Genomic DNA, 56,269 nt, shown 5'->3' on the forward strand with positions numbered 1-56,269 from the left:
CACGGCGTCATGCACGTTATGGCCCCAGGTGCCGATCTCGCAGTGCACGGGCCACACCATCAGCCGGTAGCGGCCGGCCGCTTCCAGCGCGTCGAGGTAGGCCAGCGCGCGTTCCTTGCTGGCCCGCTCGCGCGGCAGGAAGCGCGCGGCACGCACGTCGGCCGCGGTGATCTCGGTAAATGGCATGACCGGGCCGCCATCGCCGGCCAGCCAGAACGTCGGATGCGCCACGTGGTAGCGGTGATGGGAATCGAGCGTGACGGTGATCGCCGCGATGCCGGCGCGGCCCCGCTCGATCAGTTGCGCCAGCCGCAGCATGTCGGCATGGGCGCCGGGCACCGGCAGTGCCGGCATGCGCGCCCGCCCGGTGGCCGCGTCGATCGGCAGGGATTCGGGCGGCAGGTCGCAGAAATCGTTTTGTGGATCGATGACGAGCAGGTGCAGTCGGTCTTTCATTGATGGGCTCCGTGGGACGGCAACCCCCATCATACCGGCTGGCATGAAAACCTACCAACGCGTGCGAATCGTATAGCCGAGCTTGGTGACGGCGGGGTTTCGCGGAGCATGCTCCGCGCCTCCGGAACGGTGCAGCCCTGCAGGGCTGTACTCCCCTTGCCAGGCACGGAGACATAGCCGAGCCCGTGTCCCGGTGCCAGGCACGGTGACATAGCCGAGCCCGTGTCCCGGTGCCAGGCACGGTGACACGGGCTCGGCCGCAATTGCCTTATGCGGCGGCCAGTGCGTCGATCGACTGCCGGCTTTTCGCCAGCGTATCGGCCAGTGCCTGCTCGCCCAGCGCCACGCCTTCGGCCTGGATGAAGCTGATGTCGGTGATGCCGAGGAAGCCCAGCACCGCGCGCAGGTAGGTGGCCAGGAAATCGTAGCCGGCGGCCGGGCCTTCGCTATAGACGCCGCCGCTGGCGGTGAATACGTACACCTTCTTGCCGCCGGCCAGGCCGACGGGGCCCGTTTCCGTGTACTTGAAGGTGCGGCCGGCACGGGCGATGTGGTCGATATAAGCCTTCAGGCCGGACGGCACCGAGAAGTTGTACATCGGCGCGCCGATCACGATCACATCGGCGGCCAGCACTTCGTCGACCAGCTTGTCCGACAGCTTCACGGTGAAAGCCTGCTCGGCATTGCGCGCTTCCGGCGGCGTGAAGAAGGCGCCCAGCATTTCCTCGGTCAGGTGCGGCACCGGATTAGCCGCCAGGTCGCGTTCGACCACCGTGTCCGACGGGTGGTTTGCCTGCCATTTGGCGATGAACTCGGCCGACAGCTGGCGCGACAGTGAACCGGACGACCGCACGCTGCTATTGATGTACAGAACGTTTGCCATGATGAACTCCTCGATAAGTGGTGAATTGCAGCCATCATAGAACGGGATTAATATCGACGAAATCCACTTAATTTCAATCGATTCAATCGATTTTCTAGATATGAGAGATCCCGGCCTTCCTTCCCTCGACCAGTTGCGCGTGTTCATCGCGGTGATCGACCATGGCGGCTTCGCCCACGCGGCCCGGGCGCTGCACCGCACGCAGTCGGTCATCAGCTACACGATCGCCAACCTGGAAGACCAGCTGAACATCGCCTTGCTCGACCGCGGCAAGCGCAAGGTGACGCTGACCGAAGCGGGCAAGGCGCTGCTGGCCGATGCGCGCGCCGTATCGGCCAAGGTCGATGGCATGCGCGCCCGCGCCAGGGCCCTGGGTGCGGGACTGGAGGCGGAACTGTGCCTGGTGGTCGACGTGATGTTCCCCATGTGCGTGCTGGTGATACTGCTGGAATCGTTCCAGCGCGAGTACCCGACGGTGGCACTGCGGCTGCACACGGAGGCGCTGGGCGGCGTGGCGCAGATGGTGCTGGACGGCCGCTGCCAGCTGGGCATCAGCGGCATGCCGGTGCACCTGCCGGACCATATCGACCGGCAGCTGGCCGGCCACGTGACGATGATGCCGGTCTGCGCCCCCGGCCACCCGCTGGCCCAGGTGGACGGCGTGGTGCCGACGGCCGCACTGCGCGAACACCTGCAGCTGGTGGTCACCGACCGCAGCCCATTGACGTCGGGGCAGGACTTCGGCGTGGTGGGGCTGCGCGACTGGCGCCTGGCCGACCTGCACTCGAAGCACGCGCTGCTGCGCGGCGGGCTTGGCTGGGGCAGCATGCCCGAGGCGATGATCGCCGAAGACCTGGCCCGAGGCCGCCTGGTACGCCTGCGCCTGCAGGACGGCAATGCGCTGCAGTACCCGCTGTACGTGATCCATCGCGCGGACAACCAGCTGGGCCCCGCGGGGCGCTGGCTGAAAGAGCAGATCCAGACCATCGATTACACGCTCCCGCACGGCGCGTATTGACGCCTTGCCGGGGCACGCAAGCGTTCGCTAAAACCCTCCTACACCGGCGCGGCGTGTGCGCTGACACCCCCTGCCGCCCCCCCGTCCTACGATGATCGCCTGCCGGGGCCGCGCCATTGGCCGCCCCGCTCTGACCGCAAATACAGGAGATCGACATGAGCAGAGAAAAGGACCAGCTCACGAATACGGAAGATGCGGGTTATTTCACCGCCAGCGGCAACCACGCCGCGGGCGAACCCGCCAACGACACCACGCAAGTCAACAGGGCACCTAACATCAATCCGGAGGCAAGCAAGCAAAGCAGTGTCGCCGGCAGCTCGGGAGGAATGGATATGACGCAACAATCAATCGGCGGCCAGGGCGCACAGGACGGCATCAGCGGCACCCCATCGGGCACGCAGGGCGGCCAGAGCGGCCAAGGCATCAACCAGGGCGGCCAGAACCAGCAAAGCTCGCAGGGCCAGTCGGACTACCTGGGCGGCTCGCCGGCGGGCCAGGACGGCATCCGCAACGACCCGCGCACCCAGCCCGACCCGCAGGCACCAAACCGCGACAGCTATGGCGGCCAGCAAACGGGGGCCACCTCGGGCGAGGTCGGCGATGGCCGCAGCCCGCACCAGGTCGCGACCAGCGGCGTGCAGTCGACCCAGCACAGTGCCGGCGGCAGCCTGCAGGCGGATGCCGAGCGCGCCGGACGGCAGGACTACGGCAGCGTGCAGGAGACCACCAGCCCCGGCGGCACCGGCACCCTCGCGGAACACCTGCAGAGCGGTCCCGGCAACAAGCGAGCCGACGCCAACCAGCACGGCGGGTCCGGCAATTCGGGCATGTCGCAAATGAAGGGGCAGCAGCAACAGCAACAGCAGCCGCCGCAGGGCGGCGAATCGGTCGGCGAAGTCGGCGAAAGCGGCTTGAAGGGTAACCAGCAATCGGACAATCAAGGCGTCGGCAGCGGCCGTACCGCCGGCGCGGGCGCCCGTCAAAGCGATGGGGACGACGGTTCGGCGCCTGGCGCGGGCACGGCCCAGCGCGGCTTCGGCGGCAGCGAATCGCTGGGCGGCCAGCAGTCGAGCAGCCCGGGCGGTTCGGGCACGATGGCGAACAAGCAAGGCGGACCGGGCAATCAGCAAGCCGAGCAGTCCGGCAACAATCAGGGCGGCCCCGGCCAGAACGGCTTGTCGCAAATGAAGGAGCAGCAGCGCCAGGGCGGCCCGGGCAGCGGGCAGTCGCAGCAGATGGAACAATCCGCCGGCAAGCCGCACGCCGGTACGGGTGGCGGCCACGGCGGCCAGCATTCCGGCGGCATGGGCGGTGAACGGGGCGGCGACCTGCACAACGTGGGCGCGCAAAGCGGCGAAACGGGCCGGGGCGGACTCGGCGGCAATAACGTCGAGATGCAAGGCTCCAGCAAGGGCAACCAGCAGTCCGGCGAGAACCTGATCGGCCAGACCACGCTGGGCAGCGGCGGCAGCCAGTCCGCCGACCGCGACAGCCTGGATGCGTTGCCGGCCGATGCGATGGGCGGCGAACGCGTGGGCATGGGCAGCCGCGGCCACAGCCAGCAGTCGGACAAGTCCGGCAATGCCCAGGCGGACACGTGGAAAAACCAGGCACGCCCGAACAACCGCAGCGACAACGAGCAGGCCGACCACCAGCTCGGCATGCAGGGCTCGCCAGGCGAACCGGGCCACGATATCGATGACCTGGGCAGCAAGCAGTCCGGCAGTAGCGGCTCGCGGGGCGGCTCGGAAGACCAGCGTTGATCGGGACGTGCGCCGGTAGAAACCTGCGCCGATGAGGCACTGGTGCCGGACACCCGGGTTCAGGTGTCCGGCACCGGTTTTCCCGAACGTCTCAACTCAACCCCGCGGCGTGCAGGCGCCGCCGCAGCCGCCGTACCTCTTCCGTCAGATCCACCACCAGTGCCGCCACCTCTTCGTTCGCGTCGAAATCGCGTTCGATGCGCAGCAGGCTGCGGGCGCGCACCAGGTCGATGCTGGTAAAGCGCCAGGCTTCCGGCGCGGTGTCGCTGCCGCCCAGCAGGATGCCGGTACGCACCCGCTGCACCACCCAGCCCGGTTCCACGGCGCAGGCGCGCGCCAGTTCGTCGAGCGTCAGCGCCGCCTCGTCGAGCGGCACGGCGCGGATCGGTTGTTCGCTTGCCATTGCGGTCTCCCCCTTACAAGCCGCGGCGCGGGTCGAAACTGAATTCGCGCGCCATTTTTTCGTACAGCGCCTTCGCCTGCGGCGTGTCCGCCGGCGGCAGCGCGATCTCCAGCAACAGGTACAGGTCGCCGGCCGGCGCGGCGGCCGTGCTGGGAATGCCCCGGCCCTTCAGTCGCAGCTTGCGCCCGCCCTGCGATCCCGGCGGCACCGTGACCGACACGCGGCCGGACGGTGTCGCCACCTCGATGCCCGCGCCCAGCGCCGCCTCCCACGGCGCCACCGGCACCGACTGGTACACGTCGCGCCCTTCGACGCGGTAGCGGCGTTCCCCGGCAAAGCGGATTTCCAGGTACAGGTCGCCCGCGGCCGCCCCGCCGCTGCCCGGCTGGCCCTGCCCTGCCAGCCGCAACTGCTGGCCCTCGGTCACGCCTTTCGGGATCGTCACGTCCAGCGTGCGTTCGCGCGTGACCACGCGCCCGCCGCCGTCGGCCTGCGGCACGCGCAGGCTGATCGTGCGGCTGGCGCCGTGGTAGGCATCGCGCAGCGCGATCTCGATGACGGCATGGCTGTCTTCGCCGCGCGCCTGGAAGCCGCGCCGGCGCGCCCCGCCCACGTGGGCGAACAGGTCCTGGAAGAAATCGCTGTCCGCGTCGCCGAACGACTCGAAGCCCGAGCCCCAGTCCGGCGGCGGCCGGAACTGCCCGCCATCGGCCTGGCGGTATTGCGGCTTGCCCAGTTCGTCGTAGGCGGCCCGTTTTTCCGCGTCGCCCAGCACGCCGTAGGCTTCGTTCAGTTCCTTCGTCCTGGCATCCGCGTCCGCTTCCTTGCTGACGTCCGGATGGTACTTGCGCACCAGCTTGCGGTAAGCCGCCTTGATCTCGTCGGCGCCCGCCGTCTTCGGCACGCCCAGCACGGCGTAGTAATCCTTGTACTCCACGATAGGCTCTCCTGTCGCGCGTTGAAGGTGTGGTCTGCTGCCGGGCATCAGGTTACAACAAAACCACTGCGTCACGTTCACGCACCAGGGCAGTGCATGGCTCTCCCATCTGTGGGTAGAATGGCAAGTTCCACCTTACAGAACCGTACCGATGCCCTATTCGTTCACGCTGCCCAATATCCGCAAAGAAGCCGCCGCGCTGTGGCACCTGGCCTGGCCGGTCCTGATCGGCCAGCTGGCCACCGTGGGCATGGGCGTGGCGGACGTGGCGATGACAGGACACACCAGCGCCGCCGAACTGGCCGCCGTGTCGCTGGGCGCGTCGGTATGGTCGATCATCCTCGTTACCGTCAACGGCACGATGATGGCCGTGAACACGGTGGTGGCGCACCAGGTGGGCGCCGGCGCGTTCGACAGGATCCCGCACTCGGTGCGGCAGGCGTTGTGGAAAGCGGTCGGCGTCGGCATCGTGGCCGCGCTGGCGGCCAACCTGGCCACGCTGCTGTTCGACCACCTGCAACTCGAGCCCGAGGTGAACGCGCGCGCATCGATGTTCGTGCACATCGTCAGCGTCGGCCTGCTGCCGTTCGCCGCCTACCGGGCGCTGTACGGCTACAGCGCCAGCATCAACCAGACCAAGCCCGTGATGGTGATCGCGCTGATCGGCCTGGCCGTCAACATCGCCGTCAACTGGCTGCTGGTGTTCGGCAACCTGGGATTCCCGAAGATGGGGGCGCTGGGTTGCGCCGTGGCCACCGGCGCCGTCGTCTGGCTCGACCTGCTGGCGATCGTCGTGTGGATCAGGATTTCCTCCGCCTACCGGGCCTCGTACCCGTTCGACAAATGGGAATGGCCGCACTGGCCCGAGGTCTGGAACATGCTGAAGCTGGGCGTGCCGATCGGCGTCACGTACTTCGCCGAGGTCAGCGTGTTCGGCGCCGTCAGCCTGCTGGTGGCGCGCTTCGGCGTCGTCACCGTGTCGGCGCACCAGATCGCGCTGAACTTCTCTTCGCTGACGTTCATGGTGCCGCTGTCGTTCGGCATCGGCATGATCGCCCGCGTCGGCCAGGCGCTGGGCGAAGGCAATCCGCAGCGTGCCCGCTTCGCCTCGTTCGTCGGGCTGTGGATGTCGACCGGTTTCGCGGTGCTGTCGGCGCTGTTCATCGCGCTGTTCCGCCATCAGATCGCCGCCGCCTACACATCCGACGTGGCGGTGCAGGAAATGTGCGCCCACCTACTGCTGTTCGCCGCGCTGTTCCAGCTGTCCGACGCCATGCAGGTGGCGGCATCGTGCGCCATTCGCGGCTACAAGGTCACGCGCGGCCCGATGGTGATCCAGCTGATTGCGTTCTGGGGCGTAGCGCTGCCGGTCGGCTGCGTGCTCGGCCTGGCGCCGCAATGGCTGCCGTTCGCGCCGGCCGAGCCGATGTCGGCCACCGGCTTCTGGATCGGCCTGGTGCTGGGCCTGACGGTGGCCGCGGTGCTGCTGACAGCCTACCTGCAGCGGCTGTCGCGCCAGCGGGCCATGCAACCCGCATCGGTTGCCAAATGAAAGTGGGCAATAACGCCTGATTTCCGAACTTTCGCGCCTCGCCAGTGGCGGCTGAGTCTGGTATCGTTTTGCGATTTTCACCCTATAACAAATCGTTCATTTCGGGACCTTCATGCGCACCGCTCTCAGTATCCTGGCCCTGCTGGCCGCCGGCACGGCATCCGCCGACCGCCTGACCCTCGACCGCCTGCACAGCGATCCCGCGCTTGCCGGCAACGGCGTGCGTGCGCTGAAGGTGTCGCCCGACGGCGCCAGGGTGACGTTCCTGCGCGGCCGCCCCGACAACCAGTTCCAGATGGACCTGTGGGAGTTCAACCTGAAGGACAAGTCGACTCGGCGCCTGGTCGACTCGAAGGTGCTGGTGGCCGAGGAAAACCTGTCCGATGCGGAAAAGGCGCGCCGCGAGCGCGAGCGCACCGCGGCATTGAAAGGCATCATCAACTACAGCTGGTCGCCGGACGGCAAGCGCCTGCTGGTGCCGATCGCCGGCAATTTGTACCTGATCGAGGTCGCCAGGCCGGATGCGGCGCGACTGGTCGCCTCGGGCAACGTGACCGATCCGAAGATCTCGCCGAAGGGCAAGTACGTGTCGTTCGTGCGCGACCAGAACCTGTACGTGATCGACCTGGCCACCGGCAAGGAAAAGGCGCTGACCACGGATGGCAAGGGCACGCTGCACAACGGCGAAGCGGAGTTCGTGGCGCAGGAGGAAATGCACCAGTACACCGGCTACTACTGGGCCCCGGACGATTCGGCCGTGGCCTACCGCCGCTACGACGAAGCGCAGGTGCCGGTGGCGCGCCGCTTCGAGATCTATGCCGACCGCACCGACGTGATCGAGCAGCGCTACCCGGCCGCCGGCGACAAGAACGCGATCGTGGAACTGCGCATCGTCGATCCGGCCACCGGCGCGACGAAGGACGTGGACCTGGGCGCGGAGAAGGATATCTACCTGGTGCGCGCCGATTTTTCCGCGGACAGCAAGAAGCTGCTGTTCCAGCGCCAGACGCGCGACCAGAAGAAACTGGAACTGATCGCCGTCGATACCGCCACGCTGGCGCAGAAGGTGCTCGTCACCGAAACGGCGAAGACGTGGACCGACATCAACGACGACCTGCGCTTCCTGTCCGGCGGCAAGGGCTTCGTGTGGTCGTCGCACCGCACCGGCCGCAACCACCTGTACCTGTTCGACATGGACGGCAACGTCAAGCATGCGCTGACGAAGGGTGAATGGGGCATCGACAACCTGCTGGCCGTGGATGAACAGGCGGGCAAGGTGTACTTCTCGTCGAACAAGGACGCGATCATCGACAAGCAGACCTACGCGGTCTCGCTGGACGGCCGCAATGCCGACAAGCCGGTGCGCGTAACGCAGGCCGACGGCTGGCACGACACCACGTTCGCTCGCAACGGCCAGCTGTTCGTCGACACCTGGTCCGATCCGGCCAACCCGCCGCAGGTATCGATCCGCAAACCGGACGGCGCGATCCTGACGTGGCTGGAAAAGAACGAGGTCAATGCATCGCACCCGTACTACCAGTACAAGTCGGACCACCTGCCGGTGGAATACGGCACGCTGCAGGCCAGCGACGGGCAGACGCTGTACTGGTCGATGATCAAGCCCTATCGCTTCGATCCGGCGAAGAAGTATCCGGTGTACCTGTCCACCTACGGCGGTCCGGGTCCGCAGTACGTGTCGCGCAAGTGGGGCGATCCGTTCGACATGTACATGGCGCAGCAGGGCTACGTGGTGTTCCGCCTCGATAACCGCGGCTCGGGCCGCCGCGAGCGGGCGTTCACGGATGCGATCTACCGCAACCTGGGCAAGGTGGAAGTGGAAGACCAGCTGGCCGGCATCGACTTCCTCGGCAAGCAGGCCTTCGTCGATCCGAAGCGCATCGGCGTGTATGGCTGGAGCTATGGCGGCTTCATGGCGCTGCGCCTGCTGTCGCAGGGTTCGGACAAGATCGCCGCCGGCGTTTCCGGCGCCCCCGTCACCGACTGGGCACTGTACGACACGCACTACACGGAGCGCTTCATGGACAAGCCTTCGGAGAACAAGGCTGGCTATGCCGACAGCACCGTGTTCGCGCACGTCGACGGCCTGAAATCGAACCTGCTGCTGATCCACGGCATGGCCGACGACAACGTGCTGTTCACCAACACCACGAAGATGATCGACGCCCTGGTCAACCGCGGCGTGCAGTTCGACCTGATGACCTACCCGGGCGCCAAGCATGGCGTATCGGACCGCAAGCAGCGCAAGCACGTGCAGGTTGGCATCGATGCGTTCTTCCGCAAGCATTTGAAGCCGGACACGGTGCAGTAAAGCGCAGGCTCCTCACGGGAATACCGGTTCCGACACCATTCGCAAGCGAATGATGTCCGACACCAGCCAGTTGCCTGGTGCGTTCCCAAAGCAAAACAGCCGCCCGAGGGCGGCTGTTTTACCATCGGCGCTGGGCCGATACCTGTGATTACAGGCCCTGGCGGTTGCCGCGGTTGATGGTGACGTCGTTGTCCAGCGTATCTTCGACGGCTTCGCGGGCGTCGCCGACTTTCTTCTGGATCTTGCCTTCAGCCTGGTTTTTCAGGCCCTTGGCCTGCTGCTTCGAGCTGCCGACCAGTTCACCGGCTTCTTCCTGGATCTTGCCGCCGACTTCCTTTGCCTTGCCTTTGATTTGATCGCTGTTCATGATCGAGCTCCTCTATGCGTTGCGGCTGGCGCACCACGATGGTCCGCCGCCTTTTGAACACACGCTGTAATGCGTGTGGATGGAGAAATCATACGATCAGTCATTATTTCCCTCCGTACGTCCCCTAACATTGCAAAAATAATCAGCTACCAACGGTCAAGGTTAAGTTTCGCCTAAGCGTTATTACCCGGTCACCACACCCGCACGCGTGCTTCCGGTGCCAGGTACAGTTTCTGGCCGGGCTGCACGTCGAATGCCTGGTACCAGTCGTCCAGGTTGCGCACCGTGTAGGTACGCCACTGTGCTGGCGCGTGCTCGTCCGTGGCGACCTGGTTGCGCAGCGATGCCTCGCGCGACTTGTCGCGCCACGCCTGCGCGTAGCCCAGGAAGAACTGGCGATCCGACTCCGGGCTGCCCTTGCCGCCCAGCGAAGCATGGTAGGCATCCAGCGCGGCCGCCAGGCCGGCCAGGTCGGCCAGGTTCTCGGCAAGCGTCAGTTGCCCGTTGAGCTTCAGGTCGGGGAAGGCCTCGTAGGCCGAATACTGCGCCACCAGCACCTGCGCCGCCTTGGCGAAATGGTCGCGGTCCGCCTTTGTCCACCAGTCGCGCAGCCGGCCCTTCGAGTCGAATTCGGCGCCGATATTGTCGAAGCTGTGACTGATCTCGTGGCCGATCACGGAACCGATGGCACCGTAGTTGACGGCGTCGCTGCCGTTCGGATCGAAGAACGGCGGCTGCAGGATCGCGGCGGGGAAGTTCAGCGCATTCTGCATCGGCATGTTGACGGCATTGACGAGCTGCGGCGGCATCGACCATTCCTTTGGATCGACCTTGGTACCCAGCTTGGCCAGTTCCAGCTTGTAATGGTACTGGGCGGCGCGATACGCGTTGCCGAATGCATCGTCCGGCTTGACTTCCAGGCCGGCGTACGTCGTCCACTTTTCAGGGTAGCCCACGCCCACGTACAGCACGTCCAGCTTGGCGTGCGCTTCGCGCTTCGTGGCCGGTGCCATCCAGTCGAGCCGGTCGATGCGCTGGTGGAAGGCGTTGACGATGTTCGTCACCATCTGCTGCACCCTGGCTTTCGCCTCCGGCGGGAAATACTTGTCGACGTACATCTTGCCCACGGCTTCCGGCATTGCCGCGTTCAGCGCCGCCAGGCTGCGCTTCCAGCGCGGCGACAGCTGCGGCGTGCCGCTCAGCGTACGGCCGTAGAAATCGAAGCGCTGGTCGACGAACGCCTTCGGCAGCGCACCGGCGTGCTGGTTGATCGTGTGGAATGCCAGCCAGTCCTGCCATGTCTGCACCGGCATTTCGGCCACCAGCGCCGCCGCGCCGGTGATGGCCCGCGGGTGATAGACGATGAATTTCCTTTGCTTGCCAAGGCCGGCGGCCTGGAAGAAGGCCTTCCAGTCGAGGCCGGGAGCCCTGGCGGCGAAGTCCTTGTCGGTCCACACATTGTTGGCCTTCTGGACGTCGGACGATTCTTCGCGCAGGCCATGCGCCTGCGCCAGCTTGCGCTCCAGTTCGAAGACGCGGGCCGCGCGCGCTTCCGGTTCCGTGAAACCGGCCAGTTTCAGCATGGCCGCGATATGCGCCTGGTACGCCGTGCGCAGGCGGCTCATCCGTTCGTTCTCTTCCAGGTAGAACGCGCGATCCGGCATGCCGAGGCCGCCCTGCAGCAGGTAAGGCACATAATTGTCGGGATCCTTGAAGCCCTGGGCGATCCACACGCCGAACAGGTTCTCGGTGGCGAAGTCGGTGGCGTTCAGCGGATCGACGTCGGCACGCAGGCTGGCGCCCAGCGCCTGCGTCAGGCCGGCCCTGTCACGGATTGCCGCGATCCGCGACAGGGCCGGCCGCAGGGGCGCCGTGCCGCGCCCTTCGATGCCGGCTTCATCCATCAGCGCCCCGTAATACGCGGCGACCTTTTTCGCATCGCCCGCGCCTGGCTGGCGGCCGGCGGCGTCGATCAGTTGCAGGATGCGCTGGCTGGTGTCCTCGACCAGCGCCTGGCCGGCGCTCCAGCCGCTGCGGTCGGCGGGGATCTCGGTCGCGGCCAGCCACTGGCCGTTGGCGAACGTGTAGAAATCGTCGCCGGGCAGCACCGCGGCGGTTCTATGTTCGCCTTGGACATTCAGCGGCGCAGGCTGCTGCGCATTGGCGCTCATCATGGTCAGTGCGGCGCACAGCGCCACGGCGAGGGTGCTCGTCCGCGGCGGGCGGCGCAGTACTCGGAAGGCTTGCATAAAGTCCCTTGTTTTGTCTGTTGTGAACGATTTTTTTGGCGTGGTACGCCAGCCTGCACTGTAGCCATGCGCCCTTTCCGTGACGAGCTTTGTGCGACAGACTGCGGAAATCGCGGCTAGCCTGCTGAAGCAAGGCCGAAACGCACGGTGCGGAAAGCGCTCGGCTAAATGAAAAATCCGTTATAGTTCACTTACAGCAACACATTTGGAGGCCACCGCGATGACACTGCAAGAATTGTTCGACCAACCCGCCGCGCTGCCGACGGCGCCCAGGGTCGTGCAGGAACTGGTGGCCAGCTTCGACAAGGCATCCGCGTCCACCGAGGACATCGCGCGCAAGGTATCGCTCGACCCGGTGCTGAGCGCCAAGCTGCTGCGCCTGGCGAACTCGGCGTATTACAACCTGTCGCGCAGCATCGGCACCGTCGAGGATGCGGTGCTGATGCTGGGTTTCGTGGCGGTGCGCACGCTCGTCATCAGTTCCGGGCTCGTCAATGGCTTCAAGTCCGTTACCGGACTCGACCTGGGTGACTTCTGGCGCCACAGCATGCGCACGGCCGTGGCCGCCAAATGGATCGCGAAGAAAACACGCGACAACGGCGAGCTGGCGTTCATGATCGGCATGATGCACGCCATCGGGCAGCTGGTGATCCACTCGGCAATGCCCGAGAAGGCCGTGGCGCTGGATGCCGTCGCCCCACCGCTCGACGAGCGCCGCCTGGCCGTCGAACGCGATGCCCTGGGCTTTACGTATGCCGACGTGGGCGCAGAGCTGGCCCGGCGCTGGCAGTTTCCCGCCGTGTTCTCCGATGCGATCGCGGCCTTCCCCGCGCCGCTCGACCGCGGCGCCGTGGACCGGCTGGCCGCCATCGTCCACATTGCCGCCTGGCGCGTCCGTGCCGGCGACAATGCCGAACTGGCCGAGCATTTCCCGCAGGCGGTGGGCGACGTGCTCGGTCTGGATGCGAGCGTCATCGACGACATGCCGCCGCTCGACGAGCTGACGGCCGGACTGGACGAGATGATGAAATAACTAGTCTTGTCTTGCGGGTAATGCCTGAAACTCTTTACATATTATTTTTCAAAAAGGCCTAAAGTTTCGTCCGCCCCTGACGTAAATCATGACAAGCAGTACTCCGATCACGATTACGAATTCATAAGTGGGCGCCATGACCTCGACCGAAGTTCTCTCGATGTATGAAAATATTGCCGGCCTGACCAGCAAGATGGTCGTGGCGGCCCAGGTCAGCGACTGGAACACGCTGGACCGTCTCGAGAACCAGTGCGCCGCGCAATCGGTCGGCACGCTCGGCGGCATGCCGGCACTGGAAGGCAGCGCGCGCCAGCGCAAGATCGACCTGCTGAAGCAGATCATGGCCAACGACCGGGCGATCCGCGACGTGACCGAACCATGGATGGGCCGGCTGAACGGCTGAATCACCTCCAAAAATGAAAAGCGCCCCGCGGGGCGCTTTTTTGTTGCCTGCGTTTTGTTGCCTGAAAAATGGGGACGGACCCTATTTTCCAGGCAACGTTCAACGTGCGCCTGACAGCGGGTCCGTAAATAGGGACGCACCGGACCGTCTGTTTTTCAAGCAATTTTCACTGTGCTTGCAACCTCTGCATCAGGCCGCCCTGCTCTCCGGCTGGCCCGCGGGCGCGATCGCGGGCTCGACCCTTGCCGGGATGTCATCGTCTTCGCGGCTCCAGCTCTGCCGCACGATCGGGCTGCGCTTCAGTTTGGCCTTGCGGATGAAGTGCACGATCACACCAAAGATCACCAGCAGCACGAGACTGCCGGCGAACAGGAACGTCAGCAGTTTGGGCCGGGAGATCTTGATTTCCTTTTTCGGCTCCGGCGGCGGCGGCGCGGCTTCCTTTTTTTCCTGCGGCTTGATTTCCGGTTCCGGGAGCGGGGCGACCGCCGCTTCGCCACCAGTTTGCGCCCGGGGCGCGGCTTCCGTCGTGGTGCCATCGGCAACAGCCGGCGCAACGACGGAAGCCTGGGCCGGCACGGTGGCGGGAGCAGCGGCCGTAGCCGTTGGTGTCGCGGCGGATGCGGCGGCGCGTACCGGCTGCGCAGCCGCTGCCGCTACCGTCATCGCATCCGGAGTCTTTACCGTTGCAGTGGCGTGATGGGCGGATGGCGCAGCCACCGGCGCCGTATTCGCGTTGCCTGGCACCGGTACGGTGACGCGGACAGCGCCGGCCTGTGTCGTCATAGCCAGCTGGGCCTGCAGCGACTTCAGCTTGCCTTCCAGTTCGGCGAGCTTGTTCAGCATCGCCGGATCGTCCGTTCCACCGGCAGGCTTGGCGCCGCTTCCGGCTCGCGGCGCCGTTTCCACTGCCTTCACGACCTTCGGCTGGGCCGCCGGTTGGGTGGCGGCTTCCACGCTGGCCTTGGTCGCCCGCGCCGCTTCGGCCAGTTCGGCCCGCGATGGCAGGAACGAGGGTTGCGGTGTCTTTTTCTCCACCGCGGCCGTTTGCCTTGCTTCCTGGCCGGCCTGCGGACCGGTTTCCTGCTTTGGGGATGGCCTTGCTTCCGCTTCCGTTACCGCCACCGCGGGCTTGCCCGGCCTGGCCTGGCGCCTGAAATCGTCGGCCGTGGACGCATATTTCAAGGCTTCCTTGCGCACATCCCGCGCGCCGGCGGCTGGCCGGGAACTCGCCGGCGCGGCAGGTTCGATCTTTCCGCCACGGGAAGCGATCGCCCGCTCGACGGCACCGAGCAGTTCGCGCTCTTTTGCCGTTGCTTCCGTGCCGGGCGATGCGGTGGCGACCAGCCGGGCGACCGGCCTGGCAGGACGCTCGGCGGCAATGGCAACCGCAGAGGGTGCCGGCGCGGGCGCAGCAGCCAAGGCTGCCGGCGCGGACGAGGACGTCGGTGTGGGTGTGGGTATGGGTGGGGATGCGGGCGCTGGCGACAGCCACAACGTCACGCCCCGCACGCGTTCCCTGCCGCCGGAAACCAGCTGGAAATACAGGTGCAACACCTCCGCCTGCACCGGCGCGCTGGTGGTCACCTGCAGCACCCGGCGGCTGTCACGCCGCGCGACGGTAATCTGGGCGCCGGCCAGTGCCGGGTTCATCTTGACATTGGCGCCCTGGAACACATCGGGCCGGGCCAGGCGCACTTGCAGGTCGGCCAGTTCCTGCGCCGTCAGGTCGGTCAGCTCGATATCGGCCGACAGCGGCTGCCCGCTGTGGGAGCGCACCGACGCATCGCCGAGCTCGGCGGCATGGGCACCGGTGGCGGCAGCCAGCGCCAGCACGGCCAGGCGGGAAGAACGAAGCAGGAACGACATGTTGAGCTCACTAGCGAAAATTTCCGTGACGTAAGTGTTTAACGGCGGAAATTTCCTGTTATTGAGTCCTCAAACCGAAATTCATCGGTGGGTTACACTCGATGCATCACTTTTCCCGAGGATGCCATGGACAGTAGAACCGAACGCGACAGTTTTGGCCCGATCGAGGTGCCGGCAAACCAGCTGTGGGGCGCGCAGACGCAGCGCTCGCTCCATCACTTCCATATCTCCACCGAAAAAATGGCACCCGAGCTGATCGCGGCGCTGGCCAGCGTGAAGCGGGCGGCGGCGCGCGTCAATGTCGACCTCGGCGTGCTCGATGCCACCAAGGCCGATGCGATCGTGCGCGCCGCCGACGAGGTGCTGGAAGGCAAGCACGCCGGCGAGTTCCCGTTGTCGGTTTGGCAAACCGGCTCCGGTACCCAGTCGAACATGAACATGAACGAGGTACTGGCGAACCGCGGCTCCGAACTGCTGGGCGGTGTCCGCGGCGAAGAGCGCAAGCTGCATCCGAACGACGACGTCAACAAGGGCCAGTCGTCGAACGACATCTTCCCCACCGCGATGCACGTGGCGGCCGCCGTCGCACTGGCCCGGGACGTGGTGCCGGCGCTGCACCAGCTGCGCGCCACGCTGGCCGGCAAGGCCCAGGCCTTTGCCGACATCGTCAAGATCGGCCGCACCCACTTGCAGGATGCCACGCCGCTCACGCTGGGCCAGGAATTCTCCGGCTACGTGGCGCAGCTCGACTACGCCGAACGCGCGATCGAGCATGCGCTGCCCGCCGTGCTCCAGCTGGCCGCGGGCGGCACCGCCGTCGGCACCGGCCTGAATGCGCATCCGGAATACGCCACGCGCATTGCCGCCGAGCTGGCCCAGCGCCTGCAGTTGCCGTTCCAGAGCGCCGCCAACAAGTTCGCCGCACTGGCCGGCCACGAAGCGCTGGTAGCGGCGCACGGCGCACTGAAGACGCTGGCAACGAGCCTGTTCAAGATCGCCAACGACGTGCGGTGGATGGCTTCCGGCCCCCGCTCCGGCCTGGGCGAGATCACCATCCCGGAAAACGAACCGGGCAGCTCGATCATGCCGGGCAAGGTCAATCCCACGCAGTGCGAAGCCCTGACGATGCTGTGCGCGCAAGTGTTCGGCAACGATGTGGCGATCAGTATCGGCGGCGCCTCCGGCAACTTCGAGCTGAACGTCTACAAGCCGCTGATCGCCCATAACTTCCTGCAAAGCGCGCGGCTGCTGGCCGACGGCATGCGCAGCTTCGACGAGCATTGCGCTCGCGGCATCGAACCGGACCGCGCACGCATCGGCGAACTGATGGAGCGCTCGCTGATGCTGGTGACGGCACTGGCGCCGCACATCGGGTATGATCGCGCCGCCCAGATTGCCAAGAAGGCGCAGCATGAAGGCACCACGCTGAAGGAAGCCGCGCTCGCGCTCGGCTTCGTGACGGCCGAGCAGTTCGACGCGTGGATCGTGCCGCTGGCGATGACACGGCCGGGGGCCAAGGGCTGACCCGGCCACAAGGACCGGACATTATTCAACGGCGAACTTAATAAGTCGATAATAATTGCCGGTCTTACAAGAATGAGGATAAAATGCAAAAAGTAGATTTTGAATTAACGTCGGAATTCATCGAACTGAACCAGCTGCTGAAGGTTGTCGGCTTGTGCGACAGCGGCGGCGCCGGCAAGCAGATCGTGGCCAGCGGCGATGTACGGGTGGATGGCAAGCAGGAATTGCGCAAGACCGCCAAGATCCGCACCGGCCAGGTGGTCACTGTCGGCGACGTACGCATTGCCGTGCGGGGTCAGGCGGGTTCCGGCGGGGCTTAATCTGCCGCAAACCCTGCACCACCTTGGCGGATATAGTGGACAGGATTTAGGGCAGGAAATCCACCTATCCGGAGCGCGCATGGACCATTTCGATCCCACCCGACACCCTGAACCGCCGAAGTTCGGCTCTCAATCCAACTCGCAGTTCGGCTCGCAATCCAATGCGCAGTTCGGCTCACAATCCAACGCGCAGTTCGGCTCGCAGTCCAACGCGCAGTTCGGCTCGCAGTCCAACGCGCATCCGGATCCGCGGTTCGATGCGCAATCGAACGCCCAGCCGGATACGCCGACGCCCCCGATCCAGCATCGGCTGATCAGCGATTTACAGCAAGTGATCGACAATGCCGAAGACCTGTTGCATTGCACCGACAGCGCGCGTGACGGGGCTTACCGGGCGGCGCGCGACAAGCTGGCCCAGACACTGGCCGCCGCGACCGAAGAATTGCAGCGCATCGAGGATGCCCAGCTCGAACGCATGATCGCCGCCACGCACGAAGCCAGCATCCGCCATGACGACAGGACCGGCGAAGCCCGGCTGTTACGCGCTTTCCACTGAATTGTTATCTGTGCGCAGTGCCGCGAACGCGGCATGCGCCATCCACTGTCCCAGCCGGGGCGCCAGGTCGAAATCCGCATCCACCGCCAGCGCCGCATCGAGCGCCGCGCCAACCGGTGCGCCCTGCTCCAGCGCCGCCAGTGCGCGATACGCGCCTTCATGCAGCACCAGGACGTCCGGTTTCCAGCCGGGCCGGTGCACCAATCCATGCGAAGGCTGCGCAATATCGTTCGGGAAAGGCACGCCGCTGTCCGGCTGATGGGCTTGCCATAGCGGCACCACGGCCCAGCGCGATGCGAAGACGGCCGCGGCCGGATGCGGCACGAACCGCGCCTGCTCGAACGCCGCCGGTGCCAGGTGCGCCAGCGCAGCCGGGCCCAGCGGCTCGGCATCGGCGGCGTAGTACGCACGGTGCAGCAGCCATTCCAGGCGCGCCATGTCGGGCAGGTACGGCAGGTCGGCCACATGCGGGAAACCGTCGAGGAAGGCCGCGAAGCCGGTACCGAACTCATTCAGGTCGGCGCTCTCGCTTCCGTGCTGCGTGCCGTACTCGCGGGCCAGCGCGGCCAGGAAATCGTCGCCGACCAGTTGGGCGATGACGGGAAAGGCTCCCGCCAGCGCGCGGTGCCAGCTGCCGGCCAGGTTGCCGCGATAGACTGCCAGCCGGGATGCCAGGGGTGCGGGCCGCAACGCACTGGCCAGTGTCCGCTCCCCTTCGGCCGACAACAGGGCGGTGGCGAAAGCCTGCTGCAAGGCCGCCAACGACACGCTGTCCGGTGCATTCTCTTGCGCCGGCTGCTGCATCGGCTCTTGCGGCGGCACCGGCCGGACGCATACGGCCTGGCTGGATGCCGCGGCCTTCTCCAGCAGCGCGGAAGCCTTGTCCGCCTCGGCCAGCAGCATGTCCAGCGGCGGCACGCCGGCATCCCATTCGACCAGCGTGGGAACGGCACCGAAACGGGCCAGCGCCGCTTCGTACAGGCGCCACACCGGTTCGGCGATCGCCGCGCCATGGTGATCGATGACGACATCCGGGGTCGCCAAGTGGCCGCCCAGGTGAAATTCGCCGACCAGCCCCGGTGCGATGGCTGCCAGCGCGGCATGGACATCCTCGCCGTGGTTGCACTGGTTGACGTACAGGTTATTCATGTCGAGCACGAGGCCGCAGCCGGTGCGGCGTGCCAGCGCGGCCAGGAATTGCGCTTCGCTCATCGTATCGGCGGAAAAGCGCACATAGGCCGACACATTCTCGACGAGAATCTGCCGCTTCAGCACATCCTGCATGCGCGCCACGCGGGCGGCCACGAGGTCGAGCGTGGCGTCATCCAGCGTCAGCGGCAGCAGGTCGTGCAAGTGCCGGCCGGGCACGGCGCCCCAGCTCAGGTGTTCGGAAACGAGGAATGGATCGATGCGGTCGACCAGTCCGCGGATGCGTTCCAGGTGGCCCGGCACGCAGCCGTGGGCCGAGCCCAGGCCAAGGCCCACGCCATGCAGGCTGACGGGATAATCGCGCCGCAGGCGCTGCAGCACCTGCAGGTCCCGCCCGCCTTCTCCCAGGTAGTTCTCGGTATGCACCTCGAGCCAGCCGGCGCGCGGCCGGCCTTCGAGGAAATCGCGGTAGTGCGGCGTGCGCAGCCCTACGCCGGCGAGCGTGGCCGCGGCGGCCATTGCCTTACTTGGCCGGGGCTGGCGGCGTGGTCTTGCCGCCCAGTTTTTCGCAGGTACCCTTGGCCACCCACTTCCATTCGGTGGGGGCGTTGTCGGTACGCGCCATCGACGCGCAGCCGTGGGCCCCGTCCGACGACCCGCAATCGTTCTGGCCGGCTTTCGCCACGCCATAGCACTTTTCCTTGTCCGGCCCGCCACCCATCTGCGCCTGCGCGGCACCCGCCGCGCACGTGGCGGCCAGTGCCGCCGCGATCATTGCTGCCTTGTTCATCGTTACTCCAGTCAGTCTAACCCGCCGATTCTAGCGAATAGTTTCCAAACCATGGGGTCTGACCCCGGTTTTGGCAATAAAAAAACCCGCGGCTCACGAGGAGCAGCGGGTCAGCGCGCTCGGGGACGCGCTCAAGCCGTGGTATTGATCCGGTTGCCCAGGTGCGGTGGCAGGTTGGGCGCGCTCTGCGCCGCCGGCAGCGCATCGATCAGCGCGGCGGCGGACGACGCCTGCACATCCATCGCCTTCTTCAAAACCGCCATGCTGACGTCCTGCCTGGTACCGGTCTCGGCGATCGTCGTCGACAGCCGGGCAATGCTCATTGCGTCCATGTTTCCTCCACTGTGCCTCGCGGTGAGGCTGAACTTTCCCGCATATCCATGGTTTACGGAAGAGTCACGGCAAACTTGAGGGCTTCATCGACATCCATGACGTCTTCGTTACGCCACCGGCGGCATTTTCTTCAGCAGCCATGCCAGGATGGCATCGCGATCGTCGAGATCGAGCCAGTCGACGTGCGGCGCCAGGCCGGCTGGGCGCGGCAGCGTGGACGCCACGGCGACGATGTGCGCGTCGTTCGGATACAGCGGTCCCTTGTCACCGACACCGCGGTGGATTTCCAGCTTGTCGATCGGATAGGACTTGAAGCCTTCGACCAGCGTCAGGTCGGCCGGCGCCAGTCGGGCCAGCTGTTCGTCCAGGGACGGTTCCGGCGCGCCGCGCAATTCGCGCACGATCGCAAACCGGAAAGGCGACGCGACCATGACCTCGGCCGCACCGGCGCGCCGTAGCCGGGCGCTGTCCTTGCCGGGCGGTTCCAGCTCCAGGTCGTGATGGCTGTGCTTGATGACATTGACCTTGCGGCCCCGTTCGGCCAACTGGCCGATGAGGTACTCCAGCAGCGTGGTCTTGCCGCTGCCCGACCGGCCGACAATGCCGATCACCGGCGCCGCGGCGGCAGGTGTGTGCTCCATTCTTGCTCCTGTCAGAATGGAGGCATTATAGGGGAACGGGTCCCGGGAACAGGTGCGTGGAACAGGTCCGTGCGGCCGCCAGGAAGAAAGTCCGCGCGGCCGTGTAGTAGCCCTTACTGGTCGGGCCGGAACGGGCCGTCGCCGCCGCCCTTGCTCATCAGGCAGATCAGTCCGACGCAGGCCAGTATGACGACCAGCACGCCCGGTTCGGAAGCGGCACTGTCGGGCAGGTAAGCTGCGCGCACAGGCGCCGCGGCGGCCAGCAGGGGCAACGCATGCAGAATGGAAAGCTTCATGGGATCGTCCCGTGGAGTTGTCGATAATGCAAATATGCCGGTCGAAGATGACGGCACGATGACGTGGCAATCGTGCGCGCCCCTCGCCTGGCAAAACCACCTCAGTAAGGCATGCGGTACCGGTAACCCCGGAATGCGAACACGGCCCCTTTCGGTTCCAGCCGCTCCAGCACCAGCCCGGGTGCCACTTCATCGCCCTCGCGGCGCAACACCTTGTCGATCAGCACCAGGCGGTCGGCCGGATTCGGCGAGTACATGTAGCCGCTCATCGCCACTGGCGGGATCGCGCGGCGGATCGGCTCGGGCAGGTCGCGCAGTGCCTGTACCGGTTCCTCGCGCGGCGACTCGCCGGACTTCGGCGCGGCGCTGGCCTGTGGCGGCGCCTCATCGCGGACGACGGGTTCCGGCGCTTTCACCGCGACAGGCGCCGGGGGCGTTTCGATTGGAACCCGGGGCGCAGGCGCCGGTGCGGGCGTCGCTGTGGGCGCCGGTGCCGGAGTCGATGCCGGCGCCGGTACAGGAGCCTGGGCCGCCGCTGGTGCGGGAGCCGGCGCGCGCTCGGCAGGAACTACCGGAGCGACCGCCGCGCGTGCCTGCGGCTGCGCCACCACCACGGGTTGCACCGGCGTTGCCGCCTGCCGCCACACCACGACGGCCAGCACGACGATGACGGCCGCCATCGCCGCAACGACCGCGGCGAGCGGCTTGCGCAGCGGCGCACCCGCGCTGGCCGCGACGTCGGGCACGTGCGCATGGATGCCCGGCGTTTCCCCCAGTTGCCGTTCGGCCTGCGCCTTTTTCAACGCTTCGAGAATATAGGACATGTCACTTTCCCCCGGCCGCGGGCACCAGCCGGGGCTCCGGGTTCGGTATGCCGGCATCGCTTATCAAGCTCAGCCGTATAAATGTTTTCGGACCGGCCACGCCGTCCGCCTTCAATTGCTGGGCCGCCTGGAAGTCGCGCAGCCGGCGCAGCGTTTCGCCATCGAGCGGTGCGCCGTCCTCTGGCCGCGCGGCGCCGGCCTGCCGGGCCAGCCGCCGCGCCAGCCAGTCCACCTGCGGACCGCGGTTGCCGGACGCCACCTGCTCCCGCCAGCCGGGTGGCGCGCGCCAGAACGTGGTGAAGGTACCGTCGTAGCGGTTGTCCAGGGCCGCCCGCGTGACGGCATGGCGCCGGCCGCCGATGTCGAGCGTGGCGTCGCGCTCCCCGAGCGCCACCAGCAGCGCATGGGTCGGCGTGGCCGGATCGTCGTTCAGCGTCAGCATCGCCGGGCGATCCAGCAGCCGCACGTCGTCGAGCGTGCCGCGCGTCACCAGGCAGCGCAGGTTGTGCCGCGGCGCTTCGGCGCAGGCGTCGCCCGCTCCTTCCTTCAGCGCCACGCCCCACAGCGCAGCCAGGCGGCGCAGCGTCGCCTCGCTGCCGGTTTCCCGAACTGTGCCAGCCTGCGCGGCAGCAGGCGTTGCCGCTACCGGCGCTGGCATCGTAGCGGATGACGATGCGGCCTGCGGCGCGGGCTGTCGCGGCGCCAGTTGCCATGCCGCGGCGGCGGTCAGCACCGCGCCGGCCAGCACGCCGCCGGCCACCAGCTGCCAGCGCGGGCGCACCGCCGGACTGGTCGCGCCGAACACCTCCCGGGCAGCGCGGCGCACGATCCTGCGCGTGACCTGCGCCTTGTTTTCCACATAGGCCCCAAGCAGCGCACGGTCGCACAGCAGGTTGATGCGCCGCGGTACGCCGTGCGTCAGCGCATGGATCAAACGCGTTGCATCGGCCGGGAATGGCGATGGCCCGGCCAGCCCCGCCACGGCCAGCCGGTGGGCAATATATTGCCCCGTCTCGGCGGCACTCAGGGAACCGAGGTGGTAGCGCGCGATCACGCGCTGCGCCAGCTGTTCCAGTTCGGGCCGCGCCAGCATCGTGCGCAGCTCCGGCTGGCCGATCAGGATGACCTGCAGCAGCTTGCGCTCGCTCGTCTCGAGATTCGTCAGCAGCCGCAGCTGCTCCAGCACGGCGGCCGACAGGTTCTGCGCCTCGTCGATGACGAGCACGCTGTTCGCACCGCGCGCGTGGCTCTCCAGCAGGTGCCGGTTGATCGCATCCACGTAATGCTTGACGGTGGCCGCTCCCGCCGGCAACGCGATGCGGAATTCGTCGCACACCGATTGCAGCAGTTCCTCGACCGACAATTTCGGGTTGAAGATGTAGGCCAGCTGGCAGCCCTCCGGCACCTGCTCGATGAAGCAGCGGCACACGGTGGTCTTGCCGGCGCCGATCTCGCCCGTCAGCAGCACGAAGCCGCCGCCGCTGCCCACGCCGTACAGCAGGTGCGCCAGCGCTTCGCGATGGCGCTCGCTCATGTACAGGTAGCGCGGGTCGGGCGCGATGGAGAACGGGCTGCGGGTCAGGTTGAAAAATCGCGTGTACATGAATCGTCGGTCAGCGCAGCGCGGGCGGCAGCGGTTTGAACTTGGCGCAGTAGATCTTGGAGCGGGTGTCCGCGTAGGCGATGCGCCCGCCGGTGGAGGTTTCCCGCACCGGTGTCGCGGAACCCGTGATTTTCGCATAGCGCAGGCCATCGCGCCGGGTGATCGCCGCGGCCAGCTTGTCCGGCGTGGTGTCGGCCACGGCGCCGACGAAACGGTAGGGGAAGGTTTCGTCGCTGACGATCACTTCGCGCACCGCGAAGCCCCACAGCTTCGCCTCGGGCGTGCGAAACCACCAGGCGCCCCCCTCGCGCTTGTAGGGCTGTCCGAACCAGCGCACCATGTAGTCGAAATAATAACGGTTCGACGTCTGGTCGCGGCACAGCAGGCCGTTGCCCAGCACCACGCCGAAATGGCTGGGTACTTTCGCCTGCAGCGGCTGGGCGATGGCGAGAAGTACGACGAACAGCAGGGCCCAACGGAAGATGGAACGCAGCGGCGAAGGTAGCGAAGAATGCTGTGGCAAGGGATGCTCTAGCGAAGGATGCTCTAGCGAAGGATGCGGGGACGCGAACAAGCACTCGAACAAGGCGCCGGAGAACGGCGCATCCGATGCTGTGGTTGGCGATCCCGGCAGCGGCCGCGGGATTGGCGTAACAGCGGCCCGACCGGCGTTGCCTACAGCTTTTGCAGCCATTTGCGGTTGGCGGCGATCCTGGCCTTGGCCGATTCCGGCAGCGCTTCGTAGCAGCCCGGATACTGCTTCAAGGCGCTTTCGCTCACATGCTTTTCCTGCCCGTTGATGAGGAAGACATAGAGCGTCCCGCCGTGATCGGTTTTTTTGGTGCCTAAATACTTGATCATTTTGCGAAATTCCTCCGACATGCATTATGACACCTCCTCGTGGCACCGGGCATTCTCGCCGTCTGTTTTCAGGGAATCGTTATCATTCCGCTACGAACCATGCCGGGTTGTGCTTAAATAGCATGGCTCAAGCCGGACGGGACCATGATGAAAATCCTTTGTGCAATCGCCTTCGCAACCGTTTCCGCCCTCGGCACCGCCACCGTCAGTGCGGCGCCCGACTCCGTTACCGTTTTCGCCACCTGGCACATGGCGGACCTGCACGACGTAACGCAAGGCTGGTACTTTACCGGCGAGGCGCTGTCCGGCCCGTACCGCGACGGCGCGCCGTGGGCCGGCAGCCGGCCGCTGGTGCGCCCTGCCGATACGGTGCCGGCGCCGGTGCCGGCGCCGATGGCGGCTGCCGACCTGCCTGCCATCCCTGCCCTTCCTGTCCTGCCCGTCGTCCCCATCGTGCCCGCCAAGGTCGACGTGCCGCCCACCGTTCCCGAACCGGGCATGGCGTCGATGCTGCTGCTCGGGCTGCTGGTGATCTTCCTGCGCATCAGCCGCAGGGAAGACCTGTTCGGCTAGTGTCCTGAATCAGTACCAGCGCCCCGGCAGCGACCGCCCATCGCCCCATTCTGCGGCCGGCACCGCGTTTTCACCAGTCCATCCCGTTGCGCTCGCACCGGCCCCGCCGTTGGCTTATCGTCACGCTTCCGACAATGAGGCCAACATCATGATCCGACATTTCCCTTCGCTTGCTTTACTCATCCTGGCTGCGCATGGTGCCGCGGGCACCGCCGCCGCCGCGGACAGCGCCAGCCAGGCCCGCGCCACGGAGACCCGCAACATCGGCGCCTTCAGCGCGATCGACATCGCCGGGCCGTTCGACGTGCAAGTGGATGCCGAGGCGCCGCGCGCGCTGCGGCTGTCGGGTCCCGCCGCCGAGCTGGCGGAGATCGAGACGATCGTCGACCGGGATACTCTGGTGGTGCGCCGCAAGAGCCGCAACGGCTTTCACTTCAGCTTCGGCAAGCGCAGCGAGCCGGTGACGGTGACGATCGGCGCACCGCAGCTGAACAGCCTGCGCACCGCCGGCAGCGGCGATGTGCGGCTGGACCGCGCGCGCGGCGAATCGCTGCAACTGGCTGTCACCGGCCCTGGCGACCTGCAGGCGAACGGCAGCGTGCGCGAACTGACCGTGCGTGGCAGCGGCAGCGGCGACATCGACCTGCGCGGCCTGCGAGCCGCCACATTGAAGGTCAAGATGAGCGGCCCCGGCGACGTGGAGGCGTCCGGCGTCACCCGCGAGCTGACAGCCGACGTGACCGGCTCGGGCGACCTGGACGTGAACGACATCGCAGCGGACAAGGTCAGCACTACCCTGACCGGCCCGGGCTCCGTCGCGCTGCAGGGCCGCAGCCGCGAAATCCACGCCACGCTGGCCGGCTCCGGCGACCTGGAGGCGTGCTCGCTGGCAGTGGAAAGCGCCAGCGCTAACCTGTCGGGACCGGGCAGCGCCTGCGTTGCCGGCACCATCCGCAAGATGGAAGCGCGGGTGCGCGGTTCCGGCGACCTGGAAGCGCGCGGCCTGCAAACGCAAAGCCTGCGCGTGGAACTGGCCGGCCCCGGCAACATGAAACTGAGCGGCACGACCGGCTCGCTCGAAGCATCGGTCAGCGGCTCGGGCGACTTCGACGGTGAGGAACTCAGCGTGGGCCGCGCCGTGCTGCGGGGCGACGGCCCCGGCAACATCGGCTTGCAGCGCGTGACCGACACGCTGGATGCCGAACTGCGCGGCTCGGGCGAACTGACCGCCGCGCTGGAGGCAAAAAGCGCGCGCCTGACGCTGAGCGGTCCCGGCGGCGCCCACCTGCAGGGCCGCACCGCGCGACTGGCAGCCCAGCTTTCCGGTTCCGGCAGCATCGATGGCAGGAACTTGCAGGCCGACCAGGCACAGGTCGCCGTACGCGGCCCCGGCAACGCCGTCGTCAACGTGCGCGGCAAGGTTGAAACGCATGGCCGGAACGGGCCGGATCGCCTGGTAACGATCGACCGCGAGGGTACGCACGAAGCGCGCTGACCTGCTTCGGCAGCCCTCCGGCCATGCCGGGCGAACCCGGCCGCGTGCCGGGTTTTTCAGGCGCTGTCACCCGAACATGTAGGGTGAACTGAACCATTCGCCACCATTGCTGTCCCATCCGTATTGACGATGGAGGCGGCGATGCACGACGGCGTTTTCAATAGCTTGCTGGAACGATTGCGCGGGCAACTCGACGGGTTCTCCGGCGCCCAACTGGCGACACTGCGCGCCCTGCTCGAGTCGGCCTCGTCATTGGCGACATGCCTGGAATTGATCGAAAAGTTCGGCCGCCCCTGCGATCGCTGTCCGCATTGCACGGCGACCCGCATTCACCGTCACGGCAGCACTGCCGGCCTGCAACGCTACCGCTGCCTGGCGTGCCGCCGCACCTTCAATGCGTTGACCGGCACACCGTTCGCTTTCCTGCGCCTGCGCGGCAAATGGCTGCCGTTCCTGCAGGCGATGCTGGATTCGCGCACCGTCCGGGGCGCCGCCGACGCCATCGGCATTCACCGCAACACCAGCTTTCGCTGGCGTCATCGTTTCATGGGATCAGCACGGCACGACCGGCCACCCCGGCTGCAAGGTATCGTCGAGGCGGATGAGACGTATCTGCTCGAATCGCAAAAAGGCAGCCGGCACCTGACCCGGCCGGCCCGCCGGCGTGGCGGCAAGGCCAGACGGCGCGGCATCTCGAACGAACTCGACTGCATTCTGGTGGCACGCGACCGTGACGGCAAAACCCGGGATTTCGTCTGCGGCCGCGGCCCGGTTACGGCGCGTCAACTGGAGCGCCACCTGCCGCCGGTACTGGCCGCCGATGTCTTGCTGGTGTCGGACAGCGCTGCCGCGTACCGCACGTTTGCGCGCCGCGCCGGCATCCTGCATGAAGCGGTCAATCTGAGGGCAGGCGTGCGCACCCGCGGCACAATCCACCTGCAGCACGTAAATGGCTATCACAGCCGTTTTCATGGCTGGCTGTCGCGCTTCAATGGCGTGGCGAGCAAATACCTGCCGAACTACCTGGGCTGGCGCCATGGCCTCGACGGGCAGCGCTGGCTGGCTCCGGCAGACTGCCTGATTGCCGCACTGCGGGGCAATGACGCCCTTTCCTGATGACCTGGCGAAACTTCCACAGGTTCGGGTGACAGCGCTGTTTTTTACGTCTGGTATTAGCCGGGCCGGTATCGTCACATACCAAATACCATACCATTTAAGGTCAACATTTTTCCCTTCTTAATCATACACTTAACCGTTAAACGGATGATTCTTCCGGCATCTCCCGCCGCCTGAAAACAATACCAGTTAAATACCTGTTGACAAGCCGTATAGGCCACCCTATAGTCACCTTCGACTCTTCACTCATCACCTTTTATGATCGAATATCTGATCGGCGTCGACGGCGGCGGCACCGGCACCCGTGTGCGCCTCGCCCTGCCCGACGGCACCTTGCTCGGCGAAGGCAGCAGCGGTCCGTCGGCCCTGCTGCACGGCATTCCCAACGCATGGAACGCGGTCGAACAGGCAGCCGCCGCGGCGTTCGCGGCCGCCGGCATCGGCATTCCCGAACGCGAGCGCATCGCGATCGGCCTCGGGCTGGCCGGGGTGCACAACAGGCAGTGGGCGGCGGACTTCATCGGCGCCAATCCCGGCTACGCGGCGGTGGCACTGGAATCGGATGCCTACACCACGGTACTCGGTGCCCATGATGGCCGGCCCGGCGCGATCATCGCGCTCGGCACCGGCAGCGTCGGCGAAGTGCTGTGCGAGGATGGCTCGCGGCGCGAAGTGGGCGGCTGGGGCTTCCCGTCCGGCGACGAAGCCGGCGGCGCCTGGATCGGCATGCGCGCCGTGAACCACATCCAGCAGGTGATCGACGGCCGCGCCGCCGGCAGCCGGTTCGCCGATGCGGTGATGGCGGCGTGCGGCGACGGCAGGGACCCGGTCCAGGCATGGCTCGCCAGCGCAACGCAGACGCGCTATGCGCAACTGGCCCGCATCGTGCTCGAACACGCGGCGGACAACGACACGGCGCGCGAGATCCTGATCGAGGCGGGCCGCCAGGTGGGCTTGATGGCCGGCGCGCTCGATACCGGCGGCAAGCTGCCGATCGCGCTGTGCGGCGGGCTGGCCGAGGCCATGCGCGGCTTCCTGCCGGGCGACCTGCTGGCGCGCATCGTGCCGGCCAACGGCGATTCCGCCGCCGGCGCGCTGCAGCTGATCCGGCGGCAACTCGCCGTTTCCACCGCGAAGGAGTGAAGCATGCCGGCCCGACTGCGCGATTTCCATCCCGACGCCGCCAGCGATACACCGCTGTACATGCAGGTGGCCAACCGCCTGTCCGACGGCATCACCGGCGGCGACTGGCGTGCCAACGAGGCGCTGCCCTCCGAGCGCGTGCTGTCCGACGCGCTGAGCATTTCACGGGTCACGGCGCGCAAGGCGATCGACCTGCTGTGCGACCGCGGCATGCTGACGCGCCGGCGCGGGTCCGGCACCTACATCACGCCGAAGCTGGAACAGCCGCTGTCGCGCCTGACGAGCTTCTCCGAAGAACTGCGCCAGCGCGGCTTCACGGCCGGTTCGCGCTGGCTGCAGCGCGAGATCGGCATCGCGGCACCGCTCGAGGTGCTGGCGCTCGGCCTGTCGCCCAATATGCCGGTGGCGCGGCTGAAACGGCTGCGCACGGCCGATGACGTGGTGATGGCGATCGAGACGTCGACCATCCCGGCCGCGTACATTCCCGATCCGCAGCACGTCACCGATTCGCTGTACGGCTACCTGGAAGCGCACGGCACGGTGCCGATGCGGGCGCTGCAGCACATCCGCGCGATCAACGCCAATGCCGAACAGGCGAAACTGGCCGATATCGCGCCTGGCACGGCGATGCTGCACATCACGCGCGTGAGCTACCTGGACAGCGGCGCCGCGGTGGAACTGACCCACTCGTGGTGCCGCAGTGATTATTATGAATTCGTAGCGGAGTCGCGTCGATGAACGATGCCAACAAACAAAATAGTATCAAGGGCAACATCCTGACCACCGGCGGCTGGATCGCCGGCACCATTTCCTTTACCGAACGGGTGGCCGGCATCGACGGCGCCGCCGCCGATCCGGCACTGAACGCCGACGACTATATCCTGCCCGGCTTCGTCGACCTGCACGTGCATGGCGGCGCGGGACGCGACGTGATGGAAGGCGGCGAAGCCGTCCACCGGATCGCCGCGATGCATGCCCGCCACGGCACCACCAGCATCCTGGCCACGACGATGACGGCGCCGCCGGAAGACATCGACCTGGCCTTGACCGCCATCGGCAAGGCGGTGCGCCAGCGCGGCAAGGGCGAGGCGCGCGTGCTGGGCGCACACCTGGAAGGTCCGTACATCAATTCCGGCAAGCTGGGTGCGCAACCGAATTTCGCGCGCGCCGCCACGCTGGCCGAAGTCAAGCGGCTCGAACTCCTGGCGCCGCTGCGCGTGATCACGGTGGCGCCGGAAATCGCCGGCCACCTTGCCCTCGTGCGCGAACTGGCCGACGAAGGCATGCGCGTGCAGATCGGCCACACGCTGGGTTCCTATGAAGACGGCGTAGCCGCCCTGGAACATGGCGCGGCCGGCTTCACGCACCTGTTCAACGCGATGAGCCCGCTGCACCACCGCGAGCCCGGCATGGTGGGCGCGGCGCTGGCGCATGCACAGTTCGCCGAACTGATTCCCGACCTGCTGCACGTGCATCCCGGCGCCATCAAGACCGCGCTGCGCGCGATTCCCCAACTGTACTGCGTGACCGATTCCACCTCCGCCACCGGCATGCCGGACGGCGAGTACATGCTGGGCCGGCACACCGTGCACAAGTGCATGGGCGGCGTGCGGCTGCCGGACGGCACGCTGGCCGGCAGCACGCTGACGCTGGACCAGGCGCTGCGCAACCTCGTCGGCCTCGGGCTGGACCTGGCCGATGCCTCGGCCCGCGTCTCCACGCACGCCGCCGATTACCTGGGACTGGAAGAGCGCGGCCGCCTGGCCGCCGGTACCTGGGCCGACATCGTGGTGCTCGACCGCGACCTGAAACTGAAAGCCGTCTACATCGAAGGAGAATGCATTGACCTCAATGATGCTTAAGGAAGCGCTGTCCGCGGCCGACTGCGTGGCCGGACAGCTGGCGCACGACGTCGACCGCTACGCCGAACTGGGCCGCCGGCTCGCCGGCACGCCGTTCTCCACCGCGCTCACCGTGGCGCGCGGCAGTTCGGACCATGCATCGAACTATATCGCCTACCTGATCATGGCGCGGCTCGGGCGCGTGGTGGCCTCGCTGCCGATGTCGCTCGTCACGCTGCACAAGTCGCCGCTGATCACGCGCGACACGCTGACGATCGCCGTCTCGCAATCGGGCCAGAGCCCCGACGTGGTCGAGCCGATCCGCTACTTCCGCGATGGCGGCGCCACCACGGTGGCCCTGGTCAACGACATCGACTCGCCGCTGGCGCAGGCCGCCGAGTGGGCGATGCCGCTGCGCGCCGGCAAGGAGCTCAGCGTGGCGGCCACGAAGAGTTTTATCACGTCGCTGGTGGCCGGTGCGCGGCTGGTGGCGAACTGGCAGGACGATCCGGAGCTGAAGGACGGGCTGGCGGCACTGCCGGAGGCCTTGCGGGCCGCCGCGCAGGCCGACTGGCAGCAGGCGGTGGACGCGCTGGCCCCGGCCCGCAACATCATGGTTGTCGGTCGCGGCATCAGCTTCCCCGTCGCGCTGGAAGCGTCGCTGAAGTTCAAGGAAACCTCGGCGCTGCAGGCCGAAGCGTTTTCCGGCGCCGAGATCAAGCACGGCCCGATGGCGCTGATCGAGGAGGGTTACCCGCTGCTGATCTTCGCCACCCGCGGCCCCACGCAGGCAGGCCTGCTGGCGCTGGCGGACGAAATGCGCGGCCGCGGTGCGCGCGTGCTGCTGGCGGCCCCCGGCGACGTCGCCGCGCGCGACCTTACGCTGCCGGTGGCCGCCACGCCGGACCTGGACCCGATCGTGGCGATCCAGGCGTTCTACGTGATGGCGGCGCAGCTGTCGGCCGCGCGCGGACTCGATCCGGACAAGCCGCGGCACCTTTCCAAGGTCACGAAGACCAACTAGGCGAACTGGGTCAACTCAGCCAACCGGGCCGGCCAAGCAGGCAAGTTCGCGCCGGCGGCCGGACCGCCGCCTCGCAAGGCGCTTCGGAAATGCGCGCCGCGATCGCGGTTCCCTTCTTCTACTTTAACGTACTGCCTCCGCCCATGAACGAACCACTCCACGCATTGCGCAAGCTGGCGGCCCAGCTGATCATGATCCGCTTTCCCGGCACCGAACTGGACGCCGCCACGGCGGCGTTCCTGAAGGAGAACGGCATCCGCGCCGTCTGCCTGTTCCGCGGCAACATGACCGATGCGGCGCAGCTGGCGAAACTGACGGCCGACCTGCGCGCCGTGCTCGGCCCCGAAGCGCTGATCGCGATCGACCAGGAAGGCGGTGCCGTGGTGCGCTCGACCTGGGTGCCGGCACCGCCGGCGGCGATGGGCCTGGGCGCCGCGGACGATACCGGCCTGGCGCAGCGCACCGGCGCCGCCGTGGCGCGCGCCGTGAAGGCGCTGGGCTTCAACTGGAACTTCGCGCCGGTGCTGGACCTGAACAACAACCCGCACAACCCGGTGATCGCCGAGCGCTCGTTCGGCGCCGATCCGCAACGGGCGGCGGAACTGGCGATGGCGTGGATGGCCGGCAGCGAGGCCGAAGGCGTGGCCTGCTGCGTCAAGCACTTCCCCGGCCATGGCGACACCAGCGTGGATTCGCACCGCGACCTGCCCACCGTCGACAAGCCGCGCGCCGAGCTGGAAGCGTTCGAGTTCGCGCCGTTCCGCGCCGCCGCGCCGGTGGCGCCGGCCGTGATGACGGCGCACATCGTCTACCCCGCCATCGACGCCGACAACCCGGCCACGATGTCGCCGGCGATCCTGGACGGCATCCTGCGCCGCGAGTGGAACTACGGCGGCGTGATCATCACCGACGGCATGGACATGCACGCGATCGCCGGCCGCTACGGCGTGGGCAACGCCGCGGTGCGCGCGCTGGCTGCCGGCGCCGACATGGTGATGGCGCTCGGCACCCCGCAAACACAGGACGAGACGCTCGACGCGATCGCGCGGGCCATCGCCGACGGCACCATCGGCCGCACCCGGGTCGACGAAAGCCTGGCCCGGCTGGCGGCGCTGGCGGCGAAATATCCCTGCGCGCCGCGCGACTACACCGAGGACGCCGCGGACCGCGAAGTGATGGCCGAGGGCTGGCGCCGCGCACTGACCAGCCGCGGCAACCCGCACCGCCCCGCGCCCGGCGCAAAGGTACGGCTGGTGGCGCGGCAGGATGTCGTCAGCGACGGCGTGTCGGAAGCCGGCGTGCCCGCCGCCAGCGTCGCCGACATGCTGCGCAGGCTGTACGACGTGGACCTGGTGACGTTCGCCGATGCCGAAAGCTTCGACTGGTCGGCGTTGCCGGATGACGGCCGCTATACCATCCTCGCCTCCACCTCACGCCTGCGCTACGGACCGCATGCCCGCGCTACCTGGCGCCCCGACCTGCACGTGGCACTGTGGAATCCCTACCAGGCGCTCGACATCGATGCGCCCGCACTGATGACCTACGGCTTCGCCGCGCCGGCGCTGGCAGCGGTCGGCGCCTGGCTGGCCGGCGACCTGGAAGCGGCCGGCAAATGCCCGGTGCCGGGCTTCGCATAATCATCACGACTACGACCACGACCACGACCACGGGACCGACGATGCCGAACGCCGCCAATGAAGTCAAACCGGCAGCCACGCAGGCGGCTATTCAGACAGCCATGCAGGCAGGAAGCCCGGGCCGCAATCCGCCGTTCTGGGTGCCCTCGCTGTACTTCGCCCAGGGCCTGCCCTACTTTGCCGTGGCGCTGATCGCCGGGCTGATGTTCAAGAGCATGGGCGTGGCGAACGAGGATATCGCGCACTGGACCGCCTATATCGGCGCGGCATGGGTCTTCAAGCCGCTGTGGAGCCCGTTCCTGGAACTGGCGCCCAGCAAGAAGGCGGTGGTCGTCACGTTCCAGCTGCTGGGCGGCGCCTGCCTCGGCCTGGTGGCGCTGGCGCTGCACCTGCCGGTATGGCTGGCGGCCAGCGTGGCAATGCTGGGCCTGGTGGCGATCAGCTCGGCCACCCACGACATCGCCTGCGACGGCCTGTATATCGCCAGCCTCAGCAAGAAACAGCAGGCCCAGTATGCCGGCTGGACCGGCACGTTCTTCAATGCGGGCCGCTTCATTTCGCTGGGCGGGCTGGTGATCCTGGCCGGGCAGCTGGAAAAAACGCAGGGCGTGACGAACGCCTGGACCATCATCTTCCTGATCCTGGCCGGTACGATGGTGTCGCTGGGCCTGTACCACGCCTGGTCGCTGCCCACCGCCGCCAACAGCGGCGGCAGCGACCGTACCGCCGCCGGCATCGCCCGCACGCTGAAGGAAGTCATCATCGACTACCTGAACAAGCCTGGCATCTGGGTATCGATCCTGTTCATCATCCTGTTCCGCGCCGGCGAAGCGCAGGTGCAGACGATCGGCCCGCTGTTCCTGCGCGACGCGCTCGACAAGGGCGGCCTGGGCCTGTCGACCGCGGAAGTGGGCATCGTCTACGGCACCTCGGGCACGGTGGCATTCATCGTCGGCTCGATCGCCGGCGGTTACTTCACGTCCTGGCTGGGGCTGCGCCGCGCCATCCTGCCGCTGATCCTCGCGGTGAACCTGCCGAACCTGGTGTTCTGGTACCTGTCCACCTGGCACCCGCACGACCTGGTGATCATCGGCGCCGCGCTGTCGGCCGAGATGTTCGGCTATGGCTTCGGCTTCGTCGGCATCATCCTGTACATGATGCAGGTGGTCGCGCCCGGCAAGTACACGACGGCCCACTACGCCTTCTCGACCGGCATCATGCAGCTGGGCTTCGTGCTGTTCAAGTGGGTCAGCGGCGATATCCAGGCCGCGCTGGGCTACCAGCAGTTCTTCGTCTGGGTGCTGGTGGCCGCCATCCCGGTCGCCGTGCTGTCGCAGTTCATTCCGATGGAATCGCGGGTGGCGCATGATGCCGAGCCGGCCAGTGGGCAGCGGCCGGAAGCCGCCGCGCAATAATCCCTGCCGGCGGGCGATTTGTTTGCGGTACCAATGGCGCCGGAAGCCCTTTGGTAGTATCTTTACGCGTCGCCGCAGTTGCGTTAATTGAAACCCTAACGTTATTAAAATTTATGGGACAATAAGTGTTTGTCCCTTGATTGAAGGATTTTTTCATCATGCCCCAGACCCGTCTCGCCCGCATCAGCCTCCTGCTGGCTGCCATCGGCCTGAACGCCGCTTTCGCGCTGCCCGCGGCCGCGTTTGCACAAGACAAGCCCGCTGCCCAGGCCGAGGCGCCGAAGGACACCGTGCGCCCTGAGATCTTCAAGCTGGTCGACCCGGCCCAGATCAAGCCGCTGATGGATGCCAAGAATTACGACGAAGTAAAAAACCGCCTGGCCCAGGCGGAAGCGCTGCCGAACCGCACCGTGTACGAAGACTTCGTGCTGAACCGCATGCGCATCTCGGTGGCATCGGCCACCAACGACACCGCCGCGCTGACCACCGCACTGGAAGCCGTGATCAATTCGGGCAAGCTGCAGCCGACCGAACAGCGCGACTTCGTGCAGGCGCTGGCTACCCAGTACTACAACAACAAGGATTACGCGAAAGCGATCACCTGGTTCAACCGCTACCAGACCGAATCGGGCGACACCAAGGTACGTCCTTACATCATTCGCGCCCATTACTTCAACAACGACTTCGCCACCGCGAAGACGGAACTGCTGAAGGACCTGGACGCGCACCAGAAAGCCGGCACCACGCCGAAGCTGGAAGAGCTGCAACTGCTGGCCAACTCCGGCGCGAAAACGAAAGACCAGGCCACTTACCTGGTGGCGCTGGAAAACCTGGTGCGCTACTACCCGAACGACGATTACTGGCTCGACCTGCTGAGCCGCACGCAGGGCAAGGCCAGCTACTCGAACCGTTTCGCGCTGGACGTGCTGCGCCTTGAGAAAGTGGCCGTGTCGAAGATGGCCGCGGAAGAGTACACGGCACTGGCCGAGCTGGCACTGCTGGCCGGCCAGCCGATCGAAGCCAAGCAGGCGCTCGATGCCGGCTTCTCGAACGGCGTGCTGGGCACCGGTGCCAAGGCGCCGGAACACAAGAAGCTGCGCGCGCAGGCCGACAAGCAGGCCGCGGACGACACGAAGAACATCGGTACCGGCGAAGCCTCTGCCCGCAAGTCGAAGAACGGCACCGGCCTGATCAACCTGGGCTACGCGTACGTGACGCTGGGCCAGCACGACAAGGGCATCGCTTTGATCCAGGAAGGCATCGCCAAGGGCGGCCTGCAGAACGCCGAAGACGCCAAGCTGCGCCTCGGTTATTCGTACGCGCTGGCCGGCCGCAAGGACGACGCCATCAAGACGCTGCAGACCGTGACCGGTACCGATGGCCGTGGCGACCTGGCACGCTACTGGATCATGTGGGTGAACCGCCCGGCCGGCGGCAACGCCCAGGCCCAGGCAGCGCAGTAATCGACGCAGCAATCGCGCGCCCCCTGCCGGGCGCGCCGTCGAAGAGCGGGAATGGCCGATGGCCTTCCCGCTTTTTTATTGGGCGGCGCCGGTGCACTGGTGCCGGACATCTTTCCGGACGCTTCATCCGGAAAGGACACCGGTGTTCCTCGCCGGCCCTCAGCGCTTCCCGCCCGGCCCCTCCCTGAACGCCGCATCGAACGTGCCCGCGGCACCGTCCATTCCGCTGCAGCGGTCGCTGGCGCCCTGCACCGGCACCTTGCACGGCTGGTCGCGATCCAGCGACCACCAGTGCAGGCCGGCCAGGCCCATGTCCTTCACGGCCGCGCCCAGCATGCGCGCATCGGCCAGCGTGAAATCGTTGCGGGCCACATCGTTCACGCCGATCATCGGCGTCACCTCGATCTGCGCGAGCGGGACACCGTACTTCTCGTGCACATTGCGTACCGCCTGCACGGCGGACCTGCCCATGTCGCACACGTCGCCGCGCAGCACGCACACGTCGGACGCGGGCGGGCCGTAATCCATCACCATCAGGTTGAATGTCCAGTCGCGCAGGCTGCTCGCGCGCACCGCGGCAAGGATTGTCTCGCCCAGCGCATTCAGGCTGCGCTTGCTGCCGTCGGCCGCCGCATGCGTGGCGACGGTGAACGAAAAGCGCAGTTGCGGGCGCTTGCGCTGCGCGGTGGCGGCGCGCTGCACGAGCGAAGCGATCTGCTCACTGGTCTGCCCCGCCTCGATGTCGAAGTCGATGCCGGCCAGGTGCTTCGAATCGTAGCGGGCGAGGAAGCGTTCCATGCCTTCATCGGTGGCGCAGGTGAACACGCCGCCCTGCCCGCCCGTTGAGATCACGTAATCGATACCGGCCATGGCGAAAGCCGCCACATTGGCCTGCGCCACTTCGGCACCGGTTTGCTCCTGCCATACTTCGCTGCCGCATTCGCCGGTGGCAAAGGCCCACGTCAGCGCCGCCGGCTTGCCCGCTACATAGAGCGTGCCGTCGCGCGCGCCGATCGCGTGGTCCGGCGCGCGGTTCAGCGGCAGGAATTTATAGGGGCTGACGACCACGCGCGGCGCGGCCAGCGCGGCCGGGCCGCACAGCGCCAGCAGCATTGCCGGCAGGATTGCCTTTGCAAGCGGGTGTTTTTTCATCGGTTCTCCATGGCTTGCGCCAGCACGCCGGCCTTCGTCAGGCCGCCGGCCGCCGGCGCGGCCCACCAGTAATTGACCATGGCATTCAGCACGCCGATCGATTCGACGTGATGCCACCACAGCGAGGGAATGTACAGCGCGTCGCCGGGTTCCAGCTCCGCGACGATGGCGTGCTCCAGCGCTTCGCGGAATTTCGGAAAGCGCCCGAAGTCGGGCGCGCGGAACGCCACGAGGCTGATCGGCGTCGGGGTCGGCGCAAAGTCGAGCGGGCCGAGGTACAGGTTGGCCACCTGCTCCGGCGGGAACAGCGTGAAGCGGCGCCTGCCGCCGACGACGCAGGCGAGATTGTGCGACTCGTCGAAATGCGCCGGCGTGATCACCTCGTTGCCGAGCCACAGCCGCGGCGCCACCGCCGGGTCCCTCAGTTGCTCCATCGGCGGCGCGCGGTTTTCCGTTGGGAAGCCGGGCAGCACGTCATCCAGCAACGCGCTTTGCATCGCCACCGCCGGCGCGGCCGGAAACTGCGAATAGCGCGCCACCTGTTCGAGCACGGCCGCCACCGTGCGCTTGCTGCGCACGAAGTTGAAACCCTTCATGTCGGGCGAATAGAACAGCCGGCCCCGCGCCTCCGGCGGCATCAGCACGGTATCCGAGACCCCGCCACGCTCGAAGTGCAGCAGGTAGCGGCACAGCGCCTCCGGCGACTTGCGCGCCTGCGCCACGGCGGGCCAGTGATCGACGCAGCCGCGCAATACCACCGGCCGCTGCGCCGCCAGCGCAGCGGCCCAGCTTTCGCGCGTCATGTCGCCGATCTCGTTACAGGGGTTCATGTTTCCTGGCATCACCACAGCAGTGTTGTAAAAAAATCGGGGACTGTCCCTCCCGGAGGGACTGTCCCTCCCGGGGGGACTGTCCCCGACTTCACCGACTTCATGCCATATTTCTGCGATCGATCAATACTTGAACCGCAGGCCGGCGTAGTACTGCGCGCCGTTCGAGTAGAAGCGGCCCGGCTGATCCTTGTTGTACACGTAGTTCTTCAGGATCGGCTCGTTCAGGTTCTGCCCGCTTACGGTGAGGATGACGTTCTTCGTGATGTTCCAGTTCAGCGAGGCCGACAGCTGCCCCACCGCGTCCTGGTACAGCGGCGTGCCGCGGTCCTGGGCGGCCAGGTAGGACGAACGCCACGCGTAGCCGATGCGCACGTTGAAGCGCTCGTTCTCGAAGAAGGCGCCGACGTTGGCGGTGGTCTTCGAGGCGCCCAGCATGTCGCACGGGTCGGACGACGTCATCGTCTGCGTCGCGGGGCAACTGCCGAAATCCTGCTTCGAATCCGACAGGGTCACGTTGCCATCCACGCCGAAGCCCGCGCCCAGCGGCATCTGCAGCGCCAGTTCGATGCCCTTCACGTTCGCATCCACGTTGATCGGCGACGTGATCGTGTAGGTGGCGAAGGTCGGCTGGCCCGACTGCTGCGATGCGCGGCTGTCGATGAACGTGCCGGTGCTGGAGCCGTAGCCCACGTAGTTGTGCAGGTCCATGTAGAACAGGCCCACGGATGCCAGCGCGCGCGGCGCGAAGTACCACTGCACGGTTGCATCGAGGTTGTTCGACAGCGTGGGTTTCAGTGCCGCGTTGCCGCCGTTGCCGGTATGCGTTTCATCGGTCAGCGACACGGTGCCGCCCAGCGCGCCGAAGTCCGGCCGCGTCATCGTGCGCGAGGCGCCGAAGCGCGCCACCACGTCGCTGCGCACGTCGAAGCGCAGGTTCAGGCTCGGCAGGATCTCGGTGTGGTTGTTCTCGATGCGCGTCTGCTGCACGAAGCCGCCCCACGGGAACGAAGGCAGGTTCCCGCCCGGCAGCTGGTTCGGCAGGATCTGGTAGCCGTTCGACTCGCCTTCGGTGCGCACCACGCGCACGCCGACGTTGCCGCTCCAGCCTTCGCCTTCCAGCTCGGACGACACGTAGGCGGCCTTGGTCTTCTCCGTCAGGTTGAACATGTCCGGATAGTAGATGCGCTCGGCGCTGCGGTTCGAGTGTTCGGCGCCCCATGCCTGCAGGATGGCCGGATCCAGTTCCCACACGTTGCGCGGGAAGTCGCCGCCCAGGTCCTTGCCGAAATCGCCCGGGTACGTGTTGCCGTTCCAGGCCGGGTTGGTGTTGGCGGTGCCGGGTTCCGTGTTGGCCCAGTTCGGCCCCTGCGAGATCGCGAAGTTGCTGCGCTTGTGGTCGGTGCCGCGCAGGCCGAACTTGATTTCCTTGAAGGTGTCGTTGTCGAGGCGGAAGGCGGCGTCGATCTGGCCGTAGGTTTCCTCGTCAGACGTGGTGGCCGGGCTGTAGCCGAACACCCAGTCCAGTACCGTGCCGGTGAACACGGACGTGTCGATGCTGGGGAACTTCACCGTGGCCGGCGAGCCCAGGCCGTTCAGCTGGTAGCTGACGCCGGAGTTGTTCACGTCGCCCTCGTACACGCCCTGCGACGGCGTGGCACCGGTACCGCGGGTCTTGCCGATCAGGCCGGAAATGGTCAGCTGGTCGTTGACGCGCCACTTGCCGTTCAGGTCGAGGAACTCCGATTTCGCATAGGCGCCTTCGCGCACGATGTCGTCGACGATGCCGTAGCGCAGCGGCGCGGTGGCGGTACCCTTGTTGCTGTAGCTGACCGAGGTCAGCGTGCCGTTACGCACCGTGTACGAATCGGGCACCACGTTGCCGCCGATGGCACCGCTGCCATTCATGTCGGTCATGTAGTTGCGGTTGTAGTTCGACGCTTCCAGCTTCGAATTGAAGTACGTGGCTTCCACCGACAGGTCGCGCGATGGCTTGATCTGCGCGGCCACCAGGCCGCCCTTGCGGTGGCGTTCCTGCGTGAACAGCGAGGAGCCGATCAGGCGCGGGTACCACACGTTGGCGAGATCCGGGCGCGCCTGCGCCAGCGGGCTGTTGGCGCCGATCTGCGTGTACTGCAGCAGTTCCTGGCCGTCGCGGCGCAGGCTGCGCTTCTCGGAGAAGCCCTGCAGCATCACGCCGAAGGTATTGGTGGCGTTCTTCCAGTTGACCAGGCCGGAGAATTGCGGGTCGGTCTTCTCGGCCAGCGTGGAGTACACGGCCTGCACCGAGCCTTCCAGCGTCAGCTGTTCCTTGAAGTCGAGCGGGCGGCGCGTGATCACGTCGATCGAGCCGGCGGCGCCGCCTTCGACCATGTCGGCGGTCGCCGCCTTGCGGACGATGACCTGGCCGACGATCTCGGAAGGCAGCAGCGAATACGACGTGGTGCGGCCGACGGCGCCGCCCACCTGGTCGAGGACGAACCAGTCGCCGGACGACACGGCATGGCCGTTGATCGTGGTCTGGGTCAGGCTGGGCGCGGTGCCGCGCAGGCTGACGCGGTCGTTCTCGTCAAAGCCGCCGGAACCGGCCGCGGAGGAGCTGATGTTCACGCCGGGCAGGCGCTGCAGCGAGTCGGCCACGTTCTTGTCCGGCATCTTGCCGACGTCTTCGGCGGTGATGACCTCGACGTTGGCGGCGGCATTGCGCTTGACCGCCAGCGACTGCTGCAGCGCGGCGCGGATACCGGTGACGATCACCCGTTCCGGCTCGGCCTGCGGCACACCGCCCTGGTCCGCGGACTGCTGTGCGTGTGCCGTGCCGGCGATGCCCAGCACGAGGATCGCGGCAGCGGCCGCCGCTGGCGTGAGACGGTTGGTGGCCGGGCGGTGCTGGTGTTGTTGTGGTGCCTGGATGCGCTTCATTTACTCCCCCTTGATGAGGGCCCGTCGTGGTGCCGGGCCGGTCGTTTCGTGATTCCGTGCGCGCCGCACCGCCGGTACGCCGCCAACGGTACAGCTGCAAAGCTGCTACCTCTTACAAACCAATCGAGCGCCAATATAACGCCAACCAATACCAGAACACTACCAATTTCCTTCTTTTTTTATAATGTTGTATCAGGAATACATACCACTTACCGTCAAAATGCCCCCAGATAGCGCTAACTCCCCGTAGCTGCCGCCTTGCTGGCATGCGGACCGCTTTATGTATGGTCTTTTTTTGGTATTATCGACGCCGCCATTCCCTGGTCGTTCCGGCCAGGCCCATAACGCGAACGGACGATTCGGGGAGAACACATTGACTTCGCTGGCGGACATCATGCGCGGCATGCGGCAGACGGGGCTGCCGCTGTACCAGCAATTGCAGCGGGCGCTGCGCGAAGCGGTGGACAAGCGCATCTTCGGCCCCGAGGAAGCGTTGCCGGCCGAGCGGCAACTGGCGGCCGACCTGGCGATTTCGCGGATCACGGTGCGCAAGGCCATCGACGGCCTGGTCGACGAAGGCCTGCTGGTGCGCCGCCCCGGCTCGGGCAATTTCATCAACACCCGCATCGAGAAGAATTTTGCGAAGCTGACCTCTTTTTCGGAAGATATCCGTGCGCGCGGCCGCATCCCGCACAGCGTGTGGCTGAAGCGGTCGGAAGGCACGGTGACCCCGGAAGAGGCGCTGCGCCTGCGGCTGTCGCCCGGCGCGCCGGTGTACCGCTTCAACCGGATCCGCTTTGCCGACGACGTGCCGATGTGCCTCGAATACGCGACGATCGTCGCCACCGCCCTGCCCTCGCTCGACGCGGTGGATGTGTCGATGTACGAAGCGCTGGAGAAGACCGGCCACCGCCCGGTGCGCGCGCTGCAGCGCCTGTCCGCGCTGCTGCTCAATGCCGAGCAGGCGCAGTTGCTGCACACGCGCGAAGGCGACGCCGGCCTGGCCGTCGAGCGCCTCGGCTTCCTGCGCGACGGTCGCGCGGTGGAATTCTGCCGCTCGATCTTCCGCGGCGACATGTACGATTTCGTGGCGGAGCTGAGCACGCCGTAGCGGGCCGCCCCGCCGTTCCCTCAGGGCTTTGTCACGTCGCTGCCTGGTGGCTGCGCCGGCGCCGCCGCCTGCATCCGCCGGTGCACGTTGACGCCGCGATCGCCAGTGACCATCAACGCCGTCACGGCGCCCGTCGCATCGCGCGTGAAATCCACGGTCGTCAGGCTGTCGCCGATCAGGAAGCCATCGGCCTTGTAGTGGCGCAGCGGCATGGGCGGCCTGCTGGTGCGCTGCATCGACAGCGAGCCGCCGTCCGGGCGCACCGTCAGGCTGGTCTTGTCGTCGATCCGATAGACGCCGGCATAGGCGGCCAGCGTTGCCGTGTCCAGTTTCGCATTGGAAGGTTGCGGCAATGGTTTGCCGGCGATCCGCATGGCCACCTGGCGCGTCAGCTTGTCGAGCGGCGCGGCGCCCGCGCCCGCCTCGTTATTTGCCAGCACGGCCACGTAGATGCGCTCGTTCGGCAGCCACACCGCATCGGTGGCGAAACCGTTGATATTCCCCCCATGGAAGACCAGCGGCGTGCCGTGGAGCTGGCCGACGAACCAGCCGTAGCCATACGGGCCGGCCTTGCCGTCGGCCAGCGTGAACGGCGTGAAGGCGCGCCGCAGCGTTTCCGGCCGTACCAGCTTGCCGTCGGCCAGCGCCGCCTGCCAGCGCGCCAGGTCGTCCACGTTCGAGACCAGCGCACCGGCCGCGTACGGCCAGGCCATGCTGAGCGGTTCGGCCGGCCGCGGGTGGCCGTCGCGCACGCCGTAACCCGGCACCGGCTTCAACGCCGGGCCGCTGCCCTCATAGCCGGTATGCGCCATGCCGAGCGGCTTGAAGATGCGTTCTTCCAGGAAGCGGGCGTATGACTGGCCGGACACCTTCTCGATGATCGCGCCGAGCAGGAAGTAGCCCGAGTTGTTGTAGCTGAACGCGCTGCCGGGCGCGGATTCGGGCGTGTCGTTCTTGAAGTAGTCGATGCCCTGAGCGACGCTGACGTCGCGCATCATCACCTCGCCGAAATCCTTCTTGCTGGTGTAGCTGACGATGCCCGAGGTATGCGTCAGCAGGTGCTCGACGGTGACCACCCTGCCGCCCGTCGGGTAGTCGGGCAGGAAGCGCGTGATGTCGTCGGAAAGCGCCAGCCTGCCCTCGTCGGCCAGCATCAGGATGCCGACGGCCGTGAACTGCTTGGTGATCGAACCGAGGCGCAGCACCGCTTGCGGCGCCAGCGGCTGCTTCGCGGCCACGTCGGCCAGGCCGTAGGCCTTGCGGAACACGGTCTTGCCATCCTTCGTGGCGATGACGGTGACACCGGGCGCATCGGCCCTGAAATGCGGCGCGAGCAGCGCATCGATGCCGGCGGCCAGCGGCTCCTGCGCGGTCCGGACCGGCGCGGTACGGACGGGATCGGACTGGGCGGCGGCGAACGGCGCCTGCAGGCACAGGGCGGAAAGGACAATGACGGCGGCGGCGGAACGCTGGAACATGGTTTTTCCCGAAGTGTAGAAAAACACATCGTAGTGCTTGCCGCCGCGGATGCATGCGCCTTGCGACGAACGGGCGTATGGCGCGACGGGATGAAAAAAACGGGGCGCCGCCGCAGGTCGCGAACGACCCGCGGCGGCGCCCCGCGCTACCACTCTTACTTCGCTTTCGACTGGTCCCCGGCCACCACCACGACAAGCTTCGCCGGGTCGACGTGCTTGCGGAACGCGGCGTTGACCTGCTCCACCGTCAGTGCCTGCAGCTTCTGTTCATGCTGCTTGCTCCACGCGAAGGTACGATCCAGATACAGGAAGTTGGTCCACGCACTGGCCACCACGCCATCCCTGGTGCGGTTCTGCACGCGCTGCTGCAGCAGGCCCGATTTGGCGCCGGCCACTTCGGCGGCGGTGAAGCCGTTCTTCAGCGCCAGTGCCAGCTCTTCGCGCACCGCCGCCTCGACCTTCTTCAGGTTCTGCGGCGCGGCGATCGCGTTGATCGTGAAGTTCGAGGCGCGGTCGATGTCGCCCGCGTACAGCGAGGAACCGCCGCCATACGACAGGCCGTCCTTCTGGCGGATGCGGTCCATCAGCCGCGACTTCAGGCCGCCGTCGCCGAAGATGAAGTTGGCCAGTTCCAGCGCCGGATAATCCGGGTCGTCGCTGCGCAGGTCGAGGTTCATGCGCGCGATGTAGAAGCCGTTTTCCTTGTCCGGCGTGTCGATCGCCTTGCGTGTCGCGGGCCGGTCCGCGTTCGCATCGAGGATGCGGGCATACGCCGCCTTGCTGTCCCAGCCTGCCAGCGCATCGGCAACCGTCTTGCTGGCGGCCTCCTTGTCGAAGTCGCCCACGATCGCCAGCTCGCCATGCGAGGCGCCGTAGAATTCGCGGTGATACGCTTTCACGTCGTCCAGCTTCATCGCCTTCAGTTCGGCCAGTTGCTCGTCGACCGTCATCACGTTGCGCGGGTCGCCTTTCGGCCAGTGGTCGAAGTACTCGCTGAGCGCCTGGCTGGCCAGCGATGGCGGTTCGTTGCGGTTCGCCTCGATGCCGACGATCCACTGCTGGCGCAGCTGCTCGAATTCCGCTTCGGGGAAGCTTGGCTCCTTCAGCACGTGGGCCATCAGGCGCAGCGCTTCATCGAGGTATTCGCGGGTGGTGTCGAAGGCGTAGACGCTGTTGCCGGTCATCTTCAGCTTCGACATCGCGTCGGCCAGCTGGGCGCGCGTGTACTTGCCGGTGCCGCGCGTGAGCATTTCGCCGGTCACGGCGGCCACCATCGATTTGCCGAACTGGTTCTTCTCGTCGCCCCAATGGAGCCGCAGGTTGACCGACACCGTTTCGCCGCGGTTCTTCTTCGGCAGGAGGGCCGCTTCGATGCCGCCGATCTTGCGGATCTCGGTGCGCGCCATGATGTTGTCCTGGCTCGGATCGAAATTCTCGGAGGTGAGCACGCTTTCCTTCGCCTTGTAGTCCTTCATCACCTCCTGCGCGGTGGGCGCCGCGCCGATGACGGCGCGCTGCGGCGCATCGTCCGGCAGGAACAGGCCGACGGTGCGGTTGTCGCGCCTGAAATAGCGCGCGGCCGCTTCGGCCACCTGCTGCGCGGTGATCTTCGGCAGCGCGTCGCGGCCCTGGAACAGCAGGCGCCAGTCGCCCAGTGCGATCTGCTCGGAGAGCGCCACGCCGACCTGCTGCGGATCGTTCAGCGCCTTCTCGATGCCGTTGGCGAAATTGCGGCGCGTGCGCTCCATCTCCTCCTCGCTGGGCGGAGTCTTGGCGAAGCCTTCGATGGCCTCGACCAGCGCATCGCGCACCGGCTCGACCGCCTGCCCGGCCTTGACGACGGCGCCGAACAGCTGCAGGCCCGGCGCGTAGCCGGTCTGGCCGAAGCTGAACACCTGCGCCGCCTTGCCCGTTTCCACCAGCAGCTTGTGCAGGCGGCCGTTCGGCGCATCGCCCTGGATCTGGCTCATGAACTGCAGCGGATCGGCGTCCGCGTGCAGGCCGGCGGGTACCTTGTAGCCCACCAGGATCAGCTGCACGTCGCCCTTGCGACGCACGGCGAACTGGCGCTCGCCGTCCTGCGCCGGTTCGACCGTCCAGAACGGCGGCAGCTTGCGCTTCGGCTTGGGAATCACGCCGAACGACTTGCTGATCCACGCAAGCGTCTGCGACGGATCGAACTTGCCGGCCACCAGCAGCACGGCGTTGTCCGGCTGGTAGTACGTGCGGTAGAAAGCCTGCAGGTTCTCGATCTTCACGTTCTCGATGTCGCTGCGGTTGCCGATCGTCGAGCGGCCGTAGCTGTGCCAGTCGTAGGCCACGCTTTCCATCCGCTTCATCAGCACGCCGAACGGGCTGTTCTCGCCGGCCTCGTATTCGTTGCGCACCACGGTCATCTCGGAGTCGAGGTCCTTCTTCGCGACGAACGATTTCGTCATGCGCTCCGCTTCCATCTCCAGCGCCCACTTCAGGTTACCGGCGCTGGCCGGGAACACTTCGTAGTAGTTGGTGCGGTCCTGCGACGTGGTGCCGTTGAAGTTCATGCCGCGCTCGGAGAACTGCTGCGGGATGTTGCGGTTCTTCGGCGTGCCCTTGAACAGCAGGTGTTCGAGCAGGTGGGCCATGCCGGTCTCGCCGTAGTTCTCGTGGCGCGAGCCGACCAGGTACGTGACGTTGACGGTGACGGTGGGTTTCGACGAATCGGGGAACAGCAGGACTTTCAGGCCGTTCGGCAGGCGGTATTCGGTGATGCCTTCCACGGAGGGACCCTTGACCACGCCGGGCGGCAGGGTCTGGCCATGGACTGCGGGGAGAACGAATGTCAGGCTGAAGCAGGACAGCAGCGCTGCGGGAAGAGATGCATGGCGTAGGGTCATGTGGTTTCGCTTGTCGCGTTGGCAAAACCACATCGTACGCCGTCCGTGCACGGCGTGGAAGGGACTGGCTTCTATCGCCTGTCGGCGGGTTCCGGCACCGAGCAGGCGTCGACCACCTGCAGCTTGTTGTCGACGGCGAACTGCTTGACGAAGTGATAGGCCATCGGCTCGATGTCCTTCAGGGTTTCATCGACGACGACGGCCTTGACGCCATTGATCATGGTCGGCCGCACCAGCGGCGAGTACTGCAGGTGGGCATTGCGGCCGCCGGTACCCGCGGGCCGGAAGCATGACATCACACCGCACAGGCGATCGGCCCAGTCGCTGGGACGAAACTGCTTGCCGTCGGTGGTAAGCCCAAGAATGAAGAACTCGCTGGCCATAGGCTAAGAAACTGGTACGTGGCAGAGGTACTGGAAAATGCGCTGAAATTCACGCTGAAATTCACGCTGAAATACGCGCTGAAAATGAAGCTGAAAAACACGCCGGACAACGCGCTGAGTATTATATCTTATAGAAGACTTGGACACCGCAGTACCCGACCGCGCCGGATGGATTTTCGAATAATGAACGTTCATGCGCCACCCCCGCCGCGTGCCGGCTTGCGCACGGCAAGCGTGCGAGCGCATTGTAAGCCGGTTCGCCCGATCGCGGTTTTCCGCATGGGCGCGATGTCCAGCGCGTCCATGCTGGCCAGTTTGGGCATCAGCCAAGTGCCATCGCGCCGGACATCAACAGCAGCAGCAGCATCCACAGCAGCAGCGCGCGCCAGACCAGGCCCACGGTACTCTGCAGTGCGCGCACCGTGGGCTCGTCGCCGGGCAGCGTTTCCACTTCGACATCGCTGATATCGACAGTCGCGGCATCGGCCGGCACCACCTTCGCGGCGTTCTCCTGCGGCGTGCCGAGGCGCACGCCCATGGCGCCGCCGCCGGCGGCCAGGATGATGCCGATCGCTTCGTCGCGCCAGCGATGGGCGAAGTTGCGCCATGCGTAGATCGCGTCCTCGAAGTTGCCGACCACGGCGAAGGCCACGGCCGTCAGGCGCGCGGGAACCCAGTCGATCCAGTAGAACGCCTTCGCGGCGAACTGGCCGAACGCTTCGTTCTTCATGTGATCCGGTTCGTTCCAGGCACGCGCCAGGTATTCGGACACGCGGTACATCACGGCGGCAGCGGGGCCCAGCGGCAGCAGGAACCAGAAGAACACGCCGAACACATTGCGGTGCGTGGTGATCAGGGCCTTTTCGACGGCGACGCGGGCGATCTCGTTCGCTTCCAGTCCCACCGTATCCTGCTTCGTCCATTCGGCCAGCAGCGCGCGGGCCGCGGCTTCGTCGCCCGCGTTCAGCGCCAGCTGGATCGACGTGAAATAGTGGCTGTAGTGGCGAAAGCCCAGGGTCAGGTAGACGATCAGCACGTTCCATGCGAACGCGGCCAGGATCAGGTTATAACGCAGCAGTACCCAGTAGATCAGCCCGGTAGGCACCATCAGCGCCGCCATCACCAGGAACCACCCCATGCGGCCGTGGGTTGCCTGGCCCGCGTTGAACCAGGTTTCCATGCGCACCGCGAACAGCTTGATGTTGGCGTAGATCGGGTTATCCGCGCGCAGCGGCTTCATTTGCTCGAGCAGCAGCGCGCAGAGAATCGAAAGAAATGTCATCTAAATCCCTTGGGGTGCAATGTGCGCTACGATAGCTTAAGCGCGCAAGAAATGAAACAGATTGCGCAGCATGCCGGCGGTGGCGCCCCAGATGAAATGGCCCTCGTACGGCATGGTGTAGAACGTGCGTTTCGCCTGCCGGTTTTGCTCCCCGTCCGTGCCTGGCGGCGTCGCCGAACGCACCTCGTGATGGGCGCCGTCCATCAGGAAACGCAGCGGCACTTCGAAGATTTCGGCGACCTCGAACGGGTCCGCCTTGAGCTCGAACGGCGGCGCGACGAGACCGACGACCGGCGTCACCGCGTAGCCGGTACCCGTGTAATACAGCGGCAGCGTACCCAGGATCTCGATGTGCCGGCGATGCAGGCCGATCTCCTCTTCCGTTTCGCGCAGCGCGGTATCGACGGCATCGGCATCGTCATGTTCGGCGCGCCCGCCGGGAAAGGCCACCTGTCCGGCATGGTCGTTCAGGTGCGCGGTACGCTGCGTCAGCAGCACCGTGATGCCATGCGGGCGAAGCACCAGCGGCACCAGCACGGAGGCGGGCGTGGGGTTCGGCTTGACGGCACGCGATTCGTCCGCGGTCTCCGGCAGCCAGTCGAGCGGCCGTGCAAAGCGTTCGCGCAGCCAGCCGGGCGCCAGTCGCTCGTGCGGCAGCGCCGGTTCGCCGGCGATGGTGTCGATGGGGAGCTGCGCGGGATCGAAGAGCGGCTTGGCCAAGGTGGTCTCCTGGAGGGGCGATACCGGCAGGTATGGGCAAAGGGGCAATAAAAAAGGGTGCCGAGGCACCCTTTTCCAATAATCGACGACGACCTTCGCGGCAAGCTTCGCCGCGAAGAATGCCGATTATTCGCCTTGCGTCGCAGCAGCAGCGGCGCGGCGGTTCGGCAGTTTTTCCTTGATACGTGCGGATTTGCCCGAACGCTCGCGCAGGTAGTACAGCTTGGCGCGACGGACGTCACCACGACGCTTCACTTCGATCGAAGCGATCAGCGGGGAGTACAGCTGGAAGGTACGCTCGACGCCTTCGCCGGACGAGATCTTGCGAACGATGAAGTTCGAGTTCAGGCCACGGTTGCGGCGGGCGATCACGACGCCTTCGTAAGCCTGGGCGCGCTTGCGCGTGCCTTCGACCACGTTCACGTTCACCACCACGGTATCGCCAGGGGCGAACTGAGGGATGTTCTTGCCCAGGCGGGCGATTTCTTCTTGCTCGAGTTGCTGGATCAGATCCATTTTATGACTCCTGTTGCCATCTTGCCGGCGCAGCTTTTGATTTGCCCGGTAGAGGATGGGTTTGAACAAGCGGACCGTCACCGGTCCGCACGGTTACTACTACTACTACTCTGCACTGCTATGCAGGTTTTGCAAAACCTGCCAAAAACTTTTCGTCCTGCTTGCTCAGCAGCCCCGCGGCGCGGGCCCTGTCGAGAAGATCGGGGCGCTTGCGCGCGGTGGCTTCGAGCATGCGCTCGCGGCGCCACCGGTTGATCTCGGCGTGATTGCCGCCCATCAGGACGGGTGGCACGGCCACGCCTTCATACACCTCGGGCCGCGTGTAATGCGGCGAATCCAGCAGGCCGTTGACGAAGCTGTCTTCGACGGCCGACGCATCGGTGTTCAGCACACCGGGCAACTGCCGCACCACCGCATCCATCAGCGCCATCGCCGGCAACTCGCCACCGGACAGCACGAAGTCGCCGAGGCTGATTTCCTCGTCGACGCAGCGGTCCAGCAAACGCTGGTCCACCGCTTCGTAGCGGCCGCACAGGATCACGAGGCCGGGTTCGTTCTTCAGGTCCATCACCTTCGCGTGCGTCAGCTGCCGGCCTTGCGGCGACATGAACACCACGCGCGGTGCCGGTAGGCCGGCCACGACCTGGCGCCGTTTCGCGGCGGCGATCGTTGCCTCCAGCGGCCTGGCCAGCATCACCATGCCGGGGCCGCCGCCGTAAGGCCGGTCGTCCACGGTGCGGTGGTTGTCGGTCGTGAAATCGCGTGGATTCCACAAGTTCAAGCCCCACCGCCCCTGCTCGTGCGCACGGCGCGTGACGCCGGACTGCGTGAGCGCGGCAAACATCTCGGGGAACAGCGTAACGACGTCGAACTGCATGGATCGATGCGGACTCAATAAACAGACTAGATGCGCAGACTGGATGCGCAGACCAGATGTGCGGACTCAGTAAGCGGACTCGAAGACCGGCGCTCAGTAATCGAGGCCCCAGTCCACGATGATCTTCTTCGCTTCCTGGTCTACCTTGATGACGAACTGCTCCACGAACGGGATCAGGCGCTCATTAGCCGACTGCGCGGCTGACTGCGTGGCCGCTTCCAGGTTGGCCTGATCCGTGATGCGCAGGATCGACTGGGGCCCGTTGCTCATCATGTCGTGCACCACGCCAAGGCGCTCGCCCTGCAGGTTTTCGACTTCCAGGCCGATCAGGTCGGCCCAGTAAAATTCGTCTTCATCTTTCAGCTGCGGAAACTGGCTGCGCGGGATGAAGACCGCGGCACCCTTCAGCGCTTCCGCCATGTTCCGGTCGGTGATTTCGACCAGTGTCGCCACCACGTCGCCGGAATGCATCCTGGCCCGCTTGACTTCAACGTCGCGCAGGCCCGGCTTGTCCAGCCACCAGGTCGTTGCGTGCAGCAAGGCGTCGGCATCCGTGGAGAACGGACGAATCCGCACTCCGCCAACCAGACCATAGGCACCGGCGATGAAACCTACCTGCACCAGATCGCCGGGAACGCTCCCGGCTTCGCTCTTGCCGCTCAAATCGCTCGAACCCGCGAAAACTTAGGCTGCTGCTTTTTGCGAATTGACCAGACGCTCGACAGCCGGGGACAGCTGTGCGCCAACGCCTTGCCAGTACGACAGGCGGTCAGCGGCGATACGCAGCAGTTCTTCCTTGCCCGAAGCCATCGGGTTGAAGAAACCGATACGCTCGACGAAGCGGCCGTCACGACGATTGCGGGAATCGGTTGCAACGATGTTGTAGAAAGGGCGCTTCTTGGCACCACCACGAGCTAAACGAATAACGACCATAATATTTCCAAAAAGTGTGCTGAGACGGAAAAAGCCGCCGATTATAGCGTGCTCCTTCATTGCCCAGCAAGAATTATTGACAATAGTGAGAGTTGGGGCAATCCATGATTATCGCTTATATGGAACCGATCGGCAATCGCAAATTGGCTTCTCCCCGGTATCGGCTGTCGCACCAGCCGACACAGGCGGCGGATTTTGTCCGATACTGCAGGGTTCCCGGAACCTGTTCGCCAACTTTGCCAAACACGCATGTCGCATAAAAACAAAACGCTGGCCACGCTCCTTGCCTTCGCCGTCGGCGGACTGGGCGTGCATCGCTTCTACCTGAAGGGATTCAATGACCGCTGGGGCTGGCTGCACGCCGCTTCCCTGCCCGCTTGCGGCATCGTGATGGGCGCCGCGCCGTCGGCGGACTGGTATTTCTGGTACCTGCCGCTGACGCTGTCGATGCTGGCCGGCTTCCTGGAGGCACTCGTGCTGGGCCTGATGCCGGACGAGAAATGGGATGCCGCCTACAACAGCGGCTCGGCACGCCGCAGCGAGTCGCGCTGGCCGCTGGCCGTGATCCTCGTCGCCACCGTGATGGTCGGTGCCGGCATGCTGATCGCCACGCTTGCCCGCCTGTTCGACCTGCTGTACACGGGTGGCGCCTACGGCTGACCCGCCCGATCATTGCATATTTACAAGAGATTACAATTTGACCAGCCGTGCCGGGGCCCGGCGCGCCTATACTGCGCCCATCAGTCATTACCTGGAGCAATCATGAAATTCCGCACCGCACTTTCTACCGCCCTCACCGCCCTCACCTTGTCGACGCTGATGTCAGGCGCCCACGCCGACCCGCACCACAAGAAACGCGTCTGCAACGAATGCGCCAAGGTGACGGGCGTGCGCGTGGTGGAACAGGATGGCAAGGGCGGTGCTGCCGGCGTGATCGTCGGCGGCGTGGCCGGCGGCCTGCTGGGCAACCAGATCGGCAGCGGCACCGGCCGCGACCTGGCCACCGTGGCGGGTGCCGTGGGCGGCGCCTACGCCGGCAAGCACATCGAAGGCAAGATGAAAACGGAAAAGACGTGGAAAGTCAGCGTGCGCTACGAGAATGGCCGCACCGGCACCTTCCAGTTCGGCCACGATCCGCACATGCGCAAGGGCGACCGGGTGCGCCGCGAAGGCGGCACCCTGGTTCGCAGCTGATCGGGCGGCCTTTCAGCGCCGCTTTGCCGGCCAGCGGCCGGGCAAGCGTTCGCGGATCTTTTCCGCGACGGCACCCAAGTGGGCATAACCGGCATAGTCGCCGGTGCCCCACGTGGTGTACATGACCCCATCCATCCCCGGCGGCAGCTGTTTGCCGAGCACGCTGAGCCAGTTGTTCACGCTGCTCAGGTTGTCGTAGTACAGGGCAATCACCTGCCGGTGACCGGGATCGGCAAACTTCTTCAGCGACACGCGGCGTCCCGCATCCTCCGCGGCCGAGGTGGCCGATCCGCCGGCCCAGTTGACGATGACAAAGCTCGGGTCGAGCGGGACCGAGGTTTTGCTCAGGTCGCCGTTGACCTGCCAGTAGCGCGGCACCGCATTCATCGTGGGATCGAACATGTCGTTCCACACCAGTTTTTCCACCGGCCGGCGATAACCGGTCAGGCGTGCGCCGACGCCGTTGACCATGCGTGCCAGGTATTCGCCGGCAGTCTTCGGTTTCGGTTTGCAGCCGGGATCCCAGTTCATCACGCGGATCTCGTCGTAATACAGGAAATACCGGTCGACCTTCGAGCCGGGGAACTTGCCGCCGAATACCTTGTTGATCTCGTCGTAATACGCCTTCTGGATATCGAAGAATTCGCCGGCACAGGCGGTGGCCGGTGTCCCCCAGCGCGAGATCAGGTTCTCTGCCGACTGGTACCACGCCACGTCGAGCACCTGGCCATCGCGGATACGGCTGCCGTCCGGGATCGACAGCTTCTCCGGGCCGACCACGTAGTCGCCGCCCTCGCGGTACACCGTGCCGTCCTTGCCTTTCACGACCAGCGGCAGCGATGCGCGCCGTACCGGATGCGCCAGGCCGATCTCGCGCAGCTCGATGTCGTCGACCCAGGCAGCCGTCGACGGATCGCCGGCGCGCTGGTTGGACAGGTAGAACGTGACCCACGAAGCGTTGCCGGTATTGAATTCGAGCTCGTACTTCTTCCAGTCCTGGCCGGCTGTGAACATTTTCGGGTCCGAATTGCCCTTGTCGTTCCAGCTGCCGTCCGGCTTGCTGCCCCAGCCCAGGTTGGACGATGCGTTGCGGTACACGGGCACGTTCTGGCCTTCGGCAAGGATCTGCACGAACAGATTCGACGCGGGATAGCGGGGCCCGGCTTTCAGCCAGAACGACAGCCGGTAGGCCTTGTGCGGCGCCAGGTCGAACCGGCGATACACGCGCGAGTTGTAGGGCGCGACGTTCGAAGGCGCCATCCGCATCGACGCGGAAGGCGGGCCGTCGCCGGCGTGGTCGTTATCGCGGTCCAGCTTCACCCACTTCGCGTCCCATGCCCAGCCTTCGCCGCTGGCGAAGTTGCCGTTCCTGACCAGGTTGTCGTCATTCGTCACGGTAGCAACCTTTTGCCGCACGGTCAACGATGCGGTGGCGGGCAGCGCCTCGACCAGTTCCGGCTTCGTCAACGTCGGCACGGCCGGGCCGCCGCCCACGGGAATCAGCTCGACACCCTGCGAGGCACCCAGCGCGATCAGCTCGGCAAGGTTCTTGCGCAGCAAGGCCGTCTTGGCCGTCGGCTTCAGCAGCGCATGGTATCCGCCGTCGCCGGAGGTATTGACCGCGATGCCGTTGTAGCCGTGCACGGCCGCATCGGCAATCACTTTCTTCAGGGTCTCCACATGGGCCGGCACGGTGACATTGCCACCATAGTAGATCCAGCGTTTCGGGAAGCAGTCGGGGCAATCGCTATCGGCTGCCGAGGCCGGCAGCGCGAGGCCGGCGGACAGTGAAGCAAAGACGGCAGCGGCAATGATCTTCTTTGAAAATGGTCTCATCCGATCCTATCCTGTGCAATGATCTTGCAAGAATATCATGAAGCGCTGCCGCGCCGCGCCAGCAACAGGCCAACGGCGGCACCGGAGAGCAGGCCGGCACAGCCGCGGTTGAAGAGCTCCCTGCCGCGTGGCCGCGCGAACCAGTGGCGCAGCCGGCTGCCGATCGCCGCATAGACCGCGATCGCGGCCAGCTCGAGGACGAGGAACAGCGAGCCGAGCAGCGCGAACTGGGGCGCCATCGGCCGCCCCGGCTCGACAAACTGCGGCAGGAATGCGGTGAAGATCAGGATGGCTTTCGGATTGCCGGCGGCCACCAGGAATTCCTGGCGGGCCAGCCGCGCCAGTCCGATAGCGACTCCGCCGGCCGCCGTGCTGTCCGTGCCCGGCGCGGCGTGCCACAGCTGCCAGGCCAGCCAGAACAGGTACACGGCGCCCGCGACCTTGATGGCGTAGAACAGGGTTTCCGACGCATGCAACACGACCGCCAGGCCGCTGGCTGCCAGCGCGATCATGCCGGCAAACGCCAGCAGCCGGCCGAAGCCGGCCACACAGGCCGCCCGGAACCCGAAGCGGGTCGCATTGCTGATCGACAGCAGGTTGTTGGGCCCCGGCGCCAGGTTCAGCGCAAGGCAGGCGGGGATGAACAACAGCAGCGTGTACAGGTCCATGTCTTCTCCTTGGTCGTTGCAGGCATGATGCGATCGCGGCCGCAGCCGGAGATGCCATTCTAGCAATCGCGACCTATGGAGCCAACCGCCGGCCACGGGCCGGCGGCCCCATCTCGCTTACTTCAGGAACGCCTCCCTGACGGCATCCATCAGGGGACTGGTGCGGCCGTCTTCATAGGCCAGCATGCCCGACAGCTCGCGGCAGGCGCGGACACGGCTCAGCCCGTGTCCCGGTGCCAGGCACGAGGACACGAGCTCAGGCAGGCACGGACACGGCTCAGCCCGTGTCTCGGTGCCAGGCACGAGGACACGAGCTCAGGCAGGCGCGGGCACGGCTCAGCCCGTGTCTCGGTGCCAGGCACGAGGACACGAGCTCAGGCGGGCACGGACACGGCTCAGCCCGTGTCTCGGTGCCAGGCACGAGGACACGAGCTCAGGCAGGCGCGGGCACGGCTCAGCCCGTGTCTCGGTGCCAGGCACGAGGACACGAGCTCAGGCAGGCGCGGACACGGCTCAGCCCGTGTCTCGGTGCCAGGCACGAGGACACGAGCTCAGGCAGGCACGGGCACGGCTCAGCCCGTGTCCCGGTGCCAGGCACGAGGACACGAGCTCAGGCACGAGGACACGGGCTCGGCCATGGTCAGCGGGCCTTAGAACATCTCTTCCGGCAGCGCCAGCACGCCGGCGTGGCCGTCGACGATGGCGGCGCGCATCGCACCCGATTGCGCCAGGAAGTGGTCGGCGAAGAAGCGGGCGGTGGCGATCTTGGCCCGGTAGAACGCGGCATCGGCGTCGCCGGCGGACAGCTTCTGCTGCGCGATCAGCGCGGCGCGCGCCATCTGCCAGCCGCCCAGCACGATACCGGCCAGCTTCAGGTACGGCACACTGCCGGCAAATACTGCCTTCACGTCGCTTTTCGCATTGGCCAGCACGAAGCCGACCACTGCTTCCAGGTCGGCGGCGCCCTGCTCCAGGCGCGCGCGGATGGCCGAAAAATCGGTCGCGAACTCGGTGCCCTGGAGTTCACCCAGCTGCGTGCCCGTTGCGCGCACCTGCGCGACCAGGTGCGCGGCCACCTTGCCGCCGTCGCGCAGCGTCTTGCGGCCCACCAGGTCGTTGGCCTGGATCGCCGTCGTGCCTTCGTAGATCGTCAGGATCTTGGCGTCGCGATAGTGCTGCGCGGCGCCCGTCTCCTCGATGAAGCCCATGCCGCCATGCACCTGCACGCCGTCGCGCGCCACGTTCTCGCTCATCTCCGTCGACCAGCCCTTGATGACGGGAACCAGGTATTCGTACACCGCCTGGTGCGCGGCGCGCGTTTCCTCGTCCTCGTGGTGATGGGCGATGTCGTGGAAGCCGGCGCCCACGTAGGCCAGCGCGCGCGCCGCCTCGGTCTGGGCCCGCATCGACATCAGCATGCGGCGCACGTCCGGGTGGTGGATGATCGGCACCGGGCCGCTCGATCCGGCCAGGTCGCGCGACTGCACGCGGTCGCGGGCAAACGCCACGGCCTTCTGGTACGCGTTCTCGGCCAGGCCGATGCCCTGCATGCCCACGCCGAAACGGGCCGCGTTCATCATGATGAACATGTATTCGAGGCCGCGGTTCTCCTCGCCGACCAGCGT

General features: G+C 66.3%; 54 protein-coding genes and 1 pseudogene (2 of these 55 running past the window's edge). 22 read left to right on the forward strand and 33 right to left on the reverse strand.

Annotation, left to right across the window (positions count from 1 at the left end; genetic code table 11):
* Together FHS02_RS20605 and FHS02_RS20610 are read right to left on the reverse strand one after the other, a co-directional pair.
* A protein-coding gene (locus tag FHS02_RS20605) for a cysteine hydrolase family protein (RefSeq protein WP_137316551.1) crosses the window boundary here: on the reverse strand, nt 1-456 show its 5' portion. Its footprint begins 411 nt before the window's first position; the window shows 456 of its 867 coding nt (coding positions 1-456); its start codon is at nt 454-456; its stop codon lies off the left edge, out of view.
* 268 nt (nt 457-724) lie between these two features.
* Nucleotides 725-1,339, reverse strand: a complete 615-nt coding sequence (locus FHS02_RS20610; protein ID WP_137316550.1) for an FMN-dependent NADH-azoreductase — start codon at nt 1,337-1,339, stop codon at nt 725-727.
* Between the two features lie 100 nt (nt 1,340-1,439).
* Here FHS02_RS20610 and FHS02_RS20615 point away from each other — a divergent pair, with 100 nt between their 5' ends.
* Together FHS02_RS20615 and FHS02_RS20620 are read left to right on the forward strand one after the other, a co-directional pair.
* On the forward strand, nt 1,440-2,357 hold the full coding sequence (locus FHS02_RS20615; RefSeq protein WP_137316549.1) for a LysR family transcriptional regulator: 918 nt from the start codon (nt 1,440-1,442) through the stop codon (nt 2,355-2,357).
* Between the two features lie 155 nt (nt 2,358-2,512).
* Entirely contained in the window at nt 2,513-4,120 is a 1,608-nt protein-coding gene (locus FHS02_RS20620; RefSeq protein WP_137316548.1) for a hypothetical protein, read from the forward strand.
* Between the two features lie 91 nt (nt 4,121-4,211).
* Here the strand turns inward: FHS02_RS20620 and FHS02_RS20625 are convergent, their stop codons facing one another.
* Together FHS02_RS20625 and FHS02_RS20630 are read right to left on the reverse strand one after the other, a co-directional pair.
* Nucleotides 4,212-4,523 carry a chaperone modulator CbpM gene (locus FHS02_RS20625; RefSeq protein ID WP_137316547.1) on the reverse strand — a complete coding sequence of 104 codons (312 nt, stop codon included), beginning with the start codon at nt 4,521-4,523 and terminating at the stop codon, nt 4,212-4,214.
* Nucleotides 4,524-4,536: 13 nt separating this feature from the next.
* Nucleotides 4,537-5,460: a DnaJ C-terminal domain-containing protein gene (locus FHS02_RS20630; RefSeq protein WP_137316546.1), complete on the reverse strand. Its 924-nt coding sequence runs from the start codon at nt 5,458-5,460 to the stop codon at nt 4,537-4,539.
* 151 nt (nt 5,461-5,611) lie between these two features.
* Between FHS02_RS20630 and FHS02_RS20635 the strand changes: the two genes are divergently transcribed.
* Both FHS02_RS20635 and FHS02_RS20640 read left to right on the forward strand, forming a co-directional pair.
* Nucleotides 5,612-7,012 (forward strand): MATE family efflux transporter, encoded by a 1,401-nt coding sequence (locus FHS02_RS20635; protein WP_137316545.1) that lies wholly within the window; start codon nt 5,612-5,614, stop codon nt 7,010-7,012.
* A gap of 112 nt (nt 7,013-7,124) precedes the next feature.
* Nucleotides 7,125-9,341 (forward strand): S9 family peptidase, encoded by a 2,217-nt coding sequence (locus tag FHS02_RS20640; RefSeq protein WP_137316544.1) that lies wholly within the window; start codon nt 7,125-7,127, stop codon nt 9,339-9,341.
* Nucleotides 9,342-9,489: 148 nt separating this feature from the next.
* On the opposite strand, the gene FHS02_RS20645 is transcribed toward FHS02_RS20640, so the two are convergent.
* Both FHS02_RS20645 and FHS02_RS20650 read right to left on the reverse strand, forming a co-directional pair.
* Entirely contained in the window at nt 9,490-9,708 is a 219-nt protein-coding gene (locus FHS02_RS20645; RefSeq protein ID WP_137316543.1) for a CsbD family protein, read from the reverse strand.
* A gap of 191 nt (nt 9,709-9,899) precedes the next feature.
* A complete protein-coding gene (locus tag FHS02_RS20650) occupies nt 9,900-11,957 on the reverse strand; it encodes a M13 family metallopeptidase (protein WP_137316542.1) in 2,058 nt (685 codons plus the stop codon).
* 220 nt (nt 11,958-12,177) lie between these two features.
* Between FHS02_RS20650 and FHS02_RS20655 the strand changes: the two genes are divergently transcribed.
* Together FHS02_RS20655 and FHS02_RS20660 are read left to right on the forward strand one after the other, a co-directional pair.
* A complete protein-coding gene (locus FHS02_RS20655) occupies nt 12,178-12,990 on the forward strand; it encodes an HDOD domain-containing protein (protein ID WP_137316541.1) in 813 nt (270 codons plus the stop codon).
* Nucleotides 12,991-13,126: 136 nt separating this feature from the next.
* On the forward strand, nt 13,127-13,393 hold the full coding sequence (locus FHS02_RS20660) for a flagellar protein FliT (protein WP_137316540.1): 267 nt from the start codon (nt 13,127-13,129) through the stop codon (nt 13,391-13,393).
* Nucleotides 13,394-13,582: 189 nt separating this feature from the next.
* Here the strand turns inward: FHS02_RS20660 and FHS02_RS20665 are convergent, their stop codons facing one another.
* Nucleotides 13,583-15,262, reverse strand: coding sequence for a type IV pilus assembly protein FimV (locus FHS02_RS20665; protein WP_137316539.1), 1,680 nt, complete (start codon nt 15,260-15,262; stop codon nt 13,583-13,585).
* Between the two features lie 126 nt (nt 15,263-15,388).
* Here FHS02_RS20665 and fumC point away from each other — a divergent pair, with 126 nt between their 5' ends.
* The 3 genes from fumC (at nt 15,389) to FHS02_RS31640 (ending at nt 17,662) form a co-directional block, all read left to right on the forward strand.
* On the forward strand, nt 15,389-16,786 hold the full coding sequence (gene fumC, locus FHS02_RS20670; protein ID WP_137316538.1) for a class II fumarate hydratase: 1,398 nt from the start codon (nt 15,389-15,391) through the stop codon (nt 16,784-16,786).
* A gap of 83 nt (nt 16,787-16,869) precedes the next feature.
* Nucleotides 16,870-17,106, forward strand: coding sequence for an RNA-binding S4 domain-containing protein (locus FHS02_RS20675; RefSeq protein WP_137316537.1), 237 nt, complete (start codon nt 16,870-16,872; stop codon nt 17,104-17,106).
* A 79-nt stretch (nt 17,107-17,185) separates the two neighbouring features.
* Nucleotides 17,186-17,662, forward strand: a complete 477-nt coding sequence (locus FHS02_RS31640) for a DUF883 domain-containing protein (protein WP_229422388.1) — start codon at nt 17,186-17,188, stop codon at nt 17,660-17,662.
* Here the strand turns inward: FHS02_RS31640 and bufB are convergent.
* From bufB to FHS02_RS20725, 10 genes and pseudogenes are all read right to left on the reverse strand, one after another.
* Nucleotides 17,645-19,330: an MNIO family bufferin maturase gene (bufB, locus tag FHS02_RS20685; protein WP_137316536.1), complete on the reverse strand. Its 1,686-nt coding sequence runs from the start codon at nt 19,328-19,330 to the stop codon at nt 17,645-17,647. The genes FHS02_RS31640 and bufB overlap by 18 nt on opposite strands.
* 4 nt (nt 19,331-19,334) lie before the next feature.
* The gene (locus tag FHS02_RS20690; protein WP_137316535.1) at nt 19,335-19,601 is read right to left on the reverse strand and encodes a BufA1 family periplasmic bufferin-type metallophore; all 267 of its coding nucleotides are present in this window, start codon (nt 19,599-19,601) and stop codon (nt 19,335-19,337) included.
* 131 nt (nt 19,602-19,732) lie between these two features.
* Nucleotides 19,733-19,933 carry a YjfB family protein gene (locus FHS02_RS20695; protein WP_137316534.1) on the reverse strand — a complete coding sequence of 67 codons (201 nt, stop codon included), beginning with the start codon at nt 19,931-19,933 and terminating at the stop codon, nt 19,733-19,735.
* A gap of 108 nt (nt 19,934-20,041) precedes the next feature.
* On the reverse strand, nt 20,042-20,575 hold the full coding sequence (gene mobB / locus FHS02_RS20700) for a molybdopterin-guanine dinucleotide biosynthesis protein B (protein ID WP_137316533.1): 534 nt from the start codon (nt 20,573-20,575) through the stop codon (nt 20,042-20,044).
* Between the two features lie 113 nt (nt 20,576-20,688).
* On the reverse strand, nt 20,689-20,871 hold the full coding sequence (locus FHS02_RS20705) for a hypothetical protein (protein WP_137316532.1): 183 nt from the start codon (nt 20,869-20,871) through the stop codon (nt 20,689-20,691).
* Between the two features lie 101 nt (nt 20,872-20,972).
* Nucleotides 20,973-21,695, reverse strand: a complete 723-nt coding sequence (locus tag FHS02_RS20710; RefSeq protein ID WP_137316531.1) for a general secretion pathway protein GspB — start codon at nt 21,693-21,695, stop codon at nt 20,973-20,975.
* Between the two features lies 1 nt (nt 21,696).
* On the reverse strand, nt 21,697-22,788 hold the full coding sequence (locus FHS02_RS20715; protein WP_371870576.1) for a peptidoglycan-binding protein: 1,092 nt from the start codon (nt 22,786-22,788) through the stop codon (nt 21,697-21,699).
* Between the two features lie 6 nt (nt 22,789-22,794).
* Nucleotides 22,795-23,298 (reverse strand): annotated as a pseudogene (locus FHS02_RS32120) (ExeA family protein); the annotation flags it as partial.
* A gap of 10 nt (nt 23,299-23,308) precedes the next feature.
* Nucleotides 23,309-23,821: a hypothetical protein gene (locus FHS02_RS20720; protein ID WP_137316529.1), complete on the reverse strand. Its 513-nt coding sequence runs from the start codon at nt 23,819-23,821 to the stop codon at nt 23,309-23,311.
* A 152-nt stretch (nt 23,822-23,973) separates the two neighbouring features.
* Nucleotides 23,974-24,180, reverse strand: coding sequence for a hypothetical protein (locus FHS02_RS20725; RefSeq protein ID WP_229422387.1), 207 nt, complete (start codon nt 24,178-24,180; stop codon nt 23,974-23,976).
* A gap of 123 nt (nt 24,181-24,303) precedes the next feature.
* Here FHS02_RS20725 and FHS02_RS20730 point away from each other — a divergent pair, with 123 nt between their 5' ends.
* From FHS02_RS20730 to FHS02_RS20775, 10 genes are all read left to right on the forward strand, one after another.
* A complete protein-coding gene (locus tag FHS02_RS20730) occupies nt 24,304-24,732 on the forward strand; it encodes a PEP-CTERM sorting domain-containing protein (protein WP_137316528.1) in 429 nt (142 codons plus the stop codon).
* A 148-nt stretch (nt 24,733-24,880) separates the two neighbouring features.
* A complete protein-coding gene (locus FHS02_RS20735) occupies nt 24,881-26,227 on the forward strand; it encodes a head GIN domain-containing protein (protein ID WP_137316527.1) in 1,347 nt (448 codons plus the stop codon).
* A gap of 141 nt (nt 26,228-26,368) precedes the next feature.
* Entirely contained in the window at nt 26,369-27,343 is a 975-nt protein-coding gene (locus FHS02_RS20740) for an IS1595 family transposase (RefSeq protein WP_137316526.1), read from the forward strand.
* A 258-nt stretch (nt 27,344-27,601) separates the two neighbouring features.
* Complete coding sequence (locus FHS02_RS20745) at nt 27,602-28,486, forward strand: glucosamine kinase nucleotide-binding domain-containing protein (RefSeq protein ID WP_137316525.1); 885 nt, start codon at nt 27,602-27,604, stop codon at nt 28,484-28,486.
* 3 nt (nt 28,487-28,489) lie between these two features.
* Nucleotides 28,490-29,224 carry a GntR family transcriptional regulator gene (locus tag FHS02_RS20750; RefSeq protein ID WP_137316524.1) on the forward strand — a complete coding sequence of 245 codons (735 nt, stop codon included), beginning with the start codon at nt 28,490-28,492 and terminating at the stop codon, nt 29,222-29,224.
* Nucleotides 29,221-30,348: an N-acetylglucosamine-6-phosphate deacetylase gene (gene nagA / locus FHS02_RS20755; protein WP_137316523.1), complete on the forward strand. Its 1,128-nt coding sequence runs from the start codon at nt 29,221-29,223 to the stop codon at nt 30,346-30,348. Before FHS02_RS20750 ends, nagA begins: the two co-directional genes overlap by 4 nt.
* Nucleotides 30,338-31,351: an SIS domain-containing protein gene (locus FHS02_RS20760; protein ID WP_137316522.1), complete on the forward strand. Its 1,014-nt coding sequence runs from the start codon at nt 30,338-30,340 to the stop codon at nt 31,349-31,351. The genes nagA and FHS02_RS20760 overlap by 11 nt, the downstream gene beginning before the upstream one ends.
* A 143-nt stretch (nt 31,352-31,494) precedes the next feature.
* Nucleotides 31,495-32,988 carry a beta-N-acetylhexosaminidase gene (gene nagZ / locus FHS02_RS20765; protein ID WP_137316521.1) on the forward strand — a complete coding sequence of 498 codons (1,494 nt, stop codon included), beginning with the start codon at nt 31,495-31,497 and terminating at the stop codon, nt 32,986-32,988.
* A 101-nt stretch (nt 32,989-33,089) separates the two neighbouring features.
* Nucleotides 33,090-34,403, forward strand: a complete 1,314-nt coding sequence (locus FHS02_RS20770; RefSeq protein WP_137316520.1) for an MFS transporter — start codon at nt 33,090-33,092, stop codon at nt 34,401-34,403.
* Between the two features lie 158 nt (nt 34,404-34,561).
* The gene (locus FHS02_RS20775; RefSeq protein ID WP_137316519.1) at nt 34,562-35,866 is read left to right on the forward strand and encodes a tetratricopeptide repeat protein; all 1,305 of its coding nucleotides are present in this window, start codon (nt 34,562-34,564) and stop codon (nt 35,864-35,866) included.
* A gap of 159 nt (nt 35,867-36,025) precedes the next feature.
* On the opposite strand, the gene FHS02_RS20780 is transcribed toward FHS02_RS20775, so the two are convergent.
* The 3 genes from FHS02_RS20780 to FHS02_RS20790 all read right to left on the reverse strand — a co-directional run bounded on the left by FHS02_RS20780 (nt 36,026) and on the right by FHS02_RS20790 (nt 40,770).
* Nucleotides 36,026-37,018, reverse strand: a complete 993-nt coding sequence (locus FHS02_RS20780; protein WP_137316518.1) for a glycoside hydrolase family 18 protein — start codon at nt 37,016-37,018, stop codon at nt 36,026-36,028.
* Nucleotides 37,015-37,848, reverse strand: a complete 834-nt coding sequence (locus tag FHS02_RS20785) for a cupin-like domain-containing protein (RefSeq protein WP_137316517.1) — start codon at nt 37,846-37,848, stop codon at nt 37,015-37,017. The genes FHS02_RS20780 and FHS02_RS20785 overlap by 4 nt, the downstream gene beginning before the upstream one ends.
* A gap of 123 nt (nt 37,849-37,971) precedes the next feature.
* Nucleotides 37,972-40,770, reverse strand: coding sequence for a TonB-dependent receptor (locus FHS02_RS20790; protein WP_137316516.1), 2,799 nt, complete (start codon nt 40,768-40,770; stop codon nt 37,972-37,974).
* Nucleotides 40,771-41,143: 373 nt separating this feature from the next.
* Here FHS02_RS20790 and FHS02_RS20795 point away from each other — a divergent pair, with 373 nt between their 5' ends.
* Nucleotides 41,144-41,881 carry a GntR family transcriptional regulator gene (locus tag FHS02_RS20795; protein ID WP_137316515.1) on the forward strand — a complete coding sequence of 246 codons (738 nt, stop codon included), beginning with the start codon at nt 41,144-41,146 and terminating at the stop codon, nt 41,879-41,881.
* A gap of 20 nt (nt 41,882-41,901) precedes the next feature.
* Here the strand turns inward: FHS02_RS20795 and FHS02_RS20800 are convergent, their stop codons facing one another.
* The 9 genes from FHS02_RS20800 to rpsP form a co-directional block, all read right to left on the reverse strand.
* Entirely contained in the window at nt 41,902-43,359 is a 1,458-nt protein-coding gene (locus FHS02_RS20800) for a serine hydrolase (protein ID WP_137316514.1), read from the reverse strand.
* 155 nt (nt 43,360-43,514) lie between these two features.
* Entirely contained in the window at nt 43,515-46,235 is a 2,721-nt protein-coding gene (locus FHS02_RS20805; protein WP_137316513.1) for a M16 family metallopeptidase, read from the reverse strand.
* Nucleotides 46,236-46,306: 71 nt separating this feature from the next.
* Nucleotides 46,307-46,618 (reverse strand): DUF3579 domain-containing protein, encoded by a 312-nt coding sequence (locus FHS02_RS20810; protein WP_137316512.1) that lies wholly within the window; start codon nt 46,616-46,618, stop codon nt 46,307-46,309.
* Between the two features lie 322 nt (nt 46,619-46,940).
* On the reverse strand, nt 46,941-47,900 hold the full coding sequence (locus FHS02_RS20815; RefSeq protein ID WP_137316511.1) for a CobD/CbiB family protein: 960 nt from the start codon (nt 47,898-47,900) through the stop codon (nt 46,941-46,943).
* Nucleotides 47,901-47,936: 36 nt separating this feature from the next.
* Nucleotides 47,937-48,620, reverse strand: a complete 684-nt coding sequence (locus FHS02_RS20820; RefSeq protein ID WP_137316510.1) for a CoA pyrophosphatase — start codon at nt 48,618-48,620, stop codon at nt 47,937-47,939.
* A 126-nt stretch (nt 48,621-48,746) separates the two neighbouring features.
* Nucleotides 48,747-49,136, reverse strand: coding sequence for a 50S ribosomal protein L19 (gene rplS / locus FHS02_RS20825; RefSeq protein WP_137316509.1), 390 nt, complete (start codon nt 49,134-49,136; stop codon nt 48,747-48,749).
* Nucleotides 49,137-49,254: 118 nt separating this feature from the next.
* On the reverse strand, nt 49,255-50,013 hold the full coding sequence (gene trmD / locus FHS02_RS20830) for a tRNA (guanosine(37)-N1)-methyltransferase TrmD (protein ID WP_137316508.1): 759 nt from the start codon (nt 50,011-50,013) through the stop codon (nt 49,255-49,257).
* Between the two features lie 93 nt (nt 50,014-50,106).
* Nucleotides 50,107-50,676, reverse strand: a complete 570-nt coding sequence (rimM, locus tag FHS02_RS20835; RefSeq protein WP_137316507.1) for a ribosome maturation factor RimM — start codon at nt 50,674-50,676, stop codon at nt 50,107-50,109.
* A 21-nt stretch (nt 50,677-50,697) separates the two neighbouring features.
* Nucleotides 50,698-50,946, reverse strand: coding sequence for a 30S ribosomal protein S16 (rpsP, locus tag FHS02_RS20840; RefSeq protein ID WP_131147267.1), 249 nt, complete (start codon nt 50,944-50,946; stop codon nt 50,698-50,700).
* A gap of 249 nt (nt 50,947-51,195) precedes the next feature.
* On the opposite strand from rpsP, the gene FHS02_RS20845 reads away from it, so the two are divergent.
* Together FHS02_RS20845 and FHS02_RS20850 are read left to right on the forward strand one after the other, a co-directional pair.
* Nucleotides 51,196-51,606 (forward strand): NINE protein, encoded by a 411-nt coding sequence (locus FHS02_RS20845; protein WP_137316506.1) that lies wholly within the window; start codon nt 51,196-51,198, stop codon nt 51,604-51,606.
* A gap of 102 nt (nt 51,607-51,708) precedes the next feature.
* Entirely contained in the window at nt 51,709-52,140 is a 432-nt protein-coding gene (locus FHS02_RS20850; RefSeq protein ID WP_137316505.1) for a glycine zipper 2TM domain-containing protein, read from the forward strand.
* 12 nt (nt 52,141-52,152) lie between these two features.
* Here the strand turns inward: FHS02_RS20850 and FHS02_RS20855 are convergent, their stop codons facing one another.
* From FHS02_RS20855 to FHS02_RS20865, 4 genes are all read right to left on the reverse strand, one after another.
* Nucleotides 52,153-53,976: a hypothetical protein gene (locus tag FHS02_RS20855; RefSeq protein ID WP_137316504.1), complete on the reverse strand. Its 1,824-nt coding sequence runs from the start codon at nt 53,974-53,976 to the stop codon at nt 52,153-52,155.
* Nucleotides 53,977-54,011: 35 nt separating this feature from the next.
* Nucleotides 54,012-54,644, reverse strand: coding sequence for a LysE family translocator (locus FHS02_RS20860; RefSeq protein ID WP_137316503.1), 633 nt, complete (start codon nt 54,642-54,644; stop codon nt 54,012-54,014).
* A gap of 117 nt (nt 54,645-54,761) precedes the next feature.
* Nucleotides 54,762-54,896 (reverse strand): hypothetical protein, encoded by a 135-nt coding sequence (locus FHS02_RS31875; RefSeq protein WP_259772476.1) that lies wholly within the window; start codon nt 54,894-54,896, stop codon nt 54,762-54,764.
* A gap of 398 nt (nt 54,897-55,294) precedes the next feature.
* Nucleotides 55,295-56,269, reverse strand: partial view of an acyl-CoA dehydrogenase gene (locus FHS02_RS20865; protein WP_137316502.1) — the 3' portion only. It continues 828 nt past the right edge of the window; only the last 975 of its 1,803 coding nucleotides appear in the window; its start codon lies off the right edge, out of view; it ends in the stop codon at nt 55,295-55,297.

Origin of the sequence: Pseudoduganella umbonata (genome assembly GCF_014192225.1) — a bacterium.
Taxonomy (GTDB): Bacteria; Pseudomonadota; Gammaproteobacteria; order Burkholderiales; family Burkholderiaceae_D; genus Rugamonas; species Rugamonas umbonata.

Excerpts from the sequence above, each read along its gene's own strand:
- FHS02_RS20610 (WP_137316550.1), bottom strand. The coding sequence starts at position 1,339 with ATGGCAAACGTTCTGTACATCAATAGCAGCGTGCGGTCGTCCGGTTCA.
- FHS02_RS20615 (WP_137316549.1), top strand. The coding sequence starts at position 1,440 with ATGAGAGATCCCGGCCTTCCTTCCCTCGACCAGTTGCGCGTGTTCATC.
- FHS02_RS20620 (WP_137316548.1), top strand. The coding sequence starts at position 2,513 with ATGAGCAGAGAAAAGGACCAGCTCACGAATACGGAAGATGCGGGTTAT.
- FHS02_RS20625 (WP_137316547.1), bottom strand. The coding sequence starts at position 4,523 with ATGGCAAGCGAACAACCGATCCGCGCCGTGCCGCTCGACGAGGCGGCG.
- FHS02_RS20635 (WP_137316545.1), top strand. The coding sequence starts at position 5,612 with ATGCCCTATTCGTTCACGCTGCCCAATATCCGCAAAGAAGCCGCCGCG.
- FHS02_RS20640 (WP_137316544.1), top strand. The coding sequence starts at position 7,125 with ATGCGCACCGCTCTCAGTATCCTGGCCCTGCTGGCCGCCGGCACGGCA.
- FHS02_RS20645 (WP_137316543.1), bottom strand. The coding sequence starts at position 9,708 with ATGAACAGCGATCAAATCAAAGGCAAGGCAAAGGAAGTCGGCGGCAAG.
- FHS02_RS20650 (WP_137316542.1), bottom strand. The coding sequence starts at position 11,957 with ATGCAAGCCTTCCGAGTACTGCGCCGCCCGCCGCGGACGAGCACCCTC.
- FHS02_RS20655 (WP_137316541.1), top strand. The coding sequence starts at position 12,178 with ATGACACTGCAAGAATTGTTCGACCAACCCGCCGCGCTGCCGACGGCG.
- FHS02_RS20660 (WP_137316540.1), top strand. The coding sequence starts at position 13,127 with ATGACCTCGACCGAAGTTCTCTCGATGTATGAAAATATTGCCGGCCTG.
- FHS02_RS20665 (WP_137316539.1), bottom strand. The coding sequence starts at position 15,262 with ATGTCGTTCCTGCTTCGTTCTTCCCGCCTGGCCGTGCTGGCGCTGGCT.
- fumC (WP_137316538.1), top strand. The coding sequence starts at position 15,389 with ATGGACAGTAGAACCGAACGCGACAGTTTTGGCCCGATCGAGGTGCCG.
- FHS02_RS20675 (WP_137316537.1), top strand. The coding sequence starts at position 16,870 with ATGCAAAAAGTAGATTTTGAATTAACGTCGGAATTCATCGAACTGAAC.
- FHS02_RS31640 (WP_229422388.1), top strand. The coding sequence starts at position 17,186 with ATGGACCATTTCGATCCCACCCGACACCCTGAACCGCCGAAGTTCGGC.
- bufB (WP_137316536.1), bottom strand. The coding sequence starts at position 19,330 with ATGGCCGCCGCGGCCACGCTCGCCGGCGTAGGGCTGCGCACGCCGCAC.
- FHS02_RS20690 (WP_137316535.1), bottom strand. The coding sequence starts at position 19,601 with ATGAACAAGGCAGCAATGATCGCGGCGGCACTGGCCGCCACGTGCGCG.
- FHS02_RS20695 (WP_137316534.1), bottom strand. The coding sequence starts at position 19,933 with ATGGACGCAATGAGCATTGCCCGGCTGTCGACGACGATCGCCGAGACC.
- mobB (WP_137316533.1), bottom strand. The coding sequence starts at position 20,575 with ATGGAGCACACACCTGCCGCCGCGGCGCCGGTGATCGGCATTGTCGGC.
- FHS02_RS20705 (WP_137316532.1), bottom strand. The coding sequence starts at position 20,871 with ATGAAGCTTTCCATTCTGCATGCGTTGCCCCTGCTGGCCGCCGCGGCG.
- FHS02_RS20710 (WP_137316531.1), bottom strand. The coding sequence starts at position 21,695 with ATGTCCTATATTCTCGAAGCGTTGAAAAAGGCGCAGGCCGAACGGCAA.
- FHS02_RS20715 (WP_371870576.1), bottom strand. The coding sequence starts at position 22,788 with ATGCTGGCGCGGCCCGAACTGGAACAGCTGGCGCAGCGCGTGATCGCG.
- FHS02_RS20725 (WP_229422387.1), bottom strand. The coding sequence starts at position 24,180 with ATGTCGGAGGAATTTCGCAAAATGATCAAGTATTTAGGCACCAAAAAA.
- FHS02_RS20730 (WP_137316528.1), top strand. The coding sequence starts at position 24,304 with ATGATGAAAATCCTTTGTGCAATCGCCTTCGCAACCGTTTCCGCCCTC.
- FHS02_RS20735 (WP_137316527.1), top strand. The coding sequence starts at position 24,881 with ATGATCCGACATTTCCCTTCGCTTGCTTTACTCATCCTGGCTGCGCAT.
- FHS02_RS20740 (WP_137316526.1), top strand. The coding sequence starts at position 26,369 with ATGCACGACGGCGTTTTCAATAGCTTGCTGGAACGATTGCGCGGGCAA.
- FHS02_RS20745 (WP_137316525.1), top strand. The coding sequence starts at position 27,602 with ATGATCGAATATCTGATCGGCGTCGACGGCGGCGGCACCGGCACCCGT.
- FHS02_RS20750 (WP_137316524.1), top strand. The coding sequence starts at position 28,490 with ATGCCGGCCCGACTGCGCGATTTCCATCCCGACGCCGCCAGCGATACA.
- nagA (WP_137316523.1), top strand. The coding sequence starts at position 29,221 with ATGAACGATGCCAACAAACAAAATAGTATCAAGGGCAACATCCTGACC.
- FHS02_RS20760 (WP_137316522.1), top strand. The coding sequence starts at position 30,338 with ATGATGCTTAAGGAAGCGCTGTCCGCGGCCGACTGCGTGGCCGGACAG.
- nagZ (WP_137316521.1), top strand. The coding sequence starts at position 31,495 with ATGAACGAACCACTCCACGCATTGCGCAAGCTGGCGGCCCAGCTGATC.
- FHS02_RS20770 (WP_137316520.1), top strand. The coding sequence starts at position 33,090 with ATGCAGGCAGGAAGCCCGGGCCGCAATCCGCCGTTCTGGGTGCCCTCG.
- FHS02_RS20775 (WP_137316519.1), top strand. The coding sequence starts at position 34,562 with ATGCCCCAGACCCGTCTCGCCCGCATCAGCCTCCTGCTGGCTGCCATC.
- FHS02_RS20780 (WP_137316518.1), bottom strand. The coding sequence starts at position 37,018 with ATGAAAAAACACCCGCTTGCAAAGGCAATCCTGCCGGCAATGCTGCTG.
- FHS02_RS20785 (WP_137316517.1), bottom strand. The coding sequence starts at position 37,848 with ATGAACCCCTGTAACGAGATCGGCGACATGACGCGCGAAAGCTGGGCC.
- FHS02_RS20790 (WP_137316516.1), bottom strand. The coding sequence starts at position 40,770 with ATGAAGCGCATCCAGGCACCACAACAACACCAGCACCGCCCGGCCACC.
- FHS02_RS20800 (WP_137316514.1), bottom strand. The coding sequence starts at position 43,359 with ATGTTCCAGCGTTCCGCCGCCGCCGTCATTGTCCTTTCCGCCCTGTGC.
- FHS02_RS20805 (WP_137316513.1), bottom strand. The coding sequence starts at position 46,235 with ATGACCCTACGCCATGCATCTCTTCCCGCAGCGCTGCTGTCCTGCTTC.
- FHS02_RS20810 (WP_137316512.1), bottom strand. The coding sequence starts at position 46,618 with ATGGCCAGCGAGTTCTTCATTCTTGGGCTTACCACCGACGGCAAGCAG.
- FHS02_RS20815 (WP_137316511.1), bottom strand. The coding sequence starts at position 47,900 with ATGACATTTCTTTCGATTCTCTGCGCGCTGCTGCTCGAGCAAATGAAG.
- rplS (WP_137316509.1), bottom strand. The coding sequence starts at position 49,136 with ATGGATCTGATCCAGCAACTCGAGCAAGAAGAAATCGCCCGCCTGGGC.
- trmD (WP_137316508.1), bottom strand. The coding sequence starts at position 50,013 with ATGCAGTTCGACGTCGTTACGCTGTTCCCCGAGATGTTTGCCGCGCTC.
- rpsP (WP_131147267.1), bottom strand. The coding sequence starts at position 50,946 with ATGGTCGTTATTCGTTTAGCTCGTGGTGGTGCCAAGAAGCGCCCTTTC.
- FHS02_RS20845 (WP_137316506.1), top strand. The coding sequence starts at position 51,196 with ATGTCGCATAAAAACAAAACGCTGGCCACGCTCCTTGCCTTCGCCGTC.
- FHS02_RS20850 (WP_137316505.1), top strand. The coding sequence starts at position 51,709 with ATGAAATTCCGCACCGCACTTTCTACCGCCCTCACCGCCCTCACCTTG.
- FHS02_RS20855 (WP_137316504.1), bottom strand. The coding sequence starts at position 53,976 with ATGAGACCATTTTCAAAGAAGATCATTGCCGCTGCCGTCTTTGCTTCA.
- FHS02_RS20860 (WP_137316503.1), bottom strand. The coding sequence starts at position 54,644 with ATGGACCTGTACACGCTGCTGTTGTTCATCCCCGCCTGCCTTGCGCTG.